Origin of the sequence: Acinetobacter sp. SM34 (genome assembly GCF_022012365.1) — a bacterium.
Lineage (GTDB): Bacteria > Pseudomonadota > Gammaproteobacteria > Pseudomonadales > Moraxellaceae > Acinetobacter.
Genome location: NZ_JAKLTP010000007.1, coordinates 56,321 through 113,991 on the forward strand (window position 1 = coordinate 56,321; position 57,671 = coordinate 113,991).

Sequence of the window (57,671 nt, forward strand, 5' to 3'; positions counted from 1 at the left end):
CGTTATGCTGAGTATGGTGATAAAAAAGTATCTGATGTTTTGGTGAATGTCATCAAGAACTATTTAAATAAAGATGTTTAATTCAGTCTGAATAGACTTAAGCTTTAGCCATCATATTCCACATAATCCCATAAATTTAAACGGGCTTTAATTTCTTTGCGGATATTGGGTAACATCGGTAGCAATGTGCCATCAATCCATAAACTTAAAGCCTGTGCAGAAATCACCTGTTCATTGGCATCAATAATTTTTGCCCCTTTGACCATGACCAGGGTTTCTTCACTTGCGGCTGTTTCAATGCCTTTAAACAGCACTTGAAGTTCAAAACCAGTATTCTGAATCAGCCACTCCAGTTCAAGTTGCACGTTCTGATTGGATTTTAAAACAGCCTGACCTTCAACGATTTCAGAATCTGACTGACAATCGTGCTCAACCCGGACTTTAGACAAAAACCATTCTTGAGCGCCTAAATCTTCAAGGGTTTTATGCGGCGTTAAAATATCACTTAAATTAAATTGACGATTTAAATCAAAAAATTGCATTGCGGGAAAATCACGATAGGGAGAGAGGTGAGTTAAAAACTCGAAAAATGAAATGTTAAATCAAATCAGGAAATGAGTAAAATCATTGTGTTGATTGATCTAAAATATGTATAAATCGCCGTCAATCTCTTATAAGTCATAACAATAATATTGATCAAGGAAATGCCAATCATGATACCTGACAGGTTGGATTATATGGTTGGAGATTTTATACAAACCGGCGCAAAGTAGCTGGTATGACTATCTGTGTGCTGAAAAAAAGATAGTTTTGTATTTCAATGTCATTAACTTGTCATTACATCATCCATTCAATGGAGAGATAGGACATGGCTTGCATGGTAAAACGCTGAAATCTAGTCGATTGAGGATCATGGGAATATTCAGTGCTTGAACCATCTTTATGATGCTCTATCCAGATGACTTCACCTTGTGGATTCAGTTTTAGTTGATAGGCAATTTGCGGTAAATATTTATCTAATGAGTCTGAAATTTGTTTTTGTAAGGTATCGGATTCGACCACCAATCCCACTTCGCTGTTTAAGTTGGCGGAACGTGGGTCAAAATTAAAGGAACCAATAAACACCATGCCATCAATATCAAAGAATTTGGCATGTAGGCTGGATGCATTTTTACCTTTGGCCGGAATCACATTACCTGTGACCACTTCATACCATGTGCGTTTAGTACGCTCTATATAGGGCTTAAATTCATAGAGTTTTACCCCATTTTTCAGTAAATCATGCCGATATTGTCTATAAAAAGCATGCACCAAGGGAACGTCATTGGCTAAAAATGAATTGGTGAGTACCCGAACATTGGCGCCATTTTTGACTAAACCGGTTAAATAATCTGTGCCCTTGCGAGTCGGTACAAAATAGGCGGAGACCAGTTCCATATGCTGTTTCGGTTCTCCCATAATCTGGAAGATCTGACGGTAAATCAGCTGATTTCTGGATGCCTGACCACGAATTTTATCGGGAGAGTCGGCAACAAAATGCGCTTTTGCCCAGTTAATCGGACGATCTTCTAAATGTTCATTGATCTGTTTTTCAGCCAGTTCAATCCGCCTTTTTAACTGGTCTTTTTGTAAGGCAGTCAGTTCATAATATTTACGTAATTTGGCAAGCTGTTCGGGTCGACTTTTACCGAGCAGCTGAGGTACCGAATAACTCAAATCATCATTCCAAAAGTCTTGAAAGACTTCATTGGCATGTTGAGCGGCAGTGCCATAAAACAGGATATCCATATCGGTAAACTGGAAATTTTCACTGGCTTCGAAGTATTCCCGGCTGATGTTGCGTCCACCCGTCACCGCTATGGCGCCATCTGCAATAATCAGCTTGTTGTGCATCCGGTGATTGATCTGGTTAAAACGGAAAACATAATCAAACAGACGCAACTGTCTCAATCTAAATGTGTAAGGATTAAAAATTTTAATTTCAAAATTAGGATGCTGAGCCAGTTGTTTTAAAGTTGCATCAAGTTGGGAACCGTTCTGGTCATCAATCAATAAACGGATTTTCACCCCACGATCTGCGGCTTTGAGTAATTCAGCCAGCATCAGGTGACCAATCGAGTCATCTTCCCAGATGTAGTACTGCAAATCGATATTATATTGTGCTTTATTAATCAGATGCAGCCTTGAGGCTATACTGATAAAGGCATCATCTAAAGCCAGATAGGCAGTGAGGCCTTGTGTAATTTGTGCATCGACATTGGAACCGTTTAGCCAGTGTTCGGCATGAACCTGAATGGGAAGCTGCTTTTTTGATTCATTCATCGGCAAACTGCACCCCGTCATTGTAAAAATTGTAACAGCAAACATGACAGCATGCATGGATGGTCTAATCTGCATAATTGTTATGAAGTCATAAAGTTATAAGTACATATTATCATCATGTTATAGGTTGAATCGGACAATAAAAAGAGGTTACTGTAGCTCATCTGTTAAAGAACCCAAAAAGGATAAATTATTCATGAAATCACGTGCTGCAGTCGCATTTGGTCCAGGTCAACCACTCCAAATTGTTGAAATTGATGTTGCTCCGCCCAAAGCAGGTGAAGTTTTGGTCAAAATTAGCCATACTGGCGTATGTCATACCGATGCCTTTACCTTGTCGGGTGATGATCCTGAGGGCGTATTTCCTGCTGTGCTGGGCCATGAAGGTGCAGGTGTGGTGGTTGAAGTCGGTGAAGGCGTGACCAGTGTTAAACCGGGTGATCACGTTATTCCACTGTATACTGCAGAATGTGGTGAATGCCTGTTCTGTAAATCGGGTAAAACTAACCTGTGTGTAGCGGTTCGTGCGACACAAGGTAAGGGCTTGATGCCGGATGGCACAACACGTTTTTCTTATAATGGTCAGCCAATCTATCATTACATGGGCTGTTCAACGTTCAGCGAATATACCGTAGTGGCTGAAGTATCCTTGGCGAAAATTAACCCTGAAGCGAATCATGAACATGTCTGCTTGCTGGGTTGTGGCGTAACTACCGGTTTGGGTGCGGTGAAAAATACTGCCAAAGTTCAGGAAGGCGATACCGTAGCGGTATTTGGTCTGGGCGGTATTGGTCTGGCGGTGGTTCAAGGTGCCAAGAAAGCCAAAGCCAGCCGCATTATTGCCATTGATACCAATCCTGAAAAATACAAACTGGCTGAACAGTTTGGTGCGACAGATTTCTTGAATCCTAAAGATTATGACAAACCGATTCAGGATGTGATTGTTGAAAAAACCGGCTGGGGCGTAGACCATTCTTTTGAATGTATTGGCAATACCAATGTGATGCGTTCAGCACTGGAATGTGCTCACCGTGGTTGGGGGCAATCGATTATTATTGGTGTAGCCGGTGCAGGTCAGGAAATTTCAACCCGTCCATTCCAGCTAGTCACAGGCCGTACTTGGAAAGGCACCGCTTTTGGTGGCGTTAAAGGCCGTTCACAATTGCCGGGCATGGTGGAAGAAGCCATGAGTGGTGATATCCAGCTTGAACCTTTTGTCACTCATACCATGGGACTGGAAAAAATTAACGAAGCCTTTGATTTAATGCATGACGGTAAATCGATTCGTACCGTGATCCATTTCGAAGACTAAGCATCCATATAAATAAAAAGCGAAATAAAAAACGGGCAGATTGCCCGTTTTTTATTAGCCAGATGAATAAGCATCAGCCTAATTTAAGCAGTTGCCTTGATTACTGCTGCAATGGATTCAGCCACATAATCGATATTATTCAAATTTAAACCCGCTGCACACATACGCCCACTACGCACTAGATAAATTCCATATTGATCTTTTAGAATATCAACTTGTTCAGCCGTTAAACCGGTATAGCTAAACATGCCTTGCTGTTTAACCAGATAGCTAAAGTCACGTTCTGGTAAGGCTTGGCTGAGTTTGTCTTTTAAAACTTGACGCATTTTAATAATGCGTTCGCGCATTTCTTGCAGTTCAGCTTTCCATGATGCCGTCAGCTGTTCATCTTGCAAGACATTATTCACTAACAATGCTCCGGTAGTTGCCGGACTTGAATAGTTGCGGCGTACTGTTGCTTTTAGCTGGCCTAATACTTTTTGTGCAGTGGCTGAATCATCACAAACAAAGGTTAGGCCACCGACACGTTCGCCATAAAGTGAGAAAATTTTAGAGAATGAATTGCTGACAATAAAATTCATTCCTGCCTGATCGAGTGCATGAATCGCATAAGCATCTTCCTCTATTCCTTGACCAAAGCCTTGATAGGCAATGTCGAGGAAAGGAATAAGATCTTGTTTTTTCAGGACTGTAATTACCTGATCCCATTCCGCAGGCGTCAGGTCTGCACCCGTCGGGTTATGGCAACACGGGTGCAATAACACAATACTTTTCGCCGGAAGCTGACTTAATTTTTCCAGCATTGCAGTGACATTGACACCATTGGTTGCAGCATCAAAATAAGGATAGAAATGGGAGTGAATGCCGGCACCATTAAAGATGGCAATGTGGTTTTCCCAGGTCGGCTGACTGACCCAGACATCAGATTCAGGAAAATATTTTTTCAGAAAATCGGCACCCACTTTCAGTGCGCCAGAACCGCCTAAAGTCTGGATGGTGACCGCGCGACCATCACGGCGCGCTGCACTATTTTCGCCCAAGACCAAGGCTTGAGTAGCTTGATTATAAGGTTTTAAACCATCCATCGGTAAATACAGCTTGACCTGATCATTGCTTGCTTCAATATTCTTATATGCTGCTTTGATGGCCTCAAGTTGAGGCACAATATTGTCCTCATTATAATAAAGCCCGATGCTTAGATTAACTTTTTGAGTCCGTTCATCTTTAGCAAATTCTTCCATCAAAGAAAGAATCGGATCACCTACATACGCATCAACATGTTGGAACATGAATACATCCTTCGTTATAGGGGGTAGAACAAATCAAGCCTTCGGTATAACTGGCATTTTAGCTGTTTATTGCAATAGCTGGGCTTCTTTTTTCATATTATAAAATAATCGTCTGGCTGAATTCAGGCCTAGAAATGGGGTAGAGCATAATTTTAAAAATACAGTCTAGGCCTGTCGATAAAGTAAAGCGGAATCGGTGATTGGAGTTTTTGTTGAGATCTGACGTGTAGAACTCAATATAAGTAAGAATATGTAAGCTATCTAAATGATTTTTATAAATAGTTTAAATTTTATCTCATTGGCTTTTTTACAAACAAATGATAAGTAAAAGTTTACTGATTTATGTATTTTTATTTTAAATAAAACTATTGTCAAATAAGGCAATACAGCGTATTTTAATTTTAAGACACATACTTTTTTGAAGAAATAAAGATGTTAAAGCAACCAGTCATCTCAAACGCACGTTATTATTTTTGGCAATTTAGATAATTGCCTGAACGCGTTCGGGCAAGAAATGGTTGCCCACCAAGTTTATAACCTGATCGGCAACCCTGATCAGGTTTTTTTATGCTTTATTTTTCTTACACTTTTTGGAGTTAGCTCATGAAATCATTAAATTACTCATATTTTAGCAACTCTTATTGGTTTTACTTTAGTCAAATGATGACTCTTGCCTTGCAATCCATTAGACCCATAACGCTCAAATAAAAGATTGGACTAAAACAGTCCCCAGGAAAGACCAATGAATGCTTTGAATACTGCTTTACAACAAACTCAAACAACTGCAAAAGAAACCATTTTAACTTTGCCGTATCAATTAAAGGCACAATTGCCTTTATCGAACAAGATGGCGCAACAAATTGCCGATCAGCGTCAAACCATTGAAAATATCTTGGCAGGCAAAGACCATCGTTTGATGGTTGTGACTGGGCCATGTTCGATTCATGATCCCGTTGCTGTACTTGAATATGCGCAAAAATTACAACAATTACAAAATCAGATCGCAGATCAAATTTTCCTGGTCATGCGTGCCTATATTGAAAAACCACGTACCACCATTGGCTGGAAAGGCTTCCTTTATGACCCAAATTTAGATGGTTCATCCAATATGCAATTGGGATTGGAAAAATCACGTGATTTATATCTGCAAATTATTGAAATGGGCTTGCCGATTGCATCGGAAATTTTAAGTCCAATGGCGACAGCCTATTTCGACGATTTACTGGCATGGGGTGCCATTGGTGCACGTACTAGTGAATCCCAGATTCACCGTGAAATCTCAAGCCATATGCCATACAGCATCGGTTTCAAAAATGGTACCGATGGCTCGATTCAAATTGCTCTAGATGCCATTCAATCTGCATCGCATCCCCATCAATTCCTGGGCATGAGCCAGTCTGGCTTACCGTGTATTTTAGAGTCTAAGGGCAATCCAAAAGCGCATCTGATTCTGCGTGGCTCAAATAGCGGCCCGAACTATCAGTTGTCAGAAATTGAAAAAATCAAAGCCAAGCATGCTGCTGAATTGCCGGCACTGGTGATTGATTGCAGTCATGGCAACAGCTCGAAAAATCCAATGCTGCAACCTGAAGTGCTGCAACAGATCGTGGCAGAACGCTTGCAGACCAATGTGCGTGGGGTAATGCTGGAAAGTCATCTGGTTGATGGCCAGCAAAAGATTTCTTGTGAGATGACTTATGGCCAATCTGTGACAGATGGTTGTTTAGGTTGGGACAAAACCCGGCAAATTTTGCTGGAGGTGGCAGATTCACTGCGTGTATCTCGATTAAAACGTAGTGCCTGATTTTCTAAGAAAAAGTCATAGACCATCAAAGATTTATACATAACGTTACGATAAAGCCCCTGAACTTCAGGGGCTTTTTTCTTGCTACAGATCTATTTTTGTTATCTGGTTAATTTTAAACCATGCATTTAGTGATTCTGTATGCAATTTCTATTCATACTTTTAACCAGTTAAAAATAACAAAGTTGAGTACTTTACTATGTTTATGCACAATAGGGAAAAATAGTAATCAATAAAACATGAATTGTTTCTTCACGACTGAGATAAGCATTTAAATAAATTAAACCAATTTCAGTATGCGTGCATCATAGAAACAATTCTCATCGGGGAATATATGTATAGTACGGAATTACTGGAAGAAGCACGTAAAATGATGTTCCATATGCTGACCAAGGTGGTGGAATATGGGGGCTCGGATTTATTTATTTCAGCAGATTTTCCACCGAGTATTAAACATCAGGGTTTAATGAAAGCAATTGGTCAGCAGGCATTAACGGCAGAAAAGACCAAACTGTTTGCCTATAGTTTAATGAATGAGAAACAGCGGCTTGAATTTGAAACCGAGCTGGAATGTAATTTCGCGATTAGCGTTCCCAATGTTTCGCGTTTTCGTATCAATGTTTTCCAGCAGCAATTACAGGTGGGAATGGTGATACGAACCATTACCGCAGAAATTCCAAATTTTGACCAGTTAAAGCTGCCTGAATCCTTAAAACATGTGATGATGGCAAAACGTGGCTTGGTACTTGTGGTAGGTGCTACCGGCTCGGGTAAATCGACATCTTTGGCCGCCATGATTGATCATCGTAATGAAAATTCTGCCGGGCATATTATTACTGTGGAAGATCCGGTTGAATATGTACATAAGCATAAGAAATCCATGATCACGCATCGTGAAGTCGGCGTGGATAGCCATTCCTGGCACAATGCCTTGAAAAACACCTTACGTCAGGCACCCGACGTGATTTTAATTGGTGAAATCCGGGATACTGAAACCATGGAACATGCCATTGCCTTTGCCGAAACCGGGCATTTATGTTTGGGTACCTTACATGCCAATAACGCCAATCAGGCGCTGGATCGAATCATTAACTTTTTCCCGGAAGAACGTCGTAATCAATTGTTGATGGACTTATCTTCCAACATGAAAGCTATTATTTCGCAGCGCTTGGTACGTACCGAGGATGGACGCGGTCGCCGTGCAGCCATTGAAATTCTGCTGAATACCCCATTGATTGGCGATAATATTCTTAAAGGTCAGTTTCATGAATTAAAAGAAATCATGAAAAAATCCCGTGAATTGGGCATGCAAACTTTCGATCAGGCTTTATATGATTTATATAATGAAGGTTCGATCAGTTATGAGGAAGCCTTGCGTAATGCCGATTCCATGAATGAATTACGCTTGCAGATTAAATTAAAAAGTACCCGGCAAAATACTGCCAGTCCAGCTGAAACTAGTGGATTCAGTATGGTGCAAGAAGCAAGTCAAGAAAAAAAAGAAGGAGCTGCTCCTGAATAACCATGCTGCTGAGTCATGAATTAAAAAAGCATGTTTAAAAGCATGCTTTTTTAATTATAGTTAGAATCATTAGTCTGTCACTGCAGGTTTGTCGACCACCAGTTTATAGAAAAGTAGGCTTAAAATAATAATCACTGCACACAGCATATAAGCAATGCTATAGTCAAAATAAGCAATCACAATACCCAAAATCAATGATCCCAGCGCAATACCAATGTCATAACAGGTAAAGTAGGTTGAGGTCGCATGTCCAATTCTATGTTTCGCAGATCGTTGAATTGAAATGGTTTGCAGGCACGGTTGGGCAGAGCCAAATCCCATCCCAATCAGTACAGCGGCAAGCATAAATCCGGGCACACTATCAATCTGGCTAAGCACCAGTAAACCTAGTGCAAACAAGGCTAAGGCTGGGTAAACCACGTAGTTTGCGCCTTTACGGTCAAAGATTTTTCCCGTGATCGGGCGCAGTATCATCATCGAAATGGCAAATACCACAAAAAACAGGCTGGCATAAGACAACATATGTTTCGATTCGGCAAAGGTTGAAATAAACGACATAATACTGGCATAGGCAAAGGAAACCATTAATGCCATAAGTGAGACAGGCACTGCCTTTTTCTCGATAAAATCCTGAAGACTCAGTTTGCGTTTTTCTGGTTTTTCGACCGGGCTGACTTTATGTTTGAGTGGAATCATGAAACAGAAGATAAAGCCCAAAAGCACAAATGCCGCTAAAATAGCGGAGATGGTGATATAAGGCAGGGCTTGAATTAAACTTAATCCAATCAGCGGCCCAAGCACAATGCCTAAATTTATCGACGTGAGGAAATATCCCATACCTTCGCCTTTACGTTCAGCCGGGATAAAGTCATTGACAATAGGAACAATGACCGTAGTTAAAATACTAAACCAGATCCCGTGTAAAAAACGAATGCACAGCAATAAAGTTAAATTGTCTGCCAGCATATAGGTCAGACAAAATAGGCAAAACAAGGCTTCAGAGATATAAAGGGCTTTTTTTGCCCCAATTTTTTCAATAATCAAACCACTAAAAGGCCTTACCGCAATGGCAGATGCCATAAACAGGGTCATGGCTAAACCTGCTTGTGCCAAAGTGCCATGCAACTCGTTAATGATATAAATCGGCAAGATGGTGGTTTGAGCAAAATAAAATATAAATAAGAATAAGTTATTTGCCAGACATAGAATAAAGGACTTATTCCATAACTGGGGTACAGTTGCAGTAGACATAATTTACCTAAATCAGTATCAATGGGATATACGACTTATCAGGCTTATGACCACCATTATTATTGTGGATTGTTATAATTATTTAAGATCAGTCAGAAGGCTATATCGATGTTTAAATATTGTCCGATTATATGAGAAAAGTGTGGTAATATAAGAATAAATTGCAATAAATAATTTAAATGGTGATTTTCATTTGATCTAATATCGTCATTTGATATTTTTATTAAAAGTCATTTAAAAATAAAAAAAATCAGCCTTAGAGGCTGATTTTTTTATCTAAAACAGAATTATAAACCTGCTTCGTATTCACTGCTTGAAAGTAACTTTTCTACATCTGCCATATTGTTTGGCTTAATTTTATAAATCCAACCCTTGCCATAAGGGTCATCATTGACAAAATCAGGATCATCTTCAAGTGCCGAATTCACTTCAACCACTTCACCTGAAACAGGCGCATGAATATCAGAAGCCGTTTTAACCGACTCAACTACACCCGCCTGTTCACCGGCAGTGATTTGCTGACCCACTTCTGGCGCTTCAACATAGACTAGGTCGCCCAAAGCATCCTGTGCATGATCGGAAATACCAGTAATAACCAGATCACCTTCAACTTTGACCCATTCGTGAGTAGTGGCGTACTTTAATTCTGAAGGGTGATTCATGGATGACTCCTTTAAAATATTCAAATCATTTTTGCCATGTTTTATACATGTTTTTTGATAAAAACAAAAGTTTATAAATAAGGATCTTTACGCCAATTGCTTGGACTACGTCCACTCCAGCGTTTAAATGCACGGCTGAAATTGGCGACATCGCTATAGCCAATTTCATCGGCAATCTGCTCCAGAGTGTAATCGGTGCGTGACAACAGGGAAGTGGCATGACGATAACGCACTTCATCCACCAAAGTGGAAAAGGACGTGCCTTCAGCTGCCAGTTGACGCTTTAAAGTACGATCCGACATATGCAGCCGATCTGCAACATTTTCGATGCTTAAATAATGCTGCTCCGACTTGGTCAAAATATCACGTACCCGCATGGCCAAGCGGCGGCGTTCACCCAGCGCTGACAGTTCTGCTTCGCATTGGTTAATCGCAATCTGGCTGGCAATCGGGTCTGCATTGACCATCTTTAAACCCAGATATTTTTTATCAAAACTGGACAATAAATGCGGCTGTTCAAAACGGAACTGATGCGACGGGAATTTTGCCATATAGCGTTCAAAACCGGCAGGTTTCGGAAAATCAAAATCAATTTCCCCAGACAGGTCTTCACAACCTGTCAGGGCTTTGGCCATGGTGATAATACCAAAGGTCAGGGCAATCGCGATTTCAGTTCGTAATGGTTCAATATCAAAGTCACATTGCAATTGCAACGTGGCTTTTTCACCAAAAGTGGAAAAATAAAGCTGTAAAAAGGGCAGACGTAGCTGAATAAATCGGTTGGCCAGGATCAGGGCATCGGTAATATCATGCGCCGTCATAATGGCATAGCCAATAAAGCCATGAATCGAGATACGCATTTGGGTACCCAAATGGAAACCCAGGGTCGGTTCCCCAGTTAAACGTAGCGCATGTTTGACCAGTTCATTGGCAATTGGAGTCGGAATACGAAAGTTGGGATCTGCCAATTGTTCACTATTTAAGTGAAAAGGTGTAAATAGTGCTTCAGCAGTGTAGCCCCAGCGGGACACTACATCTAATAGCAGCAGGCCATATACACCCGGTATTCCTTGATCCTGTCTTGGAGAAATCGTTTTCATGCGCCATCCATTGCATTCATTCGTTTTTCTATTTGTAACTGCCATATTGGCACGAATTGAAACAGTATTCGATTAAAATTGTTGGACAATATTTTTAAAGCCTGAAAATTATTCAGGCTGAACATCTTTTTTGAAGACCAAAATTTTAGTGGTGGAAATAAGTAACACATCATGATTCTGATTGAATGCCTGAGTCACATAACTGACTATAGCGCGGTCAGTTTTACTTTTTGATGGCGTAATTGCCACAATTTCGACTTCGACATGAATTTTATCGCCAGGACGGGTTGGACGCGGCCAGCGCAGACTGGACTCTGAACCAATCAAACCATAAGCGACCGGAAAACATTCGGTCCATAAACGCATGGTCACTGCACAGGTGTGCCAGCCGCTGGCAGCAATGCCCTGAAAAACAGGATGCTCTTTGGCCTGAGTTTCATCGGTATGAAAAACTTGAGGATCATAAGCATGGGCAAACTGTTTAATTTCTTCTAAAGTCATTTCATATTCACGGCTAATGAAACGATCACCCACTTTTATATTTTCTAAATACAGCATTAATGCAATTCCTTTTTCTTCAATGCCTGTTGTTCTATCAAAAAACTGCCGCTTTGTCTTTGCCACAAATGTGCATAAATACCGTCCAGTGCGACCAGTTCATCATGCGTACCTTGCTCTACAATGCTGCCTTCATCTAGTACAATCAAACGATCCATTTGGGCAATGGTAGATAATCGGTGCGCAATGGCAATCACGGTTTTACCTTCCATCAAGTCATCCAGACTGGATTGAATGGCGGCTTCAACTTCAGAATCTAAGGCACTGGTGGCTTCATCTAAAATCAGGATCGGTGCATCTTTCAAAAACACCCGGGCAATGGCGATACGCTGACGCTGACCACCAGACAGTTTGACACCGCGTTCACCGACATAGGCTTCATAACCGGATTTGCCGCGCAAGTCGGTGAGCTGTGGAATAAAATCTTCTGCCTTGGCTTTGCGCACGGCCTCAAACATCTCTTCATCGGTGGCATTTGGGCGACCATATTTAATGTTTTCAGCTACGGTACGGTGTAACAAGGAGGTATCCTGAGTCACAAAAGCAATGCTTTTACGCAAGCTGTCCTGAGTCACATCTTGAATGTTTTGACCATCGATCGAAATACGGCCTTGGTTGATATCATAAAAATGCAATAACAGTTGAATCAGCGTGGACTTTCCCGCACCTGAGCGACCGACAATACCAATTTTTTCACCCGGTTTAATGGTTAAATTAAAATGATCAATCACATTTTTATTCTGATAAGCAAAGCTGACATCTTCAAATTTGATTTCCCCATGCCGTAACTGCAAGGGTTGCGCATCAGGTTTGTCCTGAATGTGAATCGGACGCCCCATGGTTTTCATACCATCTTGAATGGTGCCGACATTTTCAAACAGTGCGGATGACTGCCACATCATAAATTCGGCAATACTGTTGAGTTTTAAGATCATGGCTGTAGTTGCAGCAATAATACCGAGTTCAGCTTGACCGTTAATCCAGAGCCAGATGGCGGTACCTAAAACTCCGACGTATAAAACCACACTGAGCAAATTAATGCTGATTTCATACTGCACACCCAGGCGCATTTGCTTATATACCGTAATCATGAAGCCTTGCATGGACTCTTTGGCATAGTGGCTTTCACGGCCAGCATGGGCAAATAGCTTGACGGTTTGAATATTGGTATAGGCATCGGTAACGCGACCGGTCATCACTGCACGGGCATCGGCCTGTTGACTGGAAATTCGGCTTAAGCGTGGAATAAAAAAGCAGGCAGCACAAATAAACAGTATCAGCCATAGTAGCAGCGGCAAAATCAGCATCGGGGAAATTGTTCCCAACACAAAACTGATGGTGACAAAGTAAATCAGCACATAAGCCAGCATATCGCCCAAGATCACCCAGAACTCACGTACTGCAAGCGAGGTTTGCATAACTTTAGCAGACAGACGCCCGGCAAAGTCGTTATGGAAAAAATCCAGGCTTTGCTGCAACAGTAAATTATGGAAACGCCAGCGTAAACGCATTGGAAAAGTACTGTATAAAATCTGATGTTTAATAATGGATTGAAAACTGGCGAATAAAATATTGGCCAGTAAAATACCAGTCAGCATCGTCAGATTCTGGCTATGCTGCGCTAAAAAGGTATCGGGTTGACTCTTGCTTAACCAGTTGACCAAATCGCCAATTTTGGAATACAGAATGGCTTCAAAACTTGCAGCCCCTGCGGTAAACAGTACCAGCAACAATAAGTAAGGGCGCACACCTTGGGCAGCTTGCCAGACAAAAGGGAAAAAGCGGGTAGGAAGTGGTTCGTTTAAACCTTTGGATGGATAAGGATCGACAAGTTTTTCAAACCACTGCAGCATACGAACTTCCTTGAGTGAATGTCAATTAGGCTTAATTTTATTGGAACTTTAATATTATAAATAATAATTAAACAGATATCTAAAAACTTGTTTTATTCAGTAAAACATACAATTCGATAGCTGAAGCTATTGATGTCAAACAATGAAGCTATTGATGTCAAACAATAAAGAATAAAGGGTAAATTCATCAATACAGTGTATACCTAGTGCTAGAAGGCTTTGTAAAGTATCAGGGAGAAAATTCTTTGTTTCTGTCTAGAGAGGCAAACTGTCAAAAGCATCAGAATACACCCCAATGAATTAAAAAAACCCATGCTTTAACATCATTCAGTTAGCTTGTTTATTATATAAAAAATTCATAAAATTAATATTAAAAATGTAAGCATATATTTTAATTAAAACTAGCTTATATCAAGCTTTGATAAATATTTTATTGAATATAAATATTTATTTTTTACAAAATAATAATTAACAATTGGATAACAAATGATCTAATTAATTTACTCATTATTTCAAGTTATATTTAAAGTTAATTAAATACTTTCTGGAATATTGGAAATGAAAAATACTGCTAGTTTTCACATGTTACAGCAAGTTTATAATTTTATAGCTGAGCGACCAGGATTTAAAAGTAAAGGGGAACTGGATCTCATGTTGGATTTTTTCTCGGTTATTCATGAGGATGATAAAAAGGGGATCAGATTAGATTCACCTTCTAAAATTATTGGGAAATTTGGCAGTCGAGAAATCGTCAATATTCATCTAGCACCTTCCTTAAAAAATAAAAATGAATTTCTTTCATGGGCTTATAAGCAGCTGCATCGTTAGTAAAAAGGCTATTTAAGAGATTATATTTATAAGATTCTGATTAGATCGGAATCTTATTTCAAAGCTTGAATGAATAGGACTCATTTAAATCATTCAATATGTACGATGTTTTAAAACCGAATGGTTTTGTAGTGATTATATTTAATAAAATATACGTCCATGAGAAAATTTGGAGGTAATTTAAAAATATTTACCTAAAAAATATAATTAAATACATGTATAGGCATAAATTTAACACCTTTAAAAGATGTTTTTCTATAATTTGTTAAGCTTAATCATAATAAGAGCGAAAGAAAATGGCTAAAATTTTGATTCTAAAAGAGGTGAGTGCGAAAAGCACATGTGGTACTAAAATAATTGTAGAGCAGGTTTTTGAAAAAATTTTAAACCATGAGGGGTTGATCTGGTTGCCCTTACCTAAAATTGTGATCACGAAAAAGGTGATTAATTTAAATGAAAATAATACTTTTATCCATCCTGGAACAGGAAAAATTTTCGAGGTGATGAAAGAACAAGAACTCTTTAAATTTAAAAGAAAAACTCAACAATTATATTGATATAACTGTGTCAAAATATTATAAAAAAGATAAAAAGACATATTTATTTATCTTTTAAAAATAACTCATATTCGAAATGAATTTGAAGATTGAACATTAATATGGTTTCACTTTATTTGTGATTAATAATAGATCTCTTTCATAAATCAAAAAATGTTCAATATTAGATTTTTTTAAATCAGCACGGCCTCATTTTATTGATTTAGTTTTTTATCTTTTCGTAGGCAATCTCTCTACTTTTGAAAGGTCAAAATGAGGATCTCAAAATATATTTTGAGTCCGCAAGAAAAACCTTTTGTTTCCCATACACGACTTCCTGAGCCAGTTTTAAGCACTGCTTTAAAATGCAGCGCAAGGGATGGGAAACGTGTGGCATCCATGCCACACTCATGAATCCAATATTTGCTAAAAATCTATTTTCAATTTTGGTTTTAAGAACATTTTTTAGTTTCTAAAATGATTTATGAAAGAAATTTAATAATTATCTTTTAATTAATAAAAAAGAGTTAAATTTATTGAATGATGTGTTTCAGTCAATTTTATTTAGAAATGAAAACAATCATGACTAGAATATTGATTTTGAATTTGCTTGGTCTTATTCAAGCGATATATAGATGAAATGAGCCAAGTCAAAAAGCTGGATAGATTTCAATGACTTTTGACTTCGCCCAGCTTGAGAAGGGATAACTGTTTAGCGATATCTAGTTATATCGCCTTAAAAGCCTCTATGGCGCGTTTGCGCGATGAACTTAAATCCACAATAGCACGTGGGTAATGTAATGCTTGAATGTGGGCAAAAGCATAAGGCTCATGTATTTTTTTTGCGTCCAGATGCGCCAGTTCCGGTACCCATGTACGGATATAATCGCCATTTTTATCAAATTTTTGCGATTGATTCACCGGGTTGAAAATTCGAAAATAGGGCACCGAATCTGTTCCCGTTGAAGCACACCATTGCCAGCCGCCATTATTGGCTGCCAAATTACCATCAATTAAATGCTGCATAAACCATTTTTCACCCAGACGCCAGTCAATCAGCAGGTTCTTGGTCAAAAACATTGCCGTAATCATCCGTACCCGATTATGCATCCAGCCAGTTTGCAGTAATTGCCGCATGCCGGCATCTACAATGGGTATGCCGGTTTGACCTTGCTGCCAGGCAATCAGATCTTCTTCGCAGCTACGCCATGGGAGTTTCTGAGTATTGGCCTTAAACGGTTGATGTTTGGAAACGGCAGGAAATTGATACAGAATATGTTGATAAAATTCTCGCCACAGCAATTCATCCAGCCAGGTTTGTTGTCCCACATTGTCTATATGGAAATAGCCTGATTGCTTTCTAAATATGGCCTGTAAACACTGCCGGATTGAAACCGCACCAATATTCAAATAAGGCGATAGCTGGCTGGTGGAATTGAGATGAGGAAAATCCCGCTCCTGTTGATAGTGTTCTATTTTAGCGTCGATAAAGTCATCCAAACGATCCAGTGCATAGTCTTCAGTCACAGGCCAAAGTTGCTGTAACTGATCTGCTGCAGGACTTTGCATATATGTGGATGCGCTGATGAGCGCATGACCCAAATCAAAGTCCAGCTGTATTTTTTCCTGCTGTGCGACTGTCGGATAACATTGCGGCAGGCTGATGCTAAGAAGTTCATAGCAGCGCTTTTTAAAAGCACTAAAGACCTGATAAGGCTGTTGAGATTTATTGCAGATTGAACCCACAGGAAAAATCGTCTGGTCATGATAAAGCTCAAGCGGGATCTGATGTTTTTCCAGATTTTTTTGGGTCTGGGCATCACGCTTTAATTCATTGACCCCAATTTCGATATTGGCATGTACTGCGTCAATACCCAGTCGCAGACAAAGCTGCAACATTTCATGGGGGACATCTTTCCATAAAGGAATCTGTTTGATTAGCAGGGGGATGTTCAGTTGATTGAGCTGGGATTTTAGAGTTTCCAGTTGGCGTAAATAAAAAATTTGCTTGGCAGGACTGTCATCATGTTGTTGCCATTGCTCAGGAGAGAGTATCACTAAGGCAATACAGCTTCCAGATTGAGTCGCATGCCAAAGCGCAGCATGATCTTGTATGCGTAAATCCTGTCGAAACCATATTAATTGCATGAACCGGGATGCCTTATCTCAAGCTGAATCATTCAAGTTTAACAGGAACAGTACGATGCTTTAAATTACCATGCTTTAAATATGGCACTTTATAGCATGACTTTTAAAAGCCTAAACTTCAGGATCACTGGATTTTCCTTGATCTGCGGAGCTTGCCGTATATTGCCTGAAATCAGCACCGGATGGCGCCTGATAAACTTTCAAGCCAAATTCAGGAATAATGGCAATCAAATGATCAAAGATATCGGATTGTATCGCTTCATAATCCTTCCATACCGTGGTATTTGCAAAAGCATAGATTTCCAGTGGCAAGCCTTCACTGGTGGGCTGTAATTGCCGAATAATCAGCGATTGATTTTGCGCGATGCCGGAATGCTGTTTTAAGTAAAACTCGACATAGGCGCGGAAGGTGCCTAAATTGGTTAAACGGCGCTGATTATATGAGGATTGGTTCGAGAGTTGCTGGTTGAAGTTTTCCAGCTCATGATGCTTGCTGTTTAAATATTGATCCAGCAACAAAAATTCTTTCAGCTTCTGCTGTTCCGCTGGCGTCATAAAATGCACGCTGCTTTGATCGATAAAGATTGATCTCTTGATCCGTCGAACTCCCGCATACGCCATACCGCGCCAGTTTTTAAAAGTGTCTGTCACCAGTTTATTGGTTGGAATAGTGGTTAAGGTCTTGTCAAAATTCTGCACGGTAATGGTATGTAATGACATATCAATGACATCGCCATCAGCATTCAGTGAGGGCATTTCAATCCAGTCACCAATACGCACCATGTCATAGGAAGAAATTTGTACCGATGCCACTAAAGACAAAATGGTGTTCTGGAAAATCAGCATGAGTACCGCTGCCATGGCGCCAAAACCTGCCAGCAAGGTAAAGACATCTTTTTTGAGGAAAATACCTAAAATCATCAAGCCACAGACAATAAAAATAATCAGCTTAACCAGCTGCAAATAGCCTTTAATCGGCTTGTTTTTTGATTTCGGATTACGTTGATAAACAAGATTGAAAATACTTAAAAATTCACTGATAGCTAAAGCAATGGTAAGAAAGATAAACGCCTGTGCCGCCATCTGAACAAAAACAATGACTTTTTCTGAAAGATGCGGAACCGTAACAATGCCATTCATGATTACTACTGCTGGCACAATGTTGGCAACACGGCGGATGACACTGTGCTGGGCAAAAATTTCATGATTGGCCGAAGTTATTTTGGAAATAAGCTTGCGAATTCCACGAACCACCACCTGCTTGGCAATAAAATTGGCAACGATTGCCAGCAGAATTAAGAGGCTTAAAGAGGTCAACATTTCTAGCCAGGGGTACTGATCTGACCAGTCCTGAATATTTTGTATAAAGGTAAATTGCAAAACCATGCTCATCTTGTTTTTCTCAATGTACTTTAAGCATAGTTCATTGTCTTAATTTTAAACAATATTTTATGATACTGTTTTGTATATATAGGTTTGCACCTTTACTACGTCACAGCAGTATAAATTTAGTTGGTCTGATAATAAAAAAAGCCCCAATCAGGAGCTTTTTAACAAGAAGGTCTTACCACATTAAATCATCTGGAATGACGTAGGCTGCATATGGATCGTCTTCATCTGTGGTTTGTTCATTCTGTTCAGAATTGTTGACGATAATGAAGCCTTCCATTTTGTCATTAATTCGATCTGCCAAGGCTTTGGGTAAAACAGCGTAACTTTCGGCTTCTTTGGCAATGATCAATGAACCTGATACCAGGGCATTATAAATTTGCTGGTTGAGATAGATCTTTTTGACTTTATTGTCATCGATAAACTGATAGGCTACTTCACCATCGATCTCTTTAATTTTGTGCTGATTGATCATTTGCACAATGGCAGCTTTGAGCTCTTTACCTTGTAACAGGCGTTTTTTTTCTAAATCCAAAGCCTGATCTTTCGCCAGCTTTTCTTGATGAGCCTGTGCGATTTTGGCTTTTAATTCCGCTTCATCGCTTTGACCGGTACGCTGCTCATGGACTGCCTGTTTGGACAGTTTTTTAGCTTTCTTGTTATCAACTAAACCCGCTTTTAGCAATTGAGCCTGTAATGCATTTTTGACCATAATAAATTCCGATATTACTCTTGAGTCTGCCGATAACGATAATAAATCACCCAATAAATTGAGCTAAGGATCCCACTTAACATCGCTGGGATAAGGTAGGCATTTAATTTTAAATAAGGATAAATCACGCTGGCAAGCAAACCGCCCAGGAAAAATCCAACTAAAATGAGCAAGTGAAGAATAATGCGTCTACGCTCTACCTTTAAGCCACGTAACATATAGCCTAAAGCTAAACCCAAATCCGTCAAAACGCCAGATAGATGCGTTGTCCGGATAATAGTACCTTTATAGTGACTGACCATAGCATTTTGTACTCCCATGGCAGCACATGCCCAAAGTAAGGCATAACGCGGGAAGTAGGGAAGCAAAAACCAACACAGTAGGATAAAAAAAGCCACCAGGCTTAAAGGTAAGCCGTAGCGGCTTCCTAACTTAAACTGACTGTTTCCAAGGATAAGTCCGCTATAAAATGAACCGGTCACATAACATAGAATAACCAGGCATAAGTAAAGGATGTGTTCAGGTTGCCATTTCAGTAAAGCCATGGCCAACATGCTGACATTTCCGGTCATATGCGAGACGGACTGATGCAGCACGGTCACCAGTCCGAGAACGTTAATCATTCCTGCATTGACTGCAAGAAAAAAAGCACCTAATTGAACCCAGAGCGGTAAAGTTTGAAAAGGCATAACGTCATAAAAAAATACTTAATAATGACTATCTTACTCTAAACCGCGATCAACAGCAGCAGTAAATAGTACATCTGTTGAAGAATTTAATGCAGTTTCGGTCGAATCCTGTAATACGCTGATCACCATACCGATGGCTACAACTTGCATAGCAATATCTGAACTGATCCCAAACAGGCCACAAGCAACAGGAATCAGCAATAAAGAACCACCCGCAACACCAGAAGCACCACAGGCTGAAATGGTCGCAAGTACCGATAAAACCAGCATGGTGGTGAAATCGACCGAAATGCCCAAAGTATGTACAGTCGCTAAGGTAAGTACAGTAATCGTTACTGAAGCACCAGCCATGTTAATTGTAGCACCTAGAGGAATTGCAACACTTGCTGTAGATTCATTCACGCCTAAGCGTTTTGCCAAATCCAGGTTTACCGGAATATTGGCCGCTGAACTACGGGTAAAGAACGCGGTAATGCCACTTTCGCGCACACATTGAAGCACCAATGGATAAGGGTTCGCACGGGTAACAAAGGCCACCATAATGGGATTGACCACCAATGCCACAAAAAACATGGTACCAATCAATACCGCCAACAATTGTGCATAGCTTTCAAAAGTACTTAAACCGGCTTCAGCAAAGGTCACTGCAACCAGACCAAAAATACCGACTGGAGCAAAGTTAATCACCAGACGAATCACCTGGTTCACAGCAGTTGCGGCATCGGTTAAAAAGGTTTTCGTATTGTCAGATGAATGACGGAAAGCAGCACCTAAAGCAACTGCCCAGGCTAGAATACCAATAAAGTTTGCTTCGCTAATGGCAACCACCGGGTTTGCGATAAAACTGAGCAGCAGATTTTTTAAAATCTGAACCAGGCTACCTGGTGCCTGAAGGTCAGTTTGCGCAGGAACATCCAAAAATAATGTACTTGGAAACAGCATACTGGCAACCACGGCACTTAATGCAGCCAGGAACATACCCACAGCATACATCAGCATGATTGGCTTGATTTTGGCACTATGACCTACTTTGAAATTGGCAATGGAAGATAAAACCAGGACAAAAACTAAAATAGGCGCAACAGATTTAAGTGCTTTAATAAATAAGTCACCCAACAGGCTTAAATAAGGAGCCACATTTGGGCACAAAACAGCTACGCCAATACCTAAAATAATGGCGATAATAATTCGGGAGACTAAACTCAAACGCATTAAAGCAGAGAACATACAGGTGCCTTGTTACAAATACGAGGACTAAAAAAATCACATAGATGGGTGGCATTTTATACCTAAAAAATGATCTTGCTAAAAAATAATTGCCATATAAAAACTAACTGTCTATTTTTAAAGTTGATATTTTTACTTTTTAATAAAATTTTTGCCGATTTTTAAATATTCAAATAATACAAATGCTTCTGATCATTCTGCTGTGCTGCATTATGTTTAATCATTCAATTTCAATCAATTTTAAATTCTATATGAACACACCAGGCAGATATCCGGGACTATTTTAGATATCTCCACGAGAAATAGAGTGTTGCAATAAGTATCTCAATCATCTTAAAAAACTTCTGGTGAAAGTTCTTGCATGGCCTGAAAATGAGTCAGATAAATCTGGCCACTTAACTGATTTAGCAGTTTTGAATGCTGTAATTTATCCATGACTGGACCCTTAATTTCAGAGAAATTCAGTTTAATCTTCAGTTTATTTAACTCGGCATTGAGATCTTCCAGCATTTCCAGCGCACTCAGATCAATTGCACTGATACTAGAACAGTTAATGACCACATGTTCCAAATTCATATACTGACTGATCGCATTAATTAAAAAGCCTTTAAAGGTATTGGCATTTAAAAAAGTCAGGTTTTCATCAATTCGCATAGACAGGACTTTGTTTGAAGTCAGCACTTGATGGCGTTGTACATTTCTAAAATGCTGAGTGCCTTCCACCAGGCCAATCACGGCAATATGTGGACGGCTGATCCGCCACAGCAGCAGAATAAAGGTTGAAACAATACCCAGTAGCAAACCAGTCGAGATATCGATGCAGAGTACGCCAAAGAAGGTAATCCACATGGCAATGCCATCTGCTTTGGAATAGCGCCAGGTGTCGATAAAGGGCTTGAAATCGACCAGTTTCCAGATTGAAACAATAATGGTCGCAGCCAGAATAACCAAAGGCAAGTCACGGAAAAAAGCCGTGAAATAGAGGCTAACCATGACAATAAATAATGATGACATCACGCCTGCCAGCGGCGTTTTAGCACCGGCATCCGCATTGACCACAGTGCGCGATAAGCTACCGGTAACCGGAAATGCCGAACTTAAGCCCGCGCTTAAATTGGATAAACCCAACGCGATCAGTTCCTGGTTACTATTTAAATGACTGCGTTGCTGTAATGCCGTTGCCTGCGCAATAGATAAAGACTCAACAAAGCTAATCATGGCGATCATTGCCGCACCGGGGAACAGAGTGATGACCAGTTCCATATTCCAGTAGGGCATGCTGATGGGTGGAAAACCTGAAGGAATTTCACCTACGGTTTTAATGCCTACGGCTTTTAAATCCAGAAAGTACACCGCGGCAATCGAAATCACCACCAAAGCCAAAGGCAAGGCTTTAATAATAAAAGCCGTTGACCCGACCCGGCTTTGAAGGGCATTGGAATTTAAAACTTTAGGAAGATAAATCAGAAATACTAAGGCAAGCAGGCCGAAAATGAAGCTTTCGATATGACTATAACGCAGGTAGTGCCAGGCACTAAGAAAAAATTCAGGAAGATTATTGGCTTTTAACGGAAGGTCGACTAAAAATTTAAACTGGCCTAAAGCAATCAGCAAGGCAGAGGCAATAATAAAACTCTTGATCACCGGATGGCTAATCAGCTGAATCAGAAAGCCGAATCTAAAAATCCCGAGCAATAAGGAAATGACGCCGACCATTACTGCAAGTAGACAGGCGGCCTGTATATAAACCGGAGAGCCAACTTCGAACAGGGGATTAAGGGTCGCGAAAGTCATCATGGAAATAATCGCGACTGGGCCAATAGAAAGCGTAGGACTGCTCCCGACCATGGCATAAATGATCATGGGCAGAATACTGGCATACAGTCCCATAATGGGCGGCAGTCCAGCCAGCATGGCATAAGCCATGCCTTGCGGAACCAGCATGGCAATCACAATTAGGGCAGAAAGAAGGTCAGATTTAAACTTGTCTTGATTGTATGTACACAGCCATCGCCAAGCCGGTAATAACATCGTTAAGCGAGAATTTAAATCTGACATATCTAAAACTAAATCACTATTTTAGATATATTATGCATAAAAAATGCTAAGAAGTCTTGTCAGGAAGATAGGGTTTGATGACATTTAATGTGCAAAAATAGCGAGAACTTAAAGTTCAATCGCCAAACCAAATTTAGCAGCCAGTGAAGTCTAGATAAAAGGATAATCTTTTTTCGGATTTAAAAAGTAAGCGCACAGGGCATTCCTTGAGTGTTGGCGTATATGATGATTCTGTCATCAGCATCTTCACTCACAAAAGCGCGGGACTCATAGTCTAGGCACGCTTCAAATTGAAATTCATGATTAAATTTTTTGTTAATTTTAACAATAAATATGTTATAAAATGTAAATATAGTCACACTATTTTAGGGTCAGGTTTTTGAAACAGATTCTTTTGGCACTTAAATTAAATCTTCGTAAACTGATCCTGATTTCGACTATCGTTAGTGTTTCGTGCTTATTTATTGTTTCTGTATTTATTCTCAATTATGTGATTAAAGATCAACTCATTCAAAATTCACTGTTAGTGAATGCCAAATATGCTTCAAAGGTTGCCAACAGTGCAGATCAACATTTCGATGATATGCTCAAAGAGTTAAAGTATAGTGCTGACCTGTTAGGACAAGATTTTTCTAATCCTCAATTAATACAAGAAGAAGCAAAGCGTCTTAAAAATCAATCCAACAAATTTAATAGTTTATTGATTGTTGATAAACAAAGAAGAGTCATCTCTTTTGCACCGCAAAGTTTAAATTTGAGTACCCATATTTCATATAAAACAGTGGGAATTATTGAATCCTTAAAGCATAAAACCACTTATATTTCTCCTCCTTATTGGTCAGTTCGACATAATCTGGTGGTACTCCTGTCTCAACCTATTTATGACCAGAATAAAAACTATCAGGGCATGATTGGTGGCACGATTTATTTACAAAAAAATAATCTGATCCAGAAAATGCTTTCAACCGAGTATGACTTCAAGAAAAGTTATATGTATGTCATGGATCAGGATAATCGAATTATTTTTCATCCCGATCCGACAAGAATTGGCGAAAAAATTGTCAATAATACGGGTCTGGACTATATGGTACATAAACGGATGGGAAATATCCGGTTAATCAATAGTCGGGGAGTCGAAAATTTGGCAGGTTTTGCCTACATTCCGAGTACGAACTGGATTGTAGTTTCCCAGCAACCAACCGAAGAGTTGTTGAAGCAGGCCAATGTGATTCTTTTAAAAGTTTCGGTCGGAATTTTATTTTTTTATTTATTTATTTTTTTTATTGTCTGGAGAATGTCGCGCTTTATTTCTTCACCTTTAAATAGCTTGGCAAAAATGGCCAGTATGCTCAATCAGCCTGACATCCAAGATAAAATTAAACAAGTTGATCCCTGGTATTTTGAAGTTTTAAAATTTAGAACGTCATTGCTGCTCAGTTCTCAAACGTTTAGTGAAAAGATTACTGAATTGCGTCAACATGTAAATACCGATCCACTGACAGGTTTATATAATCGACGGGGGATGCAAATCTTCTTAAAAGAAGTGGTGAGTTTAGAGAGAGGTTTTGCCGTTCTTGCGATTGATATCGATTTTTTTAAGAAGGTGAATGATACCTATGGCCATGATCAGGGGGATATAGTTTTAAAAACCCTGGCCAGTTTTATGAATGATAACTTCAGAGACGGAGACATTTGTTGTCGTATAGGAGGGGAAGAGTTTATTGTATTAATGATCACCTCAGACCCTAAGGTAGCTTACAATGCTGCGGAACGTTTAAGAAAAACAATGGAATCAAGCAACATCAATTCTATTGGACCAATAACAATATCTATTGGAATTGCATTTTGGCCTAAAAGCTCAGACAGTGTGACCGAAGTTTTTAAAATGGCTGATAATAAACTTTATCAAGCTAAAAATAGCGGACGTAACTGTATTCGTTATTAGAGAGTGGAACGGTATTTGTTTTTCTACTTATTCTACCGGCTTATAATTAAGCTTGAGCTCTGTAAGGGGAGCCGGTTTAGCAAAATAGTAGCCTTGAAAATGATCACAGTCATATTCTCTGAGAAACTTGGCTTGGGCTTGAGTTTCTATACCTTCAGCAACCACTTGTAATCCTAGTTGATGAGCCATGACAATAATGGCTGCTACAATAGCACCATCTTTCTCATTTTTAGGTAAATGTTCAATAAAACTGCGATCAAGTTTTATCTCATCAACAGGTAAAGTACGTAAATAACTCAGGCTGGAGTATCCTGTTCCAAAGTCATCGACAGAAACTTTAATACCCAAATCACGAATCGCCATTAAAATCTCTAAAGAACGGTCAGCACCTGCAATTAACATGGTTTCAGTGACTTCTATTTTTAATAATTCAGGCTGCAACTGTGTATTGACCAATGTTTCTTGTAAGTCATGCAAAAAGCCTGTGCGCTTGAACTGTAAGGGAGAAAGATTGACGGCTACACTCAGGCTAGCGCCATTTTTCTTATTCCATTCAACAATATCCTGACAGGCTTGCTGTAAAACCCATTGGCCAATCACTACAATTTGACCAGTTTTTTCGGCGAATGGAATGAAATCTGCTGGAGAGATAAAACCTCTTTGTGGATGCTGCCAACGGATTAAGGCTTCTACACTTTTTAACTGGCCTGAATGAGCATCAATAACCGGTTGATAGACTAACCTAAACTGTTTTTCTTCTAGGGCCACCATTAATTCATGCCGCATAAGCACATAATCAATTTTCGGTGTGCGCGTAGCGTCAAAAGCATACCAGTGCCAGGTATTTCCACCTTCTTTTTTTGCTTCATTCATCGCATGTATCGCATGATGAAGCAATTGGGTAGATTTTTCTATCTGAGATTCATTATCTGCAATACCAATACTCGCGCTCATATGGATTTTATGGCCATCGATATCAAATGGAACTGACAGGCTTTTTAATATTTGCTCTGCAATGACCGCGACCTGTTTTAAATCATGGCATTTATTCAACAGTATGCCAAATTCATCTGCTGAAAAATGAGAAATGATATCCTCTTCTGGAATGATCTGACGCAGGCGATTTGCTACAGCAATCAGGAGCTGATCACCATTGAGGTGTCCCAAACTTTGATTTAAAGGCTGGAAACCATCTAAATCAACATACATGACGATCAGAGGGCGATGATGCTCATGTTGTATGTGGAATGCGGCATCCAGTATTTTTTCAAAGGTATGATGATTAATTAATCCGGTTAAACTGTCGTGGGTTTGTTGACGGGCGATATATTCGCTATTTGCCCGCTGTTGAGTAATATCCTGCTGAATCCCAATAAAATGTGTGCAGAAATTTTTCTCATCAAAAACTGGTCCTAATATAAGCTGGTTCCAGAACCAGCTCCCATCTTTACGATAGTTTTTTAAGGTGATCTGGATTTCTTGTTGCTCTTTAAGCGCATTATGTATTTTATTAACTGCTTCAGGATCTGTATCAGGACCTTGCAGAAAACGACAATTTTTACCGATAATTTCTTCTTTTTTATATCCGCTCAGGCTTTCAAACGCAGGATTAACATATTCAATGGCCTGGTCCGGAGCGGCATTTGCTAACACGATTCCAAGAGGATTAGCATCGACACTACGTTTAAGCAGACGTAGCATTTCTTCAGTTTCACGCCGCTCTGTAATATCACGAGCGACACCAAATACGCCAACCACGTGTTGAGCTTGTTTAATGGGTAAATAAGTCAGGTCTAACCAGTAACATTCACCTAAGGCATTTAGTGCCTGAATTTCCAAGTGCTGACTGTTTCCCTTCAACGCTTGTTCGAATGCAGTTTGAGCTATGGATTGAAATTCAGCACAAATAAATTTCGAGTAATGTAAGCCCCGCGCCTGTTCAAGGTTGAATTTAGTGATATCTTCACAGACAAGATTAACATCAATCACGATGCCTTCTAGATTATGTTCAAAAATCGCGTCCGGATGGTAGGTGAAGAAAGAGCGATATTTATCATGAAGAGCCAGTTTTTGTTGCCATTCTGCATGCAGATCCATACTTAAGGCAATTAAAGATGCTGCATGACGAAGTAATTTAATATGAGTGGGGGTTGGACATTTAGGCGAACGATAATATGTCCCAAAGGTACCATAGAGTTTTCCTTGCGCGTTAATAATAGGTGTAGACCAGCACGCGTTTAGATTATCTTCTTGAATCAGGGTCTTGAAATTCTTCCAGTTCTGATCAGTGACTAAATTTTCACAAATCACGAGTTCTCGGTGAAAAGCTGCTGCACCACAAGCACCGACATTTGGGCCTATTTTTATACCATTGATCGCTTCTTGATACCGGGTTGAAAAATGTTTGGTACCACTAATCAGGCTCAAAGTTTGTTCTGTCTCTGAGTACAACATAATGGAGACCATTGAATCAGGTATCCGGGCTTCTAACCATTCACTGACGGTCTGAAATATGAGGGTTAAGTCAGCGCGATGTCCAATTAAATTAAAGATAGATTGAGTATCTAAATAATTCGCTGTTTGACTCATATCGCATCCCCTCCTTAAATTGTATCGCGTATTTTTAATAGATTCTCAATCAAAAATCTTTAAATCAGATCAATATACTGATTATTAATTTTGTATAAACAATATAACAAAAATGTGATTCTCCTTACATATAATTATTTGAAAATCTTAATGAATATCAAGCGTTGACTTAAACAACTTGCATCAATAGTCATTTCTCTAAAGATAATAGCCATGAAAGTAGAACTATTTTTTAAAAACAAAAGCGATCTGACCTTCTTAAAACCGGAAAACAAACCTACTGTACCAGGCGTTCTGTTCAGAGCCATGAAAAATCCATACTTATTATTAAACGGGAATAGTCAATATTGCAAAGAAATTAAATATAAAATCAAGTCATATCCAGATAGAGGGGTATTTATATAAAATCAGACATTTAGGGGGAAATGCATTTGCAAGCTTAAAACAGTTTGAGCTGTTGCAACTCAATATGACAAGCTAAAGCAAAACTATAAAAGTACTGTTGTCTTAGCTTGTATCTTTATCTGGTTATCACTATGAAATGTCAAAAGATTTTAATATCTTCCCAATTTTCTTTTATAAGTATGATTAAATTAGATTTTTAGGACAATACAGTTGATATAGGGTATTCAGTACCTGAACCAGTTTTTGATCTTTAATGGAATAAAAAATCTGTTTGCCGTCACGACGCGTGCTCACCACATCACTTTTACGTAACATCATCAGCTGTTGGGATAAGGTGGGCTGATTAATTTGAGTCAGTTCTTCTATTTGTGAAACATTCAATTCTTGTTTTGCGAGATAACATAAAATAAGTAAACGATCTGGATTGGCTAATGATTTTAATACCATGACCACGGTATCAATAGAATCATGCATAGAAGCAATTTCAAGATCGGTATTCATACAGCATTTCCATACTACACATCAGTAATGTACGCAGTATATAATGCCTGAATAATCCAATACATTATATAAAATGCCATTTCAATGGTTTTTAATGAAAGTAATTATCAGATATTCTTATATAAATAAAACGAGGCATTTAATTAATTTTTATTAAATGCCTTATCTTGGTGCAAGTATGAGTGCAAAAATGCTGATTATATTTTTTTGGCCTGTTTAAATCCTTTTAATTCTTTTTCATTAAATTGCAGGGCTTCAATAATAGCTTGCCGTGTTTCCGGATTATACCAATTAAAAATGGCTGATATTTTTTCTTCAAAATCATCGCTGATAATAAAACGATCTTCTTGAATGCAGAGTAATTTATTTTGTTTAAGAATGGCAATAAAGCTTTTTAAAGTTGCACTGTCAAAGTAATATCCTGCCTGAATCTTTTTCGTTTGCGACAGTTTGTTCAGTACCGCTTTACCCATCTTTTCCAGTTCTTTCAGGCTAAGCGCTTGCAGCGGAGCATACTGCTGCAGCAATGCAGCAATCATGCTCATGTTATTCAGGCTAGAAGCAGACAAATGCGCCAAAGTTAAAAGCTGCTTTTGCAGTTGTTCATCTACTGGAATAGAAAGGGTAGCATCCTGGCGAACAATCCAGCCTAAATGCTCTAATTTGTCTATAATTAATACTATTTCTTTTTCTAATTCATCCATAGACCATTTTAAGAAAAATTCTTCCTTAAAATAAGGATAGATATTTTTAAGGGTATCACTTAAATAATGGGTGGAGATTTTTTTATAGGAATGAATGAGCATGGCAATTAATGCCGGTAGGATAAAACAATGCAAAATATTGTTGCTAAAATAACTTAATAGTATTTTTTGACTTTCAGCAACTTGTACCCATTTTTCATTATTTTGGTTAACTGTCTCAACTTGTTTTAATTTTTCAGCATATTGAATCATTTCAGCGCTGGATAATTCGGTCATCATCATTCGCGAATCATATTGAGTCATTTTTAATAAATCACGATACTGGCTAATCTGTGAAATTAAATGCTTTTCGGTTAAAGCATGATCATCTGCATTCAGTAAAATAAGTGAAATTAAAGAAATAGGATTAATCACTACTGCTTTATTAATATTTTCCTGGATTGAATTGGCCACCTGATTGACCGTTTGAATGACCGGTTGGGGCAATTCATCATGAATATTGAGTTTAATTTGCTTGGCCTGATGCTCAGCCAAAACCTGATCCAGAAACACCGGTTCACCAAAATTGACGTGTACCTGTCCAAAGACTTTTTCAATTTTACGCACTGAACTCAAGATGCCCCAGATTGATTCGGCTTCTTTGGGCTTGCCATTCAGTTCATTTAAATAAGAGGTGCCTTCAATCAGTTTTTCATAACCAAAATAGGTTGGAATAAAGGCAATTGGCTTGGTTGCACCCCGTAAATGACTTTGTATCGTCATCGACAGCATGCCTTTTTTCGGTGGTAACAGCAGACCAGTACGGGAACGCCCACCTTCAATAAAGTATTCCAAAGGCGTATTTCGAGATAACAGGCTGTGTAAATATTCTTTAAACACAGAAGTATAGAGTTCATTGCCGCTGAAGGTACGACGGATAAAATAAGCGCCAGCACCACGCATGATCTGACCGACTACGGGCAAGTTAAGGTTAATGCCGGCGGCAATATGCGGAACCATCAAGCCACGATTAAAAATCACATAAGAAAGTAGTAAATAGTCAATATGACTGCGATGGCAAGGGGTATACACAATTTCGTAATCCTTGGCCAATTCCCGCACGGTATCAAAATTATGCACCTCAATACCATCGTAAAGTTGTGTCCAGAGTTTGGTCAGCGCTAGTTCGGCAAAACGCAGGGTGGAATAGGAAAAGTCCGAAACCACTTCGGTTAAATAGCCCTTGGCACGGTTCTCCGCCTCAAACATGCTGATTTTGTTATCAATGCTTTCTTTACGAATCGCATCTTGCACTGTTTCGGTTTTCATTAACTTGTTAATGAGATTACGGCGGTCAGATAAGTCGGGGCCTAAAATGGCTTCTTTGTATTTATTAAAATTGCTATTGAGTTCCTTCACCACAGAATGTGCCGGAGAAAAATTGGGATATTCAATCTTGGATTGTTCAATAGCTGATTTAAGTGAAATCGGTTTGTGAAATTCGATGTAATTTTCACGGCTATATAAAGAAATATTCATGGCCTGTTTTAATTTGGAAGGCGTTGCCCAGGCATCAGCAAATAAAGCTTTAAACCAGGAATCTTCATAGGCAGGTGAACGTCCCCATAAAACCGTGACCGGAACCAGTTCAATATCGTATTCGGGATATTTTTCCAGGGCTTCAATCAGGCGAATCAATTTCGCTGAATAATGATAGGCTTCATGGGTTGAGTTCGGCACATTTAAGGCCAGAATAGAATCATCTTCCTGATATTCATGAATGCTCAAAGGTGCAAACACGGAAGGCAGCTGACGGGCTTTGGCTTCAGTGTCAATTAAAACCGTATTGCTGAGTGAGGCATCCTGTAATACATAGCAAATGATTTTTTTATCTGTTTGATCTTGTATGGTTTTTTTTAATTCTTCAGTATTGCCTAAGACTTGAGGAGTCACGATTTTATCTAGAATTTTCTGCGTAAATTGACGATAGAACCGGCTATAACCCTTATTAGACATTTGATTCCCTAAATCTGTTTTTCATTTGCTGGATATTGTGTGCAATTGCATGAATAAATACAAATCTTATTGATGACAAATAAGTCATTTAAGTTGTAACGATTTGATTAAAAATAGAGGTGTATTTGTTTAAAAAATCTTGACTTTTAATCTTAAAAATACACCTCAGTCTTATAAGACAAGGCATAGAAAAACTTATCTTAACAGTCTAAATGGCTTATGATGAAGTCATGACTTTAAAATCAAAAGACAGCTCAAGGAGTTCAAATGAGTACTGATTCTGCTTTTCCAACACCGAAGAATTTAGGTATAGCGGTTTATAGCGATAATGCTGAAGCGATTGGTAATACGCCGTTAATTCGCATTAATCGTGCTATTTCATCCGATGCAACCGTATTGGCAAAAGTTGAAAGCCGTAATCCGGCATTCTCGGTGAAATGCCGGGTAGGTGCTGCTTTAATTGCAGATGCTGAAGAAAAAGGTTTGCTTAAACCCGGCATGCATATTGTAGAGCCAACCAGTGGCAATACTGGGATTGCACTGGCCTTTGTTGCTGCCGCAAAAGGTTATGAGATTACCTTAACCATGCCGGCTAGCATGAGTGTTGAACGCCGTAAGGTATTGAAGGCTTTTGGTGCAAATCTGGTGTTGACCGAACCGGCTAAAGGCATGAAAGGTGCGGTGGATGAAGCGGTACGTTTAGCGACTGAACAACCGGATGTGTATTTTTTACCGCAACAGTTTGAAAATCCGGCCAACCCAAAAATCCATGAACAAACCACAGGTCCTGAAATCTGGGAAGCTACTGGCGGAAAGGTCGATATTTTGGTGTCTGGCGTAGGTACGGGTGGTACGATTTCCGGTATTTCACGTTATTTTGAGCAGGTTAAAAAACAGCCGCTTCACTCCGTTGCTGTTGAACCTGCGGAATCGCCGATTATTGGTCAAGCGAAACGCGGCGAGCCATTGACTCCTGGACCGCACAAAATTCAGGGTATTGGTGCAAACTTTATTCCTAAAAACCTGGATCTGGATCTGGTGGATGAAGTGATTGCCATTGAAAGTGCTACAGCTATTGAATGGGCACGCAAAACAGCAACCCATGACGGTATTTTGGTGGGGATTTCAAGTGGTGCAGCCATGGCAGCAGCGGCTCAATTGGCAGAACGTCCTGAAAATGCCGGTAAAAACATTGTGGTGATTTTACCGGATGCCGGTGAACGATATTTGTCGTCGGTATTGTTTGAAGATATTTCAGCAGACTAATTGCTCACACGTTAAGGTTTGACTTAAATTTGAGAGGTTTAGGTTTAAGTCAAACCGTTTGAGTGATTTGTTTCTTTAGACTTTTTTCATCCATCCCTTTTATCTCTCTTACGCAGACTTGAAATACATTTCAATTCTGCTCAGGGAGAAAAATAAAGAGGGTATCAACAATAGTGAAAGCAGTCTGTTATGTTATTTTGATTTTTACTGATAGAATTTATTTTATAAGCTTCAGGCAGTTTATGCGCATGGCATGCTATTTCGGTATAAATGGACATTGGAAATAGTACTAAAAAGGCAGAAGATGTACTTCCTCTACCAATAGAAGATTTAGGGATTTGAATCGGTGTTTGAGCTCGACTGTAAATTACTCAGTGTTTTTCTTTATATTTATAAATATAAAAGTGTTTCTGTCGCGGCTGAATATTTGGCCATGAGCCAGCCCACCGTCAGTAATATTCTGAATAAAATCCGCCAGCATTATAATGACCCGCTCTTTTTAAGAATCGGCAATGAAATGGTGCCGACTGAACTGTCAAAACAGCTGTTTCCACTGGTCAGTGAAGCTTTAAGTAAAGTCGAAGTCATTAATAATTTCACCGTGGATTTTGATCAGACTACTTCACAGCAAAAATTTACCATTGCCATGACCGATGTGTCGCATTTGGTATTATTGCCTAAAATTTCGCAGTATTTAAAACAGCATGCTTCACATATCCGTTTAAATGTTCGTCCTATTACTTCTGAAACCAGTTATCAAATGGCCAATGGTGAAATTGATCTGGCGATTGGTTTTCTGCCCAATCTGGAAAACGGTTTTTATCAGCAAAAACTGTTTGAGCAATATTATGTGGTGATTGCATCCAAAAACCATCCACGGCTCAGTGAAAACAGCTTAAGCACCGAACAATATATTGCCGAAACCCATATTGATATTGATGCCGGGATGGGGCATTACCATATTGAGAACGAGCTGTTAAATTTAGAACTCAAGCGTAATTTTTTAATGCGACTGCCCAGCTATTTAGGGGTGGGGCTGGTGGTTCAGGAAACCGATGCGATTGCAACCGTACCCTATTATTTAAGTGAAGTATTATTGTCGCGCGGCAATTTACAAATTTTTGATGCACCGATTACTTTTCCCACCTATGCAGTCAAGCAATATTGGCATATGTCCTGCCATCATAAAACCAGCCATCAGTGGCTGCGGCAGATGTGTTATGAATTATTTAGTCAAATGAATGATATAGAAGATTCAGTGCATAAAGTCATTCATCCATAACTGAATCATATAAGCTGGATGGACTTAAGAAATTTTATCCGGGGTCATTAAGGCCTGGTTGATATACAGTTTAATCAGGCGTTCACGTGAACCAATCGATTTCTGGTAATGGGTTGAATTAAGCAACAGGGAAGCGCCGTAAGTGACGGTCCAGATATAGGATAAATAATCGCGAATCGACATGGCACTATTAAAGGATTTCAGATATTCATCGGTCATGTCCTTAATTTCAATAATCCGTTCTTCACGGACTTGATATAATTCTTCAAATAATTCTTTCAGTTTACGCTCATTGTTGGTTAATCGTTCTTCAATCACATGCAATAAAATGGTCCGGTTGGAATTTAACATGTTATAGAGCATGTACTGTGATACATAAGTTTTAATATTATTTTTATATTTTTTTGAAATTTCTAATAATCGTTTTTCATTTAATATGATGAGTTCTAAATAGAGCTGATTCTTGCTTTTAAAATGCTTGTAAATGGTGCCTTTGGCAATATCCAGCTCTGAAGCCAGTTCTGCGAGGGTAATATCTTGATGATTATCCAGCAACAGGGTTTCTGCCATGGCTAAAATTTTCTCTTTACGGAGTAGAAAATTTTGTTGGCGTACGGTATTCATCACATAAGTCCCGAAAAGACATAAAAAGCCAATTCAACATATACCGATAAAATAAATATGGCAACTCAACTAATGTCTGATGTGAGTAGCAAATTACTGTGTAATTTAATTCATATTCTCAAAGGCATAGCACAAAATAAAAGTCAATGAATGAGAACCATTGAGGTCAATAATCATCAATAAAATTCCAATTGCAGCGTAATTATTCTATTGTCTTTTTGCGTTGCCAAAAGGGATTAACCCATAAAATGCAAAGCGCAGGTATGCTGATTGAACAGTATTCCATTCGTACATTTGAGTTTTCGCTTGAGGATAAAACCTTCAGTTGAAAGTGATTTACAGAAACCATGTTTTATTCGTTATTCATAAGCGTGATGATAAAATTATGAAGATATGCTTACACTTAAGCTGATGGACAAAGCATTCAACCCAGGTTTTTCGCACCATGCATTTCTCCTCATGAATGTTGAAAACCGCGTGAATGCCCAGATTTTATTTGGATAGATGTTCGTTGGAATAAACCCGTAATTTCAGTATAGGTTCCTAAAAATTTTAAAAAGAACTTCAATATTTTGATGCGAAGTCTTCACACAAGGAAAGCAATATGCCTATTTATAACGCACCCCTTAAAGACATGGAATTTATTTTAAATGATGTATTTAAGGCAGATGAATTCTGGCAGGGTAATGAAAACCTCGCTCATTTAGATATGGCAACGGCTAATGCGATTTTAGAGGAAATGGCAAAGTTTTCTAAAAACGTCATCCTTGATTTAAACCGCAGCAGTGATGAAGAAGGCGGCGCACAGTTCAATAATGGGGTAGTGACTACACCTAAAGGTTTTAAAGAAGCATTTAAACAGTTTGCCGAAGGTGGCTGGGTTGGTCTGGGGGCACCTGAAGAATGGGGCGGTCAGGGCATGCCTAAAATGCTGACGGTACTGGCTGATGAAATGATCTGGAGTACTAACCCCTCATTCATGCTCTACCCATTACTGACTGTGGGTGCAGGTATGGCGATTAATGACCGTGCTTCCCAAGAACAAAAAGAGACTTATCTGCCAAAATTCTACACCGGTGAATGGTCAGGTACCATGTGCCTGACAGAACCGCATTCTGGTACAGATCTCGGACTGATCAAAACCAAAGCGGAACCGAATGAAGATGGTTCCTTCAATATTACCGGTACAAAAATCTTTATTACCAGTGGTGAACACGACCTGTGTGAAAATATCATCCATCTTGTTCTGGCAAAAACCCCGAATGCACCCGCTGGCTCACGTGGTATTTCCTTGTTCATCGTGCCGAAATTCCATGCCAATGCTGATGGGTCGGTGGGTGAACGTAATGCGGTGGCAGCGGGTTCAATCGAACATAAAATGGGGATCAAGGGATCTGCGACTTGCGTGATGAACTTTGACGGTGCTAAAGGTTATATCGTTGGTAAAGAAAACGAAGGCTTGGCAGCCATGTTCGTGATGATGAACTACGAACGTTTATCGATGGGCATTCAAGGGATTGGCGCAGCAGAATATGCTTACCAGAACGCCGCACAATATGCGACAGACCGTCTGCAAGGCCGTGCAGCAACCGGTGCGAAATCGCCTGAAAAACCGGCCGATTCCATTTTAGTGCATGGTGATGTGCGCCGTATGTTATTGAATGTACGTGCTAATAACGAAGCATCACGTGCCTTTGCGGTCTATGTAGGTCAACAGCTCGACATTACCAAATACTCAACCGACGCTGAAGCAGTCCGTAAAGCCAATGATCGTGTTGCACTGCTCACCCCAATTGCAAAAGCTTACTTAACCGACAAGGCGCTTGATTCAAGCCTGGAAGCACAAATGGTGTTTGGTGGTCATGGTTATATTCGTGAATGGGGCATGGAACAGTGTATTCGTGACCTGCGTATTTCACAAATTTACGAAGGCACCAACGGCGTTCAGGCGATTGACCTGATTGGCCGTAAAACCATCAAATGTGGTGGTGCATATGTTGCTGAATACATCGCAGAAATTCGTGAATTTGCGCAAGGTCTGGATGATGCATTGACGATTAAATCCGCTTTATTAGATGTCTGTACACAAGTTGAAGACAGTACCGCCTTTATTGTGAATCAGGCAAAAACAGCGCCTGATTTCTCCAATGCCGTGGCAGTGGATTACTTACATGTTGTGGGATTACTCAGCTTTGTTTATATGTATGCGCGTATTAGTCAGGCTGCTCAACCGAAAGCTGAAGCTTTCTTCCAGAACAAGCTGGTGTTGGCGCAGTACTATGTCGCCAAAGTTTTACCGGATCTGGCAGCACGTGTACAACGCATTCAAGCCGGTGCCGATGTGGTGATGCAGTTGCCGGAAGAGTATTTTACTGCTCAATCTTAAGATCAATACTGGCATTGCACTAGAATGGAAATGATATGGGCTGGACTCTTAGCCCATATCAAACAACAAAACTTATAAATTAGGATGGAAAAAATGATTGTTATCGTAAATGGTGTTCGTACAGCAATGGGTGGCTTCCAGGGTGCGCTTTCTTCATGTACAGCACCAGATTTAGGTGCAGCAGCGATTAAAGAAGCTGTTGCACGTTCTGGCTTACAACCTACAGATATTGATGAAGTGATTTTTGGCTGCGTACTTCCGGCCGGTTTAAAACAGGGACCAGCGCGTCAGGCCATGCGTCAGGCAGGTTTACCTGACACCACAGGTGCAACCACCATTAATAAAATTTGTGGTTCAGGCATGAAAGCGGTAATGCAGGCTGCCGATGCCGTAAAAGCTGGCTCAGCAGAGATTGTGGTCGCAGGCGGTATGGAGTCAATGAGTAATGCGCCATATCTACTCGATAAAGCCCGTGCCGGTCATCGTATGGGGCATGGCAAAATTACCGATCACATGTTCCAGGAAGGCCTGGAAGATGCTGAAACTGGCCTTTCCATGGGTGTACTTGCACAGGAAATGGCCGATAAAAAAGGTTACACCCGCGAACAGCAAGATGCCTTTGCAATCAGCTCGTTGAATAAAGCAGTCACTGCCATCAACAATGGTTATTTTAAAGAAGAAATCGTGCCTGTAACCATGACTTCGCGTAAAGGCGATGTGGTGGTTGAGCAAGATGAACAGCCGCTCAATGCCAAGGCCGATAAAATTCCAACTTTACGTCCGGCATTTAAAAAAGATGGCACCATTACCGCTGCCAATTCCAGCTCCATTTCAGACGGTGCGTCTGCTTTAGTCATTACATCTGACGAAATTGCAGCAGAGCGTGGTTTGGCTCCTGTGGCGAAAATTGTGGCTTATGCTTCAAATTCACAGCACCCAACAGAGTTCAGCATTGCACCAGTCGGCGCGATAGAAAAGGTTTTGAAAAAAGCCGGTTGGGACGCTCAAGAGGTTGACCTTTGGGAAATCAATGAAGCGTTTGCCATGGTCACCATGGCGGCTATGGATGCCTTTAATCTGGATCCAGCAAAAGTGAACATTAACGGTGGTGCCTGTGCACTCGGCCATCCATTGGGTTCATCAGGTTCGCGCATTATTGTGACTTTACTGCATGCCTTAAAACGCACTGGTGGTAAAAAAGGAATTGCCAGCTTATGTATCGGCGGTGGTGAAGCAACAGCTGTGGCCATTGAACTGATTTAAAAATATTGATTAAGTAAAGCTATAAGTTACGAATGTGAAATTCGATAAGCAATAAAAGCCACCATTCCAGCACGCTGGGATAGTGGCAAAAAAAATACGTTTATTTTTGAGATTTTTATTATGAATGGTTTAGATCGCATTCGCTTAGTCTCCCTTCGCGACAAAGTTATGTCAGCCGAACAAGCGATTGAATTGATTCAAGACGGTGCTGTAGTGGGTTTAAGTGGTTTTGGCGGTGCAGGTGAAGCAAAAACTGTACCTTTGGCTTTGGCGGAACATGCCAAACAACATCCCTTAAAAATTACCCTCGCTACAGGTGCAAGCTTAGGCAATAGAATTGACGGCCGTCTAAATGAAGCCCATGCGATTGCGCGCCGTTATCCTTATCAGGCCGATCCTGGCCTGCGTAAATCGATCAATGCTGGTGAAGTGATGTATATCGATCAGCATTTGTCTGAAATGGCAGATAATATTCGTCATCACAACTTGCCGTCGATTAATGTAGCAATTATTGCAGCAACGGCGATTACTGAAGATGGGCAGATTATTCCAACCGGCTCATGCGGTAACTCGGCCAACTTTGTAGAAATGGCAGATCATGTGATTGTCGAAATTGACAATACTATTAATCCGGTGCTGGAAGGCGTACATGACATTTATGTACCCAAAGCCCGTCCAAATCGTGCACCGATTCCCTTGATTCATGCGGGAGACCGGATTGGAACGGTGGGCATTCAGGTGAGTCCGGAAAAGATAGTAGCCATCGTCCTGAATGACCTTCCCGATACTTCCTTTAACATGGATGAACCGGATCAGAATACTTTAGCTATTGCCAAACACCTGATTCAATTTTTTGAAGGTGAAGTGGCAGCAGGGCGTTTACCGGAAAATCTGGGCCCGCTTCAATCGGGTGTCGGTTCGATTGCTAATGCGGTTTTTTCAGGTTTTGAACATTCCAATTTTCATGACTTGGAAATGTATTCCGAAGTTTTACAGGACTGTACTTTTGACTTGATTGATTCGGGCAAAATGACCTTTGCTTCAGGTTGTTCCATGACCCTGTCAGATTCTTGTGCACAGCGTGTCATGAACAATTTTGAGCAATACAAAGACAAGATTGTGCTGCGTCCGCAGGAAATTTCCAATAATCCTGAAATCATCCGCCGTTTGGGGATTATTGCCATTAATACAGCACTGGAGTTCGATATTTACGGCAACGTCAATTCAACCCATGTCACCGGCACCAAAATGATGAACGGGATTGGCGGTTCAGGTGATTTTACCCGGCATGCCCATATAGCAATTTTTGTGACCAAATCGGTCGCCAAAGGTGGGGCTATTTCATCTGTAGTTCCAATGGTCAGTCATACTGACCATACCGATCATGACGTTGATATTTTGGTGACAGAAAATGGTCTGGCAGATTTACGCGGTCTGGCTCCACGTGAGCGTGCCCGTAAGATTATCGATTTATGTGCGCATCCTGATTATCGCGATGAACTGAATGATTATTTTGAACGCGCTTGTCAGCGTGGTGGGCAAACGCCGCATCTGCTTGAAGAAGCCTTGTCCTGGCATGCAACATTTGAAGAGACTGGAAACATGCATAAAACTGCATAAAGATAGCTAAATGCATAAAACAAAACCCATCTCATGATGGGTTTTTTAATTTCTAATTTAATTCTAACCTAAGTTTTTATGAATGAAATGTGGAGAGAATTTTCAAAAAATGACCAAGGCAAGACAGATTTGTTACTGCTGAAACGCTTTGCCTACAACAAGCCACTTCATCAGCAGCGTGTTGTTCCTATAATGGCCGCATCGCAACACTCAAGGTCTCAGTTTTGAAATATCTTCAATATTTTTCAGGAATCTCATTATTACTGCTGTTAACTGCTTGTACTACTGAAGCACCGGATTATCAGGGCATCTGGAACAATACCTTAGAAAATCCACAGCTTGAAAATTCACTGGTGATTGCCAAAAATGGTGATAATTATTTCATTACCAATACCTTAAAAGACAAAGCCACCGGTAAAACAAAAAAGAAAAATCCGGTGCCTGCCTCAGTGGGCAAGAGTGGTTTACTTGAGGTGAATGCCGGTGCCGGTGTGGTTGATTTTGCGATTGACGAAAAAACCGGAAATCTGGTGGGTTCAGGCTCAATCTATAAAAAAGCAAAATAATCATTCAAGTCGTGTATCTACAGAAGATGTCATGAAAGCGGATGATTCATGGCATCTTTTTTAGTTTATGAAGCTTTTTATTTTATGAAACTTAATAAGGCTGCAAAATCTTCTACAAAATAATCTGCTTTGGCTTTAATTTCTTCAATTTCATGCACTGAATATTGATCATAGATCGCCACTACATCAATGCCTGCATTGTTGGCGGCTTCCAACCCCAATCAAAGAATCTTCAATAATCAGGCAGTCCTTAGCTTGAACATCAAAATGCTGAAGTGCTTTTAAATACATTTCTGGAGGCGGCTTGATGTTCTCGACATTTTCACGGGTTAACATGATGGTAAAATCATCATTAAAACTGATCTTTTGATTAATATTCTGATTATTATCTTGATAACGCTGAATATTATACACACTGGTGGTGGTGGTAAGTTCCAGTTGCATACCTTGTTGTTTGAGCGCATTAATCAATAGGTGGGCTTGCGGTTTAAGCTCGACCACGTGATCCAGAAAATGGCGTGAAATAGTATAACGGCGGGTTTTTACCTCTTCTTTGCCCAAATCAAAACCATACAGCTCATTTAAATAAGCACAGTATTCCAAATATGGATCAGGGGATTGTCTAAAAATTTTCAGCTGAAGATCGCGTTGTTGCTGAATTACGTTGAGATCCACCTCAATATTCGATAATCGTTGTATCAGGGTTGCATCGACTATTCCAGATTCCGACTGAATCAATAAGCGTTCCATCCAAATCAAAATAAATTAATTTTTTCCCTTGAAACATTTTTATCTTACATCTGGTTTGAATGAGCCGAATTATATCTGGTTTGAATCAGCAGATCGGTTAAAGTACAAAAATTTCCAGTTTCAACGCTGATTGGAAAATCGTTTTTCAAGCTGGTCAAATAGCATTTGCATGCCTTGAGTTGCGGTTTGAGGAATCAAATGATATTGCGTGGGGACACGAAGATGGTCGGCTTTAAGATCGATATAATAGGCTTCACATGTTGCAGGTATTTCATGAATCAGTCCTGCAACAGGGTAAACCACTAAACTGGAGCCGATCACAATAAAAATGTCGGCATCTTGAACCAGTTGTATGGCCTGTTCATAAGCGGGGACGGCTTCCCCAAACCACACCACATGCGGACGTAGCGGATAGCCTTGCGGACATTTATCGCGTTGCAGGTGTAGTTCCCAGCCTTGAATAGGGTAGAAGGTCTCAGAATACTGTGCCCCCGGTGCAGAGCTTTTAGCCAAGCGAATATTGCCATGTAAATGTAAAACATGACGATTTCCTGCACGTTCATGCAAGTCGTCTATATTTTGGGTAATCACATAACAATCTGCAAAGTCTTGGATTTTGGCAATGAGTTGATGTGCTAAATTGGGCTGTGCTGCCAGTACATTTTTACGCCGTGCATTATAAAAATCTTGTACCAGTTGAGGATTTTTTTGCCAGGCTTCAGGTGTCGCGACTTCTTCAATCTTGTGGTTTTCCCAGAGTCCATCATGATCACGAAAGGTATTTATTCCACTTTCTGCACTCATTCCTGCACCGGAAAAGATCACGATTTTTGGCATTTCTATCGATTCACTATTTTAAATTTTTAATCAACTTATCATAAAATATTGATGTTTTTTTATAGGTTTTATACAACACTTTAATTTTTTTGAGCAACCATAAAACTAAGCCCCACTCATTAGCAGGGCTTAGGAATTTAATTTTCACATTAAGCAATAAATTGCTGAACAGCTTGATTGAACTCGTTTGGACACTCAATATTTGAAATATGCGAAGCATTAATTTCAAACAAAGCGCTATTTTTAATATGATTTACCATATATTGACCGTCTGAAACGGTGGTGACAGGATCTTTTTGACCTGCAATCACCAATACCGGCACAGTAATATCTTTCAGCTGTTCGCGTAAATCCGCTTTAGCCAAAGCTTTACAACAGCTTGCATAACCTTCGGCGCTGCCAGCTTCCAAGTCGTTTTGAAGGTTTTCAACGACTGTCGCGTTGCTTTGGATAAATGGTTCGGTAAACCAGCGTGATGCTGCAGTTGATGCGATGGGTTGAAGGCCTTGCTGACGTACCAATGCGGCACGCTCATTCCAGGCCTGTTCCTGACCAATTTTGGCTGCCGTGTTGCAGACAATCACGTGGCTAAAACGTTCAGGCTTATTGATTGCTAACCATTGACCGGTTAAACCACCCATTGAAATACCGCAGAACGCAGCTTTTTCAATTTTTAAATGATCGAGCAGGTTGATAACATCTTGACCCAGTTGATCAAGCCTATACGGACCTTGTGGTGCAGATGAAGCCCCATGACCACGGGTGTCATAGCAAATCACAAAATAATTCTGTTTGAAGTGATTAAATTGTTTTTGCCACATCCCATAATTGGTGCCGAGTGAATTAGAAAAAATCAAGGCTGGCTTGGCTGCATCACCAAAAGTCTGGTAATTGATCTGGGCATCATTCGATGTAAAAGTTGGCATTAAAATCCCTCCCGACCTCCCTTTAATAAAGGGAGGAGGTTTATATTTTTAATAGTCTGTTAGACACGTTCAATAATCAAAGCGATGCCTTGACCGACACCAATACACATTGAGCAAAGACCGTATTTACCACCAGTCTGTTCAAGCTGGTTGAGTGCAGTCGTCACAAGACGCGCGCCAGATGCACCGAGTGGATGACCTAAGGCAATTGCACCACCATTTGGATTGACTTTCTCTGAATCATCTTCAATGCCCAAGTCACGAGTACATGCCAAAGCTTGTGCTGCAAAAGCCTCATTCAGTTCAATCACGTCCATCTGTTCAATAGTCAAACCTGTTTGTGCCAATAATTTCTTGATGGCCGGTGCAGGACCAAAGCCCATAATACGTGGCTCAACACCGACTACTGTCGAGCCAATAATTTTGGCACGTGGTTTTAAGCCATACTGTGTTACAGCATCATCCGAAGCAATCAGCAGGGCTGCTGCACCATCGTTAATCCCGGATGCATTCCCTGCAGTCACTGTACCGTCAGCTTTTACGACTGGTTTCAGTTTTGCCAAAGCTTCTGCCGTAGTGGATGCACGTGGATGTTCGTCTTTATCAACTACAACTGGATCGCCTTTACGCTGCGGAATCACCACAGGAATAATTTCTTTATCAAAGAAACCACGTGCTTGGGCTGCCGCTGTACGTTGCTGGCTGGTTAAAGCAAACTGGTCTTGATCGGCACGGTTAATATTGAACTGTTCCGCAAGGTTTTCAGCGGTTTGCGGCATGGTTTCTACGCCGTACATTTCTTTGAGTTTCGGGTTAATGAAACGCCAGCCCATGGTGGTGTCTTCAATCTTCTGACTACGACCATAGGCAGATTCAGATTTACCCATCACAAATGGGGCACGAGACATGGATTCCACACCGCCGGCAATAATCAGTTCAGCTTCGCCTGCTTTGATGGTACGCGCAGCCATGGCAATAGCATCCAGTGATGAACCACAAAGACGGTTAATCGTCGTTGCTGGAACTTGGTAAGGCAGGCCTGCAAGCAGGGATGACATACGCCCGACGTTACGGTTATCTTCACCGGCCTGGTTGGCACAGCCATAAATCACGTCATCAACCTGTTCCCAGTTCACCGAGGGATTGCGTTCCATTAAAGCTTTGATTGGAAGTGCACCCAGATCATCGGTACGTACAGGAGCAAGGCCACCAGCATAACGGCCAAATGGAGTACGGATGGCATCAACGATATATGCATTTTTCATGTTTTATTTTTCCAAATCTTTTAATCCCTCCCAACCTCCCTTTAAAAAAGGGAGGAGATTCCTACCTAAAATTACGAGGTGGAAGTCCCCCTTTGAAAAAGGGGGATTTAGGGGGATTTAAAATTATGTTTAAAGACGATTAACCCTGAGTCGCATCAATCAGTTTGGCACCGGTCATTGACTGCAATTCTTCAAATGACAGACCTTCAACTTTCTCAATCACTTTCATACCTTCAGGGGTGACATCAATCACGCAGAGGTCGGTATAGATACGATCGACACATTTCAGGCCAGTCGCAGGGTAAGACAGCTCAGCGACGATTTTTGGCTCGCCTTTTTTAGTCACGTGATCGGTGGTGATAAAGACTTTTTTCGCACCAACGGCCAAGTCCATTGCACCTCCCACCGCAGGAATCGCATCCGGTGCACCGGTATGCCAGTTGGCCAAGTCACCATTTTCAGCGACCTGGAAAGCACCGAGTACGGCAATGTCCAGGTGCCCACCACGCATCATGGCGAATGAATCACCGTGGTGGAAGAAGGCACCACCTTCAAGTAAGGTCACAAATTCTTTACCAGCATTGATCAGCTCAGGATCACGGTCTTCTTCAGCAGGAGGAGGACCGAAAGCCAACAGGCCATTTTCAGAGTGCAAGAATACGTCTTTGTCTGAAGGCAGATAGCTGGAAATTTTGGTTGGTAAGCCAATGCCGAGGTTGACATAGGCACCATCAGGAATATCTTGTGCCACACGTTCAGCGATCTGGTCACGGGTCAGTTTGCTATAGCTCATTGTTTCTCTCCGATACCGATTATTGTGCAGGTTTTACTGCAACCACGTGTTGAACAAAAATTCCCGGGGTGATGATGTGTTCAGGATCCAGTTCAACCACTTCAGACACCTGAGCAATGGTCACGTCTGCTGCCATCGCCATAATCGGACCGAAGTTACGCGCAGATTTACGGTATACCAGGTTGCCCCAACGGTCGCCTTTATGCGCCTTGATTAAGGCAAAATCCGCCTTGATCGGGTTTTCTAAAACGAAGTCTTTGCCTTCATAGTTCAGGGTCGGTTTGCCTTCAGCCAGCAATGTTCCAAAACCGGTTGGCGTGTAGATGGGACCTAAGCCCATACCTGCAGCCTGAATCCGGCAAGCCAGGTTACCTTGAGGAACCAGTTCCAGTTCGATTTTGCCGGCACGGTAAAGTTCGTCAAACACCCAAGAGTCAGACTGACGCGGGAAAGAACAGATGATCTTGCGCACAGCACCCGTCTTTAAAAGTTTGGCCAGACCATAGTCGCCATTACCAGCGTTGTTATTCACAATAACCAGATCCTTGATGCCAAGCTCAACCAGGCCATCAATCAGCTCTGCCGGCTGACCCGCTGTACCAAAACCGCCAATCATGATGGTCGAACCATCTTTAATTTGAGAGAGGACTTCCGTTAATGAAGCCACGCTTTTATCGATCATAATCATTCCTAACGCTAAAATTATTTAGTTTCAGTTTGGGAGAGGGAAACAGTGTTTGACACTGTCGGACCTGTTTTGGGTTTGCTTAATAAAAGATGGGCGACGAGACCGATACAAATGCCCCAAAACACCGAACTCAATCCGAGGAAATGCATACCGGATGCTGTAGCTAAAAAAGTGATTAAGGCTGCATCACGTTCGCTTTCATCTTTCATGGCCACTGAAACATTGGTGGCAATGGCACCCAATAGGGCAAGGCCTGCAAGCGCTGCCACCAGTTCTTTCGGCAGCAGGCTGAACAGCATGACAATGCTGCCGGCAAATAAACCGCCTAAAATATAAAACACACCATTGGCGATTCCTGCGATATAGCGTTTATCTTTAAGTTCATGTGCATCCTTACCCATACACAAGGCAGCGGTAATGGAAGCCAATACAATGGTAATCCCTCCGACACAGGCCACCGCTAATGAAGCAATGCTAGTAGCTGTAATGATCGGTTTGGCCGGGGTGTCATAACCGCTAAGCTTCATGATGGCCATACCCGGTAAAAACTGCCCGCTAAGACTGACCAAGATTAGGGGAATCGCCAGATTAAGCATGCCATTGATTGACCATTCAGGGCTAATCCACTGCGGAATGGCAAGGCTGAAATCAACAGTGACTGGATTCATTTTGCCGAGGATTAAACTGAGTAAAACCCCTGCAAGCAGTACCCAAACCATGCTGTAGCGTGGACTTACGCGCTTGGATACTAAAAAAACCAGGAGCATGCCAAACACGATCAGGGGCATGCTGTTTGTAGCGGTGAACAGTCCCAAGCCAAATTGGAATAAAATCCCGGCCATCATACCCGCTGCAATGGATTGGGGAATCCATTTCAAAAGCTTGTCGAAATAGCCTGTCAAACCAATAAAAAGAATTACCAAAGCGGCCGTGATATAGGCAGCGACCGCTTCATTTAAAGAAATATTGGGGAAGAGCGTGACCAGCAGTGCCGTGCCGGGCGCTGACCAGGCGGTGATGACCGGGACTTTGTACTTGATTGATAAAAAAATCCCAGCAACTGCTGCACCAATGGAGATTCCCCAGATCCATGAAATCATCATGCTGGGGTCAACATTGGCTTTTTGTGCCGCCTGGAAAAAGATGATCAACGGCCCGGAATAGGAAATCAGCACGGCTAGAAATCCTGCAACCGTTGCTGACACAGACCAGTCATCTTTTAATTTTTTAAACAGGGTCGTCATTGCTACTGCCTCCATGCTGATAAATCAATGATCCTGTACCACGCCTATGATCAGGGTTAGCCCTGATCACCACCACCAACGGGAACCACTGTTCCTGTCATATAAGACGATTCGTCAGATGCCAGGAAAGTGATGGCATTGACTTGTTCCTGAATCGTGCCATAGCGTCCCATAAAAGTACGGTCAATGGTTTGATCAACGACTTCTTGCATCCATTCTTGTTCAGATTCAGTCAGTGGGTTGGCATTACGCGGCACTTTACGTGGTGGTGCTTCTGTACCGCCAGTTGCCACGGCATTGACACGAATACCATCTTTAGCATGTTCAAAGGCGAGGGAAGCGGTTAAACCATTCACACCCCCTTTTGAAGCCGAATAAGGCACACGGTTAATGCCTCGTGTTGCAATTGAAGAGACGTTTACAATGGTGCCTTGTTGATTTTTAATCATTTCAGGTAGTACTGCACGACAGCACCACATGGTTGGAAACAATGAGCGATTCACTTCCTTGATAATTTCTTCTTCAGAAAATTCTTCAAAGGGTTTCATCCAGATCGCACCACCGACGTTGTTGATGAGCACATCAACACGACCATAGGTCTCAATCGCTTTGGCAACTACCGATTCTGCGCCTGCAAAGGTTTCTAGGTTGGCTTTGACGATAATTGCATCACCATCTTGTGCTTCAATTTCTGCTAATGTTTCTTCTACATAATCGGATATATCGGCTAGCACAACCTGAGCGCCTTCGCTGGTTACTTGCAATGCCACGCCACGGCCGATGCCTTGTGCGGCACCGGTTACGATAACAACTTTATTTTCAAATCTTTGTACATGATTCATTTGATTCTCCGGCTCAGTAGCTCAAACTTAGTTGGCAGAGAATTTTTCAAACAGGAAGCTTGCAGGTTTAACACCACCGGCTTCTAACCAGCCTCGAACCGCTTCGACCATAAGGACTGGACCACACAGGTAGATATCGACATCACCACCATTCAGCCATTCGTTTTCTATATGACCAGTCACATAACCCTTACGCTCATGTGCAGATTCCGGATTTGCCACCACGGTGCGGTATTCAAACCACGGGAATTTTTCTTGCAGTTCATTCAGTTTTTCAAGTGCAACCAGATCGAAGTCATTGGTGACACCAAACACCAGACGCACTGGCTGTTCTGAACCTTTTTCTTCCAGTACTTGCAGCATCGACATAAACGGCGCAATACCCGTACCGCCTGCCAACATCAATACAGGGCGAGCGACATTACGCAGGTAGAAGCTACCAAATGGACCGGTGAAGGTCATTTTGTCGCCTGCTTTGGCATTTTGGCTTAAGAATTCACTCATTTTGCCGTTAGGAACGTTACGTACCACAAAGCTGGTTAAACGGTTACCTGGTTTAGAGCTGAATGAGTAAGAGCGTGTTTCAGTGGTGCCCGGAATACCGACATTGACATATTGACCGGCAAGGAAGTGTATGTCTGGCTGACCTTCATCGAGCTGAATGTCAAAAGTAATGGTCGAGTCAGACAGGTTTTCGACGCGAGCCAAAGTACCTTCGAAGGCGTGAATTTCGGTTTTGCAGACATCTGAAGTGGCCTGAATCTGAAATACTGCATCTGAAGTCGGTTTACACTGACATGCAAGAATGTAGCCTTCAGCTGCTTCTTCAGGGGTTAATGCATCTTCAATATAAGTTTCTTCAGGCATGTCATACGAACCTGATTCACAAAACGCACGGCACGTTCCACAAGCACCATCACGGCAGTCCAAAGGAATATTGATCTTTTGACGGTATGCTGCATCAGACAAAGTTTCGCCTTGAACGACACTGATAAAACGTGTAACGCCATCTTCAAATTGAAGAGCAACATTTAAGTTTGACATGGCTGAATATCCTATATTAATCTTTAAAACTGAACCTTTCAGCCAAATTTCCATATAGCTGAAAGGGTTTACCTTGCTGTATCAACAGTCTTAGAGGTGATAAATATCAATGACCTGATTGATGTAATCGTTTTTCAGCACCACGTACTTGCTTAAAATTTGTGGTTTGTCGCCTGAAAAATCGATCACATAACGTGACATACCGAAGTAGCTGTAGTTGGTTTTGTAACGGAAACTCAAAGTATTCCAGTTAAAACGAACCGTTACCTTGTCTCCATCACGTTCAACAATTTCAATGTTGCTGAGGTTGTGGCTAGTACGTGTGTCTGGCATGGTTGCAGACGAGCGTTCAGTTTTAATACGGAACACACGGTCTTCCAAACCTTGACGATCCGGGTAATAAATCAAAGAGATTTCAGACTGTGGGTCTGTGGTCAGCTTGTCATCATCATCCCATGACGGCATCCAGAAAGATGCAGTAGGGGCGTAGCACTTTAACCAGTCATCCCATTGCTCATCATCTAAAAAGCGGGCTTCCTGATACAGGAACTGCGCAACTTTTTCTAAAGTGATGTCGCTCATGCGTTTTCTCCTTCAGTTGATGCTGCAATTTCTTTTTCAGTTGCGATACCTTTTTTCATCAGTTCTAACCAGTACTGGTGCTGAGCCAGGTATAAACCTTCGTCTTCAGTTTTAATACCAGACAGTTTTGGTTTTAAACCGATTTCATTCGCAGCATCATCCGGACCTTGGATCCAGTGTTTAGAACCACGGCACATATCGTTCCATTCCAGTGCGATACCCGCATAGCCCGCCTGACATGCACGGAATTCTTCAAGATCGTCTGGGGTTGCCATACCTGATGCATTAAAGAAGTCTTCGTACTGACGGATACGGCGTGCACGTGCTTCCGGTGCTTCACCTTTAGGTGCGATACAGTAAATGGTCACTTCAGTCTTATCGACAGAAAGAGGACGTAATACACGAATTTGTGAACCAAACTGATCCATGAAATACACGTTTGGATAGAGGCATAGGTTACGTGAACGTTCGATCATCCACTTCGCCATCGCTTCACCGTATTGCTCGGTATATTCATCTTTCTTGGCAAAGTTTGGACGGTCTTCCGGGTTGGCCCATTGAGTCCAAAGCAGCATGTGACCGTGTTCAAAGCCGTAAGAACCACCGCCTTGTTTGCCCCATGAGCCTGCGCTCATCGCACGGATATTGTCACCCGCTTCTTTTTCTTTACGTTGCTGAGTTGTTGCAGCGTAGTTCCAGTGTACAGCAGACACGTGGTAACCATCGGCACCGTTTTCAGCAGTCAACTTCCAGTTACCTTCATAGGTATAAGTCGAAGAACCACGTAACACTTCCAGACCTTCATCAGACTGACCCACGATCATGTCAATGATTTTAGTCGCTTCGCCCAGGTATTCTTCCAGTGAAGGAACGTCCGGGTTTAAGCTACCAAACAAGAAACCTTTATAGCTTTCAAAACGGGCTACTTTTTTCAAGTCATGCGAACCGTCTTTATTGAAGCAGTCTGAATAGCCTGCATCTGCCGGATCTTTAACTTTTAACAACTTACCAGAGTTATTAAAAGTCCAACCGTGGAATGGACAAGTATAAGTCGCTTTGTTGCCTTTCTTGTTGCGGCACAATTGTGCACCACGGTGAGAACAGGCATTGATCATTGCATTCAGTTCACCTTGACGGTTACGTGCAATGATGATTGGCTGACGACCAATGTAAGTAGTATAGAAGTCGTTGTTGTTTGGAATCTGGCTTTCATGAGCCAAATAAACCCAGTTGCCTTCAAAGATGTATTTCATCTCTAGGTCAAACAGGGCTTGATCTGTAAATACAGAACGGTGAAGCTTAAATTCGCCACTTTCAAAATCGTCAACTAAAAGTTCATCAATACGATCAAGATGGCTGGTGTTAATTACTGGGATACGAGGCATGTCCGTTCTCCGACTGTCCAACTTTGGGCAAGTCACCGAGATGTCATTAAACTGACATCTCGATTTCCTATCATGAGGTCATTAAGCGCTTGCGCGGCGACGTTCAACTTCAGTAGAAGGAGCACCTTCTTTGTCTTTTTGAAGTACAATGTCAAACTGGATGTGTTTGAAAGGACCTTTCAAACCGCGACGTGCGATTTCAGCTTCATCAGTAACGTCTGCAGCAGTTGCAACCAGGCCTTCACGTGTACCGAATGCGAAGTCGTCCCAAAGGTACTTGTCGCCTTCGATGTTGAACTGAGTTGTCAACTTACGGTGACCAGGAGCAGAAATAAAGTAGTGAACGTGTGCAGGGCGTTGGCCATGACGAGAAAGTTTGTTCAACATGTGTTGTAACGGACCTTCCGGGTTCAAACCGTAACCTACAGGCATAGTGGTTTGCGCAGTGTAGTGACCATTTTCATCAGAAAGGATGGTACGACGAAGGTTGAAGTGTGATTGAGTCTTGTCGAAGTAAGAGTAGTTACCATTACTGTTCGCATGCCACATTTCAACTTTAGCACCAGAAAGCACTTCACCATCAGTGTCAGTTACTTTACCTTCGATGATGAGTGTTGCGATTTTGCCTTCTTCAGTACCATCGTCCATACGAGCGAAACCTACAGATTCAGGTGCGCCAGCTACATATAAAGGACCTTCGATGGTACGAGGAGTACCGCCGGTCAAGCCTGCTTTCGCGTCAGCTTCATCAGCACGAAGATCCAGGAAGTGTTCCAAGCCGATTGCAGAACCTAAAAGGGCAAACTCATCAGCCTTAGCCATATCGATAAGTGCTTCAACGCCTTTCCAAACTTCAGACTGGCTAAGATCAAGATCTTCGATTGCTTGGTAGAAGTCAGTTACTAGACGAACAACAACTTGTTGTAAACGCACATCTACTGGACCTTCAGAAGTGTCCACATTACAAGCTTTAACTACATTTTCAATGGTTTGACGATCCATTTTACTACTCCTTGGAAGTATACCTTTGGGTGGCTAGTTTCTCAGTGTTTGTTTTGAGAGCACTGGCTGCCACATTCCTTGTTTGAACTACGTTTTGTTTACAGAAAAAGAATAAATTTATTTCCCTTTCCAGTTTATTGATCAGCTGTCATCGTCACGAACTGAAGAAGGGTGACGATTTAAAGCCATCACTTCGATATTCATGTATGGATAAAGCGGAAGACCCTGCAAAATGTTGTGCAGTTCTTCATTGCTCTCCACATCAAAAATACTGATGTTGGAATACTGACCGGTAATGCGCCAGATATGTCGCCATTTACCCTGGCGCTGTAAATCCTGTGAATAAGCCTTTTCAACTGCTTTAATTTCATTGGCCTTTTCCGCTGGCATATCCAGTGGAATGTTCACGTCCATACGTACCTGAAAAAGCATGTGAAACTCCTTGATCTTCAATTAGTGACGACGTAAGTTGTCAATCTTGTCTTCATCCAGCTCTATACCCAAACCAGTACCTTTTGGAAGGGCAAGTTCAAAATTCTGGTATTGAAGCGGGGTTTTTAAAATTTGTTCAGTGAGTAACAGAGGGCCAAACAGCTCTGTGCCATACGCCAAGTTTTCAAAAGTCGAGAACACGTGCGCAGATGCAATCGTGCCCACAGGACCTTCCAGCATGGTGCCGCCATACAGGTCAATTCCAGCCAGTTGGGCGATTTTGCCAACCACACAGCCTTCCATCAGTCCACCAGACTGCGCGACTTTGACTGCAAATACTGATGCCGCGTTGCACTTGGCAAGCTGGTATGCAGTTTGTGGTCCCATCAACGACTCATCAGCCATAATGGCAATGTCAAATTTACGGGTCAGACGCTGCATGGCATCAATGTTGTCAATTGCGCAGGGTTGCTCGATCAGGTCCACGCCGCCATCTTGCAACAGCTGAATGCCTTTAACGGCCTGTAACTCTGACCATGCACGGTTAACGTCGACGCGAATAGAAATGTCTTTACCTAGCGCCTTTTTAATGGCCAGTACATGCTCAACATCGGCTTCGACTGCACGTGAACCGATTTTCAACTTGAAAATGTTATGGCGTTTGGCCTCAATCATTTTCTTCGCTTCAGCAATATCTTTATCGGTATCGCCAGAAGCCAATACCCAAAGTACCGGCACACTGTCACGTAAACGACCGCCAAGCAGTTCACTTACAGGAATACCGAGACGCTGTGCCTGAATATCCAGTAAGGCTGTTTGAATGGCACATTTGGCAAAACGGTTGCCATTGATATGCTTTTTTAAAGTCTGTACAGTTTGCGCAACGTTTAGCCCTGTTAAGCTTTTCAATAGAGGCGCAAAATAGGTATCGATATTTGTCTTGATGCTCTCCGGGCTTTCGTCACCGTAGCCTAGTCCACCAATGGTTGTCGCTTCACCCCAACCCACAAAACCATCTTCTGTGCTGATTTTTACTAGTACCAGTGTTTGGGTCTGCATCGTCGCCACCGCCATCTTGTGGGGGCGAATGGTTGGAATTTCGACAAGCAACGTTTCTATGGATTTATACATCTTTGAGCTTCTCAATCTTGCTTTGTGTATCTCTTGTGATATACCTTAAAAGAATAGATATTCACTGTCTAAGATCAATTTTGCATTTTAATATGCTTTAAAGGTATGGAAGATCATGGAACTGAGACATTTACGCTACTTTGTGGCCGTCGTAGAAGAGCAGAGTTTCACCAAGGCGGCGGAAAAACTGTTTATTGCTCAACCACCTTTAAGCCGGCAGATACAGAACCTTGAAGCAGAGCTGGGAATTCAGCTTTTTGAGCGGGGTAGCCGACCATTATTAACCACTGAAGCCGGGCAATTCTTTTATCAGCATGCGGTTAAACTTTTGTCTAATGCAGAAGAAATTAAAGCCATGACCAAACGGGTGGGGATGGTCGAAAAAACCGTAACCATGGGTTTTGTCGGTTCGCTGCTTTATGGCTTATTGCCGAAAATAGTGTATTTATTTCGTCAGCAACAACCCCATTTAAAAATTGAACTGATTGAAATGAGCACCAAAGATCAAATTCAAGCACTTAAAGAAGGGCGGATAGATGTAGGCTTTGGTCGACTGCGAATTTCTGATCCTGCGGTGAGACGGATCCTTTTACGTGAAGAGCCGCTAATGGTCGCCATGCATGCCAGCCATCCGCTCGTGCAACATAAAAAGGGAGTTTTCCTGACTGATATTGTGGATGAAAACCTGTTCCTGTATCCCAGCCATCCCAAACCGAATTTTTCCACCCAGGTCAGATCGCTGTTTTCAGAATATAGTCTGGATCCAAAAAGTTTGAAGGAAGTGCGTGAAATCCAGCTGGCTCTGGGTCTGGTGGCTGCAGGGGAAGGGATTTGCATTGTTCCGGAAAGTGCCAAAACCATTCAGTTACCGCATCTGCATTATATTCCCTTACTGGATGATGCTGCGGTTAGCCCCATTTTTCTGGCCATTCGCAGCATGGATGAAAGTGAGCATATCCGTTCACTATTTGATTGTATTTATCAGGTCTATGACCTGGAAGCCATTGCCTATGACCGTAGCATAATCTGAATTTCGAGTGCCATTCGTTGCAATTTTTTGACTGGCTGAAAAAAATCAGCGGCATCTCATTTCATTATGCAGGCTCATCCTAACCGGTGTAATGCGCTGCATTTTTTTTATAAAAAGAATGATAAAAAAAGAACTTAGCTTGATTAATGCCCTTTGCAGATATCTTTAAAGTATTGCACCGCTTTCAGACAACTTTTAAGGTATGAATATATATGCAATCGGTTTTGGACATTTTTTCGCATTTTCTGCATTGTGATGTCATTCACAGGATTTCACAATTAGGAGGTGAAACATGTCCAATAAGATAAATATCAATACATTGATTGATGAAGCAAAATTTACACCATTTCATTGGGGCGTATTATTCTGGTGCCTGATGATCATTATCTTTGACGGTTATGATCTGGTGATTTACGGAGTAGCGCTACCATTGTTAATGCAGGAATGGGCACTCAATACAGTACAGGCGGGTTTACTGGCCAGTACCGCATTATTTGGCATGATGTTTGGTGCCATGAGTTTCGGAACACTGTCCGATAAAATTGGCCGTAAAAAAACCATTATGATCTGTGTAACACTTTTCAGTGGCTTTACCTTTTTAGGTTCTTTTGCCAGCAACCCTACTGAGTTCGGTATTCTTCGCTTCTTGGCAGGTTTGGGAATTGGTGGCGTGATGCCAAACGTGGTCGCCCTCATGACCGAATATGCACCAAAACGTATCCGCAGCACGCTCGTTGCGCTGATGTTTAGTGGTTATGCGATTGGTGGAATGTCCTCTGCATTATTGGGTGCATGGTTGGTACCGCAGTTTGGCTGGAAAATCATGTTCCTTCTTGCCGGTGCGCCATTATTACTTTTGCCGGTGATCTGGATGTTCCTGCCTGAATCGTTGATGTATTTAACTGCGAAAAATCAGACCGTAAAATCGCATGGCATTATCCAGAAAATTGCGCCTCAACTCAGCATTCAAAAAGATACGCAATTTGTCCTGAATGATGTGTTAAAAGGCGACGAAGCTCCACTCAAAGCGTTATTCCAGCAAGGCCGTAGTTTCAGTACCTTCATGTTCTGGATTGCATTCTTCATGTGCTTACTGATGGTGTATGCATTAGGCAGCTGGTTACCAAAATTGATGATCCAAGCAGGTTACTCACTTGGTGCAAGTATGATCTTCCTGTTTGCCTTGAACATTGGCGGCATGATTGGCGCGATTGGTGGGGGTGCATTGGCTGACCGTTTCCATATCAAAAAAGTACTCACGATTATGTTTGTATGCGGTTCAGCGGCGTTAATTTTACTTGGTTTCAATAGCCCACAAATCGTGTTGTATACCTTAATTGCAGTAGCAGGTGCAGCAACCATTGGTTCACAAATCTTGTTATATACTTTTGTAGCACAGTACTACCCAACAACTGTACGTTCTACAGGTATGGGCTGGGCGTCAGGTATTGGTCGTATTGGTGCAATCGTTGGACCAGTATTAACAGGTGCATTATTAACCATGAATTTACCGCACCAAATGAACTTCTTGGCTATTGCGATTCCAGGTGTAATTGCGGCGTTAGCAATCTTCATGGTGAACTTAAAAGCTTCTGTAGATGCGAAAAATCTTACAGAGTCTAGTGCGAACAACAATCCAGTTGCGCAAAAAGCAACTCAATAATTTCTTTACCTTTTTATTAACCTACTGTCATCAATGATATAGCTCGCTATCGTAAGCGATGGTGAGCTGTTGCTAAAATTTGATCGCACAATAACAAGCGAGTTTAGGATGAACGCGAAAACATTAACCCAAACAACTGATTTACAAGCTACAACAGTTCGACCAACAATGCAGCGTACGCTCATGATGAGCATGATTGCATTAAGTATGGGTGGCATGAGTGTTGTAGCTCAAGCACAAACTCAGCAGCAAAATGAAATTGAACAACTTAGACAAGAAGTTCAAGCTTTACGCAGTTTGGTTGAGCAGCAAAAAGTACAAAATACACAAACTGCAACTGCAATTGCTAACGTACAACGTAGTGCTGCAGCCGCACCAGCGAACCCTGTACTAAAAACTGCCAAAGGTGCCGAGTTTAATCTATATGGTAATGTGCGTTTAGATGCATCCTATCAAGTGGAAGGCACGAGCAGAGATTTGCCCTATAACCACATTAATGCTGTTGCATTGAAGGGAAATAGTGAAAACAGTGACCGTTTACGATCAACTTTATCCGCCACGCGTTTAGGCCTGGATTTTAAAACCCAGGCTGCTGAGCAGGAAGTGAAGGGTAAAATTGAAGTGGATTTCTTAGGCGGATCTAACTTTGATAATTTACGCATTCGTCATGCCTACTTAAATTATGGAAACTGGTTAATGGGTCAAACATGGTCAAACTTTGCCATTCCAGATTATATGCCAGAAACGATTGATGCTTTAGCTTTTGTCGGTGGTGCTGTAAAACGTACACCGCAAGTTCGTTATACCGCTAAATTTAATCCACAAACCAATTTAGTTGTTGCAGCAGAAGATCCTAAAGACAGTACCGTGAGCCAGCGTTTACCTGCACTCACTGCACGTTTAAATCACCAGTTTACCGATAGCTTGAACGTCAGCGCACGTGCGATGGGCCATGAAAAGCGTATCAATTCTGCAGAAGAAATGGCATGGGGCGTAGGTTTGGGTGCCAAATATGATGTGGTGCCGGGAACAACCCTAAAAGCTGATTACTACCATGTGAAAGGGGACAGCAGCTTCGTATCATTTACCAATAGCGGTGTAGTTGCCCGGACAGATGGTAGTCTCGTTCAAAGTGAATTTGATTCAATTATGGTCGGTGTGACTCAAAAATTCAGTGACAAACTGCACGGTACACTAGGTTATGGTTATATGAGTTTTGAAGAAGATCAAAACTATATTGCCGCTCTTGCAGATAAAACCAAAGCCAACAAAGAACTTTGGCAGGCATGGGCAAATGTTTTCTATAGCCCAACCAAGCCTTTAAGTTTCGGCCTTGAATACGTCTATGGTGAACGTGAAGCATTTGGTGCCGCACCAAACGGCAGTAAAACCGGTGAAGATAACCGCCTGAATGTTGTGGCGATCTATAACTTTTAATCTTCTATAGCGACTCATTAAGAAAGCCTCTATTCCCAAATAGGGGCTTTCTTATATGAATCATTTTTAGATTTTATCTACCTATAAACATTATTCAGTGACTTCAACAGTCAAGCCATAAGTAAAACTATCCGTTGCCGGTTTTTTCGTGGCATCCGGATTTGCTTCCAGATAAGACGCAGTCATTAAATAGATACCGGCTTTTTCGAATTTA

Annotated in this window: 48 protein-coding genes and 3 pseudogenes (1 of these 51 cut by a window edge); 17 read left to right on the forward strand and 34 right to left on the reverse strand. The window is 41.2% G+C overall.

Features of this window, described 5'->3' with window-relative positions; genetic code table 11:
- Positions 1 to 104: 104 nt before the first annotated feature.
- Positions 105 to 542, reverse strand: coding sequence for a hypothetical protein (locus tag LZZ98_RS07755; protein ID WP_237787347.1), 438 nt, complete (start codon positions 540 to 542; stop codon positions 105 to 107).
- A gap of 295 nt (positions 543 to 837) precedes the next feature.
- A complete protein-coding gene (locus LZZ98_RS07760) occupies positions 838 to 2,397 on the reverse strand; it encodes a phospholipase D family protein (protein ID WP_237787348.1) in 1,560 nt (519 codons plus the stop codon).
- A 121-nt stretch (positions 2,398 to 2,518) separates the two neighbouring features.
- Here LZZ98_RS07760 and LZZ98_RS07765 point away from each other — a divergent pair, with 121 nt between their 5' ends.
- Positions 2,519 to 3,634, forward strand: coding sequence for an S-(hydroxymethyl)glutathione dehydrogenase/class III alcohol dehydrogenase (locus tag LZZ98_RS07765; protein ID WP_237787349.1), 1,116 nt, complete (start codon positions 2,519 to 2,521; stop codon positions 3,632 to 3,634).
- A gap of 83 nt (positions 3,635 to 3,717) precedes the next feature.
- On the opposite strand, the gene LZZ98_RS07770 is transcribed toward LZZ98_RS07765, so the two are convergent.
- Positions 3,718 to 4,923: an amino acid aminotransferase gene (locus LZZ98_RS07770; RefSeq protein WP_237787350.1), complete on the reverse strand. Its 1,206-nt coding sequence runs from the start codon at positions 4,921 to 4,923 to the stop codon at positions 3,718 to 3,720.
- A gap of 742 nt (positions 4,924 to 5,665) precedes the next feature.
- Between LZZ98_RS07770 and LZZ98_RS07775 the strand changes: the two genes are divergently transcribed.
- Positions 5,666 to 6,727, forward strand: coding sequence for a 3-deoxy-7-phosphoheptulonate synthase (locus LZZ98_RS07775; RefSeq protein ID WP_237787351.1), 1,062 nt, complete (start codon positions 5,666 to 5,668; stop codon positions 6,725 to 6,727).
- A 334-nt stretch (positions 6,728 to 7,061) separates the two neighbouring features.
- Positions 7,062 to 8,249, forward strand: coding sequence for a PilT/PilU family type 4a pilus ATPase (locus LZZ98_RS07780; RefSeq protein WP_237787352.1), 1,188 nt, complete (start codon positions 7,062 to 7,064; stop codon positions 8,247 to 8,249).
- 69 nt (positions 8,250 to 8,318) lie between these two features.
- Here LZZ98_RS07780 and LZZ98_RS07785 read toward each other — a convergent pair whose 3' ends face one another.
- From LZZ98_RS07785 to LZZ98_RS07805, 5 genes are all read right to left on the reverse strand, one after another.
- Complete coding sequence (locus LZZ98_RS07785) at positions 8,319 to 9,500, reverse strand: MFS transporter (protein WP_237787353.1); 1,182 nt, start codon at positions 9,498 to 9,500, stop codon at positions 8,319 to 8,321.
- Positions 9,501 to 9,787: 287 nt separating this feature from the next.
- Positions 9,788 to 10,162 carry a glycine cleavage system protein GcvH gene (gcvH, locus tag LZZ98_RS07790; RefSeq protein WP_086175697.1) on the reverse strand — a complete coding sequence of 125 codons (375 nt, stop codon included), beginning with the start codon at positions 10,160 to 10,162 and terminating at the stop codon, positions 9,788 to 9,790.
- A 71-nt stretch (positions 10,163 to 10,233) separates the two neighbouring features.
- Positions 10,234 to 11,262: a helix-turn-helix transcriptional regulator gene (locus tag LZZ98_RS07795; protein ID WP_237787354.1), complete on the reverse strand. Its 1,029-nt coding sequence runs from the start codon at positions 11,260 to 11,262 to the stop codon at positions 10,234 to 10,236.
- 108 nt (positions 11,263 to 11,370) lie between these two features.
- Positions 11,371 to 11,820 (reverse strand): MaoC family dehydratase, encoded by a 450-nt coding sequence (locus LZZ98_RS07800; protein ID WP_237787355.1) that lies wholly within the window; start codon positions 11,818 to 11,820, stop codon positions 11,371 to 11,373.
- Entirely contained in the window at positions 11,820 to 13,673 is a 1,854-nt protein-coding gene (locus LZZ98_RS07805; RefSeq protein WP_237787356.1) for an ABC transporter ATP-binding protein, read from the reverse strand. The genes LZZ98_RS07800 and LZZ98_RS07805 overlap by 1 nt, the downstream gene beginning before the upstream one ends.
- 558 nt (positions 13,674 to 14,231) lie before the next feature.
- Between LZZ98_RS07805 and LZZ98_RS07810 the strand changes: the two genes are divergently transcribed.
- Together LZZ98_RS07810 and LZZ98_RS07815 are read left to right on the forward strand one after the other, a co-directional pair.
- Positions 14,232 to 14,501 (forward strand): hypothetical protein, encoded by a 270-nt coding sequence (locus LZZ98_RS07810; RefSeq protein ID WP_237787357.1) that lies wholly within the window; start codon positions 14,232 to 14,234, stop codon positions 14,499 to 14,501.
- 296 nt (positions 14,502 to 14,797) lie between these two features.
- On the forward strand, positions 14,798 to 15,058 hold the full coding sequence (locus LZZ98_RS07815) for a hypothetical protein (protein WP_237787358.1): 261 nt from the start codon (positions 14,798 to 14,800) through the stop codon (positions 15,056 to 15,058).
- Between the two features lie 233 nt (positions 15,059 to 15,291).
- On the opposite strand, the gene LZZ98_RS07820 is transcribed toward LZZ98_RS07815, so the two are convergent.
- From LZZ98_RS07820 to LZZ98_RS07850, 7 genes are all read right to left on the reverse strand, one after another.
- On the reverse strand, positions 15,292 to 15,438 hold the full coding sequence (locus tag LZZ98_RS07820; RefSeq protein ID WP_171264064.1) for a hypothetical protein: 147 nt from the start codon (positions 15,436 to 15,438) through the stop codon (positions 15,292 to 15,294).
- A 325-nt stretch (positions 15,439 to 15,763) separates the two neighbouring features.
- Positions 15,764 to 17,185 carry a cryptochrome/photolyase family protein gene (locus LZZ98_RS07825; RefSeq protein ID WP_237787359.1) on the reverse strand — a complete coding sequence of 474 codons (1,422 nt, stop codon included), beginning with the start codon at positions 17,183 to 17,185 and terminating at the stop codon, positions 15,764 to 15,766.
- Positions 17,186 to 17,296: 111 nt separating this feature from the next.
- Complete coding sequence (locus LZZ98_RS07830) at positions 17,297 to 18,571, reverse strand: mechanosensitive ion channel family protein (RefSeq protein WP_237787428.1); 1,275 nt, start codon at positions 18,569 to 18,571, stop codon at positions 17,297 to 17,299.
- 178 nt (positions 18,572 to 18,749) lie between these two features.
- Positions 18,750 to 19,286 (reverse strand): DUF2058 domain-containing protein, encoded by a 537-nt coding sequence (locus LZZ98_RS07835; RefSeq protein WP_237787360.1) that lies wholly within the window; start codon positions 19,284 to 19,286, stop codon positions 18,750 to 18,752.
- 14 nt (positions 19,287 to 19,300) lie between these two features.
- Positions 19,301 to 19,975 carry a YoaK family protein gene (locus tag LZZ98_RS07840; protein ID WP_237787361.1) on the reverse strand — a complete coding sequence of 225 codons (675 nt, stop codon included), beginning with the start codon at positions 19,973 to 19,975 and terminating at the stop codon, positions 19,301 to 19,303.
- Positions 19,976 to 20,008: 33 nt separating this feature from the next.
- The gene (gene sstT, locus LZZ98_RS07845) at positions 20,009 to 21,202 is read right to left on the reverse strand and encodes a serine/threonine transporter SstT (protein ID WP_237787362.1); all 1,194 of its coding nucleotides are present in this window, start codon (positions 21,200 to 21,202) and stop codon (positions 20,009 to 20,011) included.
- A gap of 333 nt (positions 21,203 to 21,535) precedes the next feature.
- Positions 21,536 to 23,260 (reverse strand): SulP family inorganic anion transporter, encoded by a 1,725-nt coding sequence (locus LZZ98_RS07850; RefSeq protein ID WP_442862698.1) that lies wholly within the window; start codon positions 23,258 to 23,260, stop codon positions 21,536 to 21,538.
- A gap of 379 nt (positions 23,261 to 23,639) precedes the next feature.
- Between LZZ98_RS07850 and LZZ98_RS07855 the strand changes: the two genes are divergently transcribed.
- Positions 23,640 to 25,205, forward strand: a complete 1,566-nt coding sequence (locus tag LZZ98_RS07855) for a sensor domain-containing diguanylate cyclase (protein ID WP_237787363.1) — start codon at positions 23,640 to 23,642, stop codon at positions 25,203 to 25,205.
- A gap of 27 nt (positions 25,206 to 25,232) precedes the next feature.
- Here the strand turns inward: LZZ98_RS07855 and LZZ98_RS07860 are convergent, their stop codons facing one another.
- Positions 25,233 to 27,794: a bifunctional diguanylate cyclase/phosphodiesterase gene (locus LZZ98_RS07860; protein ID WP_237787364.1), complete on the reverse strand. Its 2,562-nt coding sequence runs from the start codon at positions 27,792 to 27,794 to the stop codon at positions 25,233 to 25,235.
- Positions 27,795 to 28,007: 213 nt separating this feature from the next.
- Between LZZ98_RS07860 and LZZ98_RS07865 the strand changes: the two genes are divergently transcribed.
- Positions 28,008 to 28,199, forward strand: a complete 192-nt coding sequence (locus LZZ98_RS07865; RefSeq protein ID WP_237787365.1) for a hypothetical protein — start codon at positions 28,008 to 28,010, stop codon at positions 28,197 to 28,199.
- Positions 28,138 to 28,334, forward strand: a pseudogene (locus tag LZZ98_RS07870) (IS5/IS1182 family transposase); the annotation flags it as partial. The gene LZZ98_RS07865 and the pseudogene LZZ98_RS07870, both read left to right, overlap by 62 nt.
- 48 nt (positions 28,335 to 28,382) lie before the next feature.
- On the opposite strand, the gene LZZ98_RS07875 reads toward LZZ98_RS07870, so the two are convergent.
- Both LZZ98_RS07875 and plsB read right to left on the reverse strand, forming a co-directional pair.
- Positions 28,383 to 28,700: an ArsR/SmtB family transcription factor gene (locus tag LZZ98_RS07875; RefSeq protein WP_237787366.1), complete on the reverse strand. Its 318-nt coding sequence runs from the start codon at positions 28,698 to 28,700 to the stop codon at positions 28,383 to 28,385.
- A 197-nt stretch (positions 28,701 to 28,897) separates the two neighbouring features.
- Positions 28,898 to 31,399: a glycerol-3-phosphate 1-O-acyltransferase PlsB gene (gene plsB, locus LZZ98_RS07880; protein ID WP_237787367.1), complete on the reverse strand. Its 2,502-nt coding sequence runs from the start codon at positions 31,397 to 31,399 to the stop codon at positions 28,898 to 28,900.
- A 267-nt stretch (positions 31,400 to 31,666) separates the two neighbouring features.
- Here plsB and cysK point away from each other — a divergent pair, with 267 nt between their 5' ends.
- Together cysK and LZZ98_RS07890 are read left to right on the forward strand one after the other, a co-directional pair.
- Positions 31,667 to 32,665, forward strand: coding sequence for a cysteine synthase A (cysK, locus tag LZZ98_RS07885; RefSeq protein WP_237787368.1), 999 nt, complete (start codon positions 31,667 to 31,669; stop codon positions 32,663 to 32,665).
- Positions 32,666 to 33,011: 346 nt separating this feature from the next.
- Positions 33,012 to 33,947 (forward strand): LysR substrate-binding domain-containing protein, encoded by a 936-nt coding sequence (locus LZZ98_RS07890; protein WP_086175678.1) that lies wholly within the window; start codon positions 33,012 to 33,014, stop codon positions 33,945 to 33,947.
- 24 nt (positions 33,948 to 33,971) lie between these two features.
- Here LZZ98_RS07890 and LZZ98_RS07895 read toward each other — a convergent pair whose 3' ends face one another.
- Positions 33,972 to 34,571 (reverse strand): TetR/AcrR family transcriptional regulator, encoded by a 600-nt coding sequence (locus LZZ98_RS07895; protein ID WP_237787369.1) that lies wholly within the window; start codon positions 34,569 to 34,571, stop codon positions 33,972 to 33,974.
- A 604-nt stretch (positions 34,572 to 35,175) separates the two neighbouring features.
- Here LZZ98_RS07895 and LZZ98_RS07900 point away from each other — a divergent pair.
- The 4 genes from LZZ98_RS07900 to LZZ98_RS07915 all read left to right on the forward strand — a co-directional run bounded on the left by LZZ98_RS07900 (position 35,176) and on the right by LZZ98_RS07915 (position 40,406).
- On the forward strand, positions 35,176 to 36,957 hold the full coding sequence (locus LZZ98_RS07900) for an acyl-CoA dehydrogenase C-terminal domain-containing protein (RefSeq protein ID WP_237787370.1): 1,782 nt from the start codon (positions 35,176 to 35,178) through the stop codon (positions 36,955 to 36,957).
- Between the two features lie 93 nt (positions 36,958 to 37,050).
- Positions 37,051 to 38,220: a thiolase family protein gene (locus LZZ98_RS07905; protein WP_237787371.1), complete on the forward strand. Its 1,170-nt coding sequence runs from the start codon at positions 37,051 to 37,053 to the stop codon at positions 38,218 to 38,220.
- A 120-nt stretch (positions 38,221 to 38,340) separates the two neighbouring features.
- Positions 38,341 to 39,840 (forward strand): acetyl-CoA hydrolase/transferase family protein, encoded by a 1,500-nt coding sequence (locus LZZ98_RS07910; RefSeq protein WP_237787372.1) that lies wholly within the window; start codon positions 38,341 to 38,343, stop codon positions 39,838 to 39,840.
- Between the two features lie 224 nt (positions 39,841 to 40,064).
- Positions 40,065 to 40,406, forward strand: a complete 342-nt coding sequence (locus LZZ98_RS07915; RefSeq protein ID WP_237787373.1) for a hypothetical protein — start codon at positions 40,065 to 40,067, stop codon at positions 40,404 to 40,406.
- A gap of 77 nt (positions 40,407 to 40,483) precedes the next feature.
- On the opposite strand, the pseudogene LZZ98_RS07920 reads toward LZZ98_RS07915, so the two are convergent.
- From LZZ98_RS07920 to LZZ98_RS07985, 14 genes and pseudogenes are all read right to left on the reverse strand, one after another.
- Positions 40,484 to 41,193 (reverse strand): annotated as a pseudogene (locus tag LZZ98_RS07920) (HAD family hydrolase).
- Between the two features lie 83 nt (positions 41,194 to 41,276).
- Positions 41,277 to 41,993 carry an SIR2 family NAD-dependent protein deacylase gene (locus LZZ98_RS07925; protein WP_237787374.1) on the reverse strand — a complete coding sequence of 239 codons (717 nt, stop codon included), beginning with the start codon at positions 41,991 to 41,993 and terminating at the stop codon, positions 41,277 to 41,279.
- Positions 41,994 to 42,142: 149 nt separating this feature from the next.
- The gene (pcaD, locus tag LZZ98_RS07930) at positions 42,143 to 42,919 is read right to left on the reverse strand and encodes a 3-oxoadipate enol-lactonase (RefSeq protein WP_237787375.1); all 777 of its coding nucleotides are present in this window, start codon (positions 42,917 to 42,919) and stop codon (positions 42,143 to 42,145) included.
- Between the two features lie 59 nt (positions 42,920 to 42,978).
- Positions 42,979 to 44,184, reverse strand: a complete 1,206-nt coding sequence (pcaF, locus tag LZZ98_RS07935; RefSeq protein ID WP_237787376.1) for a 3-oxoadipyl-CoA thiolase — start codon at positions 44,182 to 44,184, stop codon at positions 42,979 to 42,981.
- A gap of 139 nt (positions 44,185 to 44,323) precedes the next feature.
- Positions 44,324 to 44,977: a 3-oxoacid CoA-transferase subunit B gene (locus tag LZZ98_RS07940; RefSeq protein WP_237787377.1), complete on the reverse strand. Its 654-nt coding sequence runs from the start codon at positions 44,975 to 44,977 to the stop codon at positions 44,324 to 44,326.
- A 19-nt stretch (positions 44,978 to 44,996) separates the two neighbouring features.
- Positions 44,997 to 45,659 carry a 3-oxoacid CoA-transferase subunit A gene (locus tag LZZ98_RS07945; RefSeq protein ID WP_237787378.1) on the reverse strand — a complete coding sequence of 221 codons (663 nt, stop codon included), beginning with the start codon at positions 45,657 to 45,659 and terminating at the stop codon, positions 44,997 to 44,999.
- A gap of 20 nt (positions 45,660 to 45,679) precedes the next feature.
- A complete protein-coding gene (benE, locus tag LZZ98_RS07950) occupies positions 45,680 to 46,909 on the reverse strand; it encodes a benzoate/H(+) symporter BenE (protein ID WP_237787379.1) in 1,230 nt (409 codons plus the stop codon).
- Between the two features lie 56 nt (positions 46,910 to 46,965).
- Complete coding sequence (gene benD / locus LZZ98_RS07955) at positions 46,966 to 47,751, reverse strand: benzoate diol dehydrogenase BenD (protein WP_237787380.1); 786 nt, start codon at positions 47,749 to 47,751, stop codon at positions 46,966 to 46,968.
- A 27-nt stretch (positions 47,752 to 47,778) separates the two neighbouring features.
- Positions 47,779 to 48,795, reverse strand: a complete 1,017-nt coding sequence (gene benC / locus LZZ98_RS07960) for a benzoate 1,2-dioxygenase electron transfer component BenC (protein ID WP_237787381.1) — start codon at positions 48,793 to 48,795, stop codon at positions 47,779 to 47,781.
- Between the two features lie 90 nt (positions 48,796 to 48,885).
- Positions 48,886 to 49,377, reverse strand: a complete 492-nt coding sequence (benB, locus tag LZZ98_RS07965; protein ID WP_086175664.1) for a benzoate 1,2-dioxygenase small subunit — start codon at positions 49,375 to 49,377, stop codon at positions 48,886 to 48,888.
- A complete protein-coding gene (gene benA / locus LZZ98_RS07970; protein ID WP_237787382.1) occupies positions 49,374 to 50,762 on the reverse strand; it encodes a benzoate 1,2-dioxygenase large subunit in 1,389 nt (462 codons plus the stop codon). Before benA ends, benB begins: the two co-directional genes overlap by 4 nt.
- An 81-nt stretch (positions 50,763 to 50,843) precedes the next feature.
- Positions 50,844 to 51,764, reverse strand: coding sequence for a catechol 1,2-dioxygenase (catA, locus tag LZZ98_RS07975; RefSeq protein WP_237787383.1), 921 nt, complete (start codon positions 51,762 to 51,764; stop codon positions 50,844 to 50,846).
- A 141-nt stretch (positions 51,765 to 51,905) separates the two neighbouring features.
- A complete protein-coding gene (catC, locus tag LZZ98_RS07980; protein WP_086175661.1) occupies positions 51,906 to 52,196 on the reverse strand; it encodes a muconolactone Delta-isomerase in 291 nt (96 codons plus the stop codon).
- A gap of 21 nt (positions 52,197 to 52,217) precedes the next feature.
- Entirely contained in the window at positions 52,218 to 53,327 is a 1,110-nt protein-coding gene (locus LZZ98_RS07985; protein WP_237787384.1) for a muconate/chloromuconate family cycloisomerase, read from the reverse strand.
- A gap of 115 nt (positions 53,328 to 53,442) precedes the next feature.
- Between LZZ98_RS07985 and LZZ98_RS07990 the strand changes: the two genes are divergently transcribed.
- The 3 genes from LZZ98_RS07990 to LZZ98_RS08000 all read left to right on the forward strand — a co-directional run bounded on the left by LZZ98_RS07990 (position 53,443) and on the right by LZZ98_RS08000 (position 57,457).
- Positions 53,443 to 54,357: a LysR family transcriptional regulator gene (locus tag LZZ98_RS07990; protein WP_086175659.1), complete on the forward strand. Its 915-nt coding sequence runs from the start codon at positions 53,443 to 53,445 to the stop codon at positions 54,355 to 54,357.
- A gap of 292 nt (positions 54,358 to 54,649) precedes the next feature.
- Positions 54,650 to 56,020, forward strand: a complete 1,371-nt coding sequence (locus tag LZZ98_RS07995; RefSeq protein ID WP_237787385.1) for an MFS transporter — start codon at positions 54,650 to 54,652, stop codon at positions 56,018 to 56,020.
- Between the two features lie 108 nt (positions 56,021 to 56,128).
- Entirely contained in the window at positions 56,129 to 57,457 is a 1,329-nt protein-coding gene (locus LZZ98_RS08000; RefSeq protein ID WP_237787386.1) for a DcaP family trimeric outer membrane transporter, read from the forward strand.
- Positions 57,458 to 57,547: 90 nt separating this feature from the next.
- Here the strand turns inward: LZZ98_RS08000 and LZZ98_RS08005 are convergent.
- A pseudogene (locus tag LZZ98_RS08005) lies at positions 57,548 to 57,671 on the reverse strand (DUF4198 domain-containing protein) (its annotated part continues 53 nt past the right edge of the window); the annotation flags it as partial.

Excerpts from the sequence above, each read along its gene's own strand:
- LZZ98_RS07755 (WP_237787347.1), bottom strand. The coding sequence starts at position 542 with ATGCAATTTTTTGATTTAAATCGTCAATTTAATTTAAGTGATATTTTA.
- LZZ98_RS07760 (WP_237787348.1), bottom strand. The coding sequence starts at position 2,397 with ATGCAGATTAGACCATCCATGCATGCTGTCATGTTTGCTGTTACAATT.
- LZZ98_RS07765 (WP_237787349.1), top strand. The coding sequence starts at position 2,519 with ATGAAATCACGTGCTGCAGTCGCATTTGGTCCAGGTCAACCACTCCAA.
- LZZ98_RS07770 (WP_237787350.1), bottom strand. The coding sequence starts at position 4,923 with ATGTTCCAACATGTTGATGCGTATGTAGGTGATCCGATTCTTTCTTTG.
- LZZ98_RS07775 (WP_237787351.1), top strand. The coding sequence starts at position 5,666 with ATGAATGCTTTGAATACTGCTTTACAACAAACTCAAACAACTGCAAAA.
- LZZ98_RS07780 (WP_237787352.1), top strand. The coding sequence starts at position 7,062 with ATGTATAGTACGGAATTACTGGAAGAAGCACGTAAAATGATGTTCCAT.
- LZZ98_RS07785 (WP_237787353.1), bottom strand. The coding sequence starts at position 9,500 with ATGTCTACTGCAACTGTACCCCAGTTATGGAATAAGTCCTTTATTCTA.
- gcvH (WP_086175697.1), bottom strand. The coding sequence starts at position 10,162 with ATGAATCACCCTTCAGAATTAAAGTACGCCACTACTCACGAATGGGTC.
- LZZ98_RS07795 (WP_237787354.1), bottom strand. The coding sequence starts at position 11,262 with ATGAAAACGATTTCTCCAAGACAGGATCAAGGAATACCGGGTGTATAT.
- LZZ98_RS07800 (WP_237787355.1), bottom strand. The coding sequence starts at position 11,820 with ATGCTGTATTTAGAAAATATAAAAGTGGGTGATCGTTTCATTAGCCGT.
- LZZ98_RS07805 (WP_237787356.1), bottom strand. The coding sequence starts at position 13,673 with ATGCTGCAGTGGTTTGAAAAACTTGTCGATCCTTATCCATCCAAAGGT.
- LZZ98_RS07810 (WP_237787357.1), top strand. The coding sequence starts at position 14,232 with ATGAAAAATACTGCTAGTTTTCACATGTTACAGCAAGTTTATAATTTT.
- LZZ98_RS07815 (WP_237787358.1), top strand. The coding sequence starts at position 14,798 with ATGGCTAAAATTTTGATTCTAAAAGAGGTGAGTGCGAAAAGCACATGT.
- LZZ98_RS07820 (WP_171264064.1), bottom strand. The coding sequence starts at position 15,438 with ATGGATGCCACACGTTTCCCATCCCTTGCGCTGCATTTTAAAGCAGTG.
- LZZ98_RS07825 (WP_237787359.1), bottom strand. The coding sequence starts at position 17,185 with ATGCAATTAATATGGTTTCGACAGGATTTACGCATACAAGATCATGCT.
- LZZ98_RS07830 (WP_237787428.1), bottom strand. The coding sequence starts at position 18,571 with ATGGTTTTGCAATTTACCTTTATACAAAATATTCAGGACTGGTCAGAT.
- LZZ98_RS07835 (WP_237787360.1), bottom strand. The coding sequence starts at position 19,286 with ATGGTCAAAAATGCATTACAGGCTCAATTGCTAAAAGCGGGTTTAGTT.
- LZZ98_RS07840 (WP_237787361.1), bottom strand. The coding sequence starts at position 19,975 with ATGCCTTTTCAAACTTTACCGCTCTGGGTTCAATTAGGTGCTTTTTTT.
- sstT (WP_237787362.1), bottom strand. The coding sequence starts at position 21,202 with ATGTTCTCTGCTTTAATGCGTTTGAGTTTAGTCTCCCGAATTATTATC.
- LZZ98_RS07850 (WP_442862698.1), bottom strand. The coding sequence starts at position 23,260 with ATGTCAGATTTAAATTCTCGCTTAACGATGTTATTACCGGCTTGGCGA.
- LZZ98_RS07860 (WP_237787364.1), bottom strand. The coding sequence starts at position 27,794 with ATGAGTCAAACAGCGAATTATTTAGATACTCAATCTATCTTTAATTTA.
- LZZ98_RS07865 (WP_237787365.1), top strand. The coding sequence starts at position 28,008 with ATGAAAGTAGAACTATTTTTTAAAAACAAAAGCGATCTGACCTTCTTA.
- LZZ98_RS07875 (WP_237787366.1), bottom strand. The coding sequence starts at position 28,700 with ATGAATACCGATCTTGAAATTGCTTCTATGCATGATTCTATTGATACC.
- plsB (WP_237787367.1), bottom strand. The coding sequence starts at position 31,399 with ATGTCTAATAAGGGTTATAGCCGGTTCTATCGTCAATTTACGCAGAAA.
- cysK (WP_237787368.1), top strand. The coding sequence starts at position 31,667 with ATGAGTACTGATTCTGCTTTTCCAACACCGAAGAATTTAGGTATAGCG.
- LZZ98_RS07895 (WP_237787369.1), bottom strand. The coding sequence starts at position 34,571 with ATGAATACCGTACGCCAACAAAATTTTCTACTCCGTAAAGAGAAAATT.
- LZZ98_RS07900 (WP_237787370.1), top strand. The coding sequence starts at position 35,176 with ATGCCTATTTATAACGCACCCCTTAAAGACATGGAATTTATTTTAAAT.
- LZZ98_RS07905 (WP_237787371.1), top strand. The coding sequence starts at position 37,051 with ATGATTGTTATCGTAAATGGTGTTCGTACAGCAATGGGTGGCTTCCAG.
- LZZ98_RS07910 (WP_237787372.1), top strand. The coding sequence starts at position 38,341 with ATGAATGGTTTAGATCGCATTCGCTTAGTCTCCCTTCGCGACAAAGTT.
- LZZ98_RS07925 (WP_237787374.1), bottom strand. The coding sequence starts at position 41,993 with ATGCCAAAAATCGTGATCTTTTCCGGTGCAGGAATGAGTGCAGAAAGT.
- pcaD (WP_237787375.1), bottom strand. The coding sequence starts at position 42,919 with ATGCCAACTTTTACATCGAATGATGCCCAGATCAATTACCAGACTTTT.
- pcaF (WP_237787376.1), bottom strand. The coding sequence starts at position 44,184 with ATGAAAAATGCATATATCGTTGATGCCATCCGTACTCCATTTGGCCGT.
- LZZ98_RS07940 (WP_237787377.1), bottom strand. The coding sequence starts at position 44,977 with ATGAGCTATAGCAAACTGACCCGTGACCAGATCGCTGAACGTGTGGCA.
- LZZ98_RS07945 (WP_237787378.1), bottom strand. The coding sequence starts at position 45,659 with ATGATCGATAAAAGCGTGGCTTCATTAACGGAAGTCCTCTCTCAAATT.
- benE (WP_237787379.1), bottom strand. The coding sequence starts at position 46,909 with ATGACGACCCTGTTTAAAAAATTAAAAGATGACTGGTCTGTGTCAGCA.
- benD (WP_237787380.1), bottom strand. The coding sequence starts at position 47,751 with ATGAATCATGTACAAAGATTTGAAAATAAAGTTGTTATCGTAACCGGT.
- benC (WP_237787381.1), bottom strand. The coding sequence starts at position 48,795 with ATGTCAAACTTAAATGTTGCTCTTCAATTTGAAGATGGCGTTACACGT.
- benB (WP_086175664.1), bottom strand. The coding sequence starts at position 49,377 with ATGAGCGACATCACTTTAGAAAAAGTTGCGCAGTTCCTGTATCAGGAA.
- benA (WP_237787382.1), bottom strand. The coding sequence starts at position 50,762 with ATGCCTCGTATCCCAGTAATTAACACCAGCCATCTTGATCGTATTGAT.
- catA (WP_237787383.1), bottom strand. The coding sequence starts at position 51,764 with ATGGATCGTCAAACCATTGAAAATGTAGTTAAAGCTTGTAATGTGGAC.
- catC (WP_086175661.1), bottom strand. The coding sequence starts at position 52,196 with ATGCTTTTTCAGGTACGTATGGACGTGAACATTCCACTGGATATGCCA.
- LZZ98_RS07985 (WP_237787384.1), bottom strand. The coding sequence starts at position 53,327 with ATGTATAAATCCATAGAAACGTTGCTTGTCGAAATTCCAACCATTCGC.
- LZZ98_RS07990 (WP_086175659.1), top strand. The coding sequence starts at position 53,443 with ATGGAACTGAGACATTTACGCTACTTTGTGGCCGTCGTAGAAGAGCAG.
- LZZ98_RS07995 (WP_237787385.1), top strand. The coding sequence starts at position 54,650 with ATGTCCAATAAGATAAATATCAATACATTGATTGATGAAGCAAAATTT.
- LZZ98_RS08000 (WP_237787386.1), top strand. The coding sequence starts at position 56,129 with ATGAACGCGAAAACATTAACCCAAACAACTGATTTACAAGCTACAACA.